The organism is Microbacterium sp., assembly GCF_031179285.1.
Lineage (GTDB): Bacteria > Actinomycetota > Actinomycetes > Actinomycetales > Microbacteriaceae > Microbacterium.
Window position 1 is genome coordinate 1 of the sequence record NZ_JAPSHY010000013.1, and the last position, 48237, is coordinate 48237.

The following is a 48237-nucleotide window of genomic DNA, read 5'->3' on the forward strand; positions in this document are numbered from 1 at the left end:
CAACTCGAACGCCGGCATCGGCCGCGCGCGCGCCGAAGCTGAGCAGGCGGAGAACCTGGCGCGCGAGCAGGCTCAGCAGGCGGTCCTGCAGCAGCAGGCCGAGAACCGGCAGGCCCAGCTCGACGCCGACGTCAAGCGCGTCGCCGACGCCCAGCGGTACGAGGCCGAGACCCGCGCGCAGGCCGAGTTGTACACCCGCGAGCGTGCGGCCGAGGCCGCTGCGATCGAGCAGGTCAAGCAGGCCGAGGCGCGCACGCGCATCGCCGAGCAGCAGGCCCAGGCCGACCGCGCTCAAGCCGCCGGTGAGGCTGCGGCCGCCGAGGCCAGGGCGACCGGTGAGGCGAACGCGCTGCGCGCACTCGCCGAAGCCGAGTCCGAGGCCAGACGCCTGCGCGCGAACGCCGAGGCAGACGCCATCCGCGCCGAGGGTGACGCGAAGGCGGCCGCCCTCGAGGCCGAGGCGAAGGCGATCGCCTCCAACCAGGAGGCGTTCCTCTCGCAGCGCGTGCTCGATGTGCTCCCGACCATCATGGGCGAGTTCGCGAAGGGCTACGCCACCATCGGCAGCGTCTCGATCGTCGGCAGCTCCGGCGAAGACGGCGCATCGGGCGTCATCGGTGCCGACAGCGCGAAGGCCCTGCGGTCGGTGTTCGACAGCGTGAGCTCGGCCACCGGAATCGACCTCGCGGCCATCATCCAGGGCCAGGCCGTCGGCCGGGGCATCGGCGAGGGCGTGGCCGCGGCTGCTCCCGCGGCGGTCAAGCGCCAGCCGAAGCCGACCACTCCCCCGCCACCCGCGGCGCCTGCGGCGCCCGTCGCAGAGTGACCTCAGGGGGCCGTTCCGCAATCGTGCGGGACGGCCCCTCGTTGTACGCGACCTTCTCCGAGGGTTCGTAGACTCAAGCCATGACGATGCCACCGAGTCACCTGCCGTACGCCGTGTTCTCGGGGGCTCTCGGTGATGCGGCGAGCGGAGCCTGGTACCCCGCGCGAGCGGAGGTGAGCAATGGCTTCATCACGCTCTGGGTCGGCTCATCGACCGGTTGGGCGCAGTACTTCAGCGTCCCAGCGGCAGAGGTCACCGTGAAGTCGGCCGCCCAGCGCATCACCCTGACGGTTCGTGGGCAGAGCTATCCGATCCTCGCCGATCCGCACGCCGTGGGCCGTGCCCTCCGCTACAACGCGTTGGGCGTCGCCGCCCACGTCCTCGACAGGCCGATCCTCGGGGCAGGCGCCGACGTCGGGCAGGGACTGAACCAGGTGGCCGCCGCCGGCTCGTTCCACATCGGGGGCGGTCCGGAGTTCCTCACCGCCGCACGGTTCTCGGGCGCTCAGGTCTCACGTCTCGGCTACGGCGCGATCGCCGCGATCGGGTGTGGCGGTGGTTTGGCCGTGGTCATCCTGACCCTCGTCATCACTGTGATCGTGCTCAACCTGTAGTACGGCATCCGCCTCTCACGCCGTGCGAGCCGTACGGCTCGCGCGAAGCTCCGCCTCGGCGAATGCCCGAAAGCGATCCGCGAGCGGGTTCTTGCGGCGCTTGAGGCCCCGCGAAGTCTCCACCAGATCCCACATTCCCATCGTGAGCAGGGAGTCGGCACGCGGTCCATCCGAATGGCGGTAGGTCCACTCGTACATGTCGAACAGCGGCCACCACGTGTATCCGACGACATCGGTGCCACCCGCCCGCAACTCCTGTATGCAGCGGACCGAGTCCTCCAGCCATGCGATGCGCACGTCCACGGTGTCGGTCACGCACGTCTCAGAGAGCATCACCGGAGCGCCGTAGCGCTCGGCGTAGGTCTGCAGCAGTTCGGCGAGCCCGTGCACGCCGTCGTCGCGGATCGGCCACGGATCGACGAACCCGCCCTGGTGCAGGATCCCCTCCTCCATCAGCTGCGTCGAGTGCCTCGGGTAGTAGTTGACTCCCATCACGTCGGGGCGGACCGCGTTCTCCCGGAACCAGGTGAGCGTCGCATCGTCGACACCCTGCTCGCCCAGATGCCGAGCGAGTTCGTGCGCGGGCCCCACTCCACCGGTCACGAGATCCTCGACCAGGAATGTCTGCGCCCGCTGGAAGGCGACGAGGTCGCGGTGACCGCCGTCGACATCCCCGGCGAAGCGGGTGGTCGCGTCGACGTGCACGAACGTCGCCCGATCGCCGAGGATCTCCGCGATGCCGGACTGCGCCTTCACGAATCCCTTCGCAAGGGCTACGGCGATCGTCGCATAGCCCCGATCACCGGTCAGGTAGGGGGGCCAGTAAGCGATCTCGCCGCAGAACCGCGCATGGATCATCGGCTCGTTCACCGGCGTGTAGTCGGTCACGCGGTCCGCGTATCGGGCTGCCACGCGGGTCGCGAACTCGGCGAAGTGCTCGGCGAAGTCCGGGTTCGCGAACTCGCGCTCGATCCAGAGCGGCGTTCCGTAGTGGAGCAGGTCGATGATCGGTCGGCATCCCAGTTCGTCGAAGCGTGCGATGACGCGGTCGAGCCAGGACCACTCCCACTGTCCTCGCTCCGGATTCACCCGATGCCAGGGGATGCCCCATCGCATGAATCGCGCGCCGGCGTCGACAGCGAGCTGCAGGTCCGAATGCCAGTTCTCGTAGTGCTCGGTCAATTCGTATTCGTCGAGCCGCCGCTCGCTCTCGCTCGACTGCGGGATGAAGGTGTCTTCGATGCCGACTCCGAAGTGGAGCGTGCCGTCCTGGAACCATTTCATGCGGGAGTGTCAACCTTTCAGGCCGGTCATGGCGACGCTCTCGATGAAGCGCCGCTGGATGAGCAGGTAGATGATGAGCAGCGGCAGGATCGCGACGAGGGACCCCGCCATGAGCACGCTGTATGGTGCGACGCCGGTGGCCGAGCCGGTGAGCAGCGCCAGCCCGGCGGTGAGCGGGCGGACGGCGGCATCGTTCGTCATGATGAGCGGCCAGAGCAGATCGTTCCAGTTGCCCACGAAGTTGAACAGCGCCATCGTGAGCAGAGCCGGTTTGGCGTTGGGCAGCACAATCGACCAGAAGATGCGGAACTCCCCCGCTCCGTCGATGCGGGCCGCCGAATCGAGGTCGCGCGGCAACGACACGAAGAACTGCCGCAGCAGGAAGATCCCTGCGACGTCGGCGGCGCGGGGGATGACGAGGCCCGCCAGTGTGTTGACCCAGCCCAGGTCAGACGCGATCTGGTAGATCGGCACGAGCAGGGCCTGGAACGGAATCATCATGGTCGCTACGAGAATCGTGAAGATCACGCTCCGGCCGCGGAAGTCGATGCGCGCCAGCGCATAAGCGGCGAGCGCGTTGAACATGAGCGAGCTGGCGGTCACCATCCCGGCGAAGAGCACCGAGTTCCACCCCTCCTGCAGCAGCGGAATCCGCTCCGCGAGCTCGACGAAGTTGTCCAGCGTGAATCGCGACGGCAACAGGGTCGGTGGTGCGCTGATCACGTCGACCTCCGGTGAGAATGCACCGATGATGACGACCAGCACCGGGAAAGCGGTGACGAGTGTGAGCGCGACGAGCCCGGCGAGCACCAGCGAGCGCGACAGCAGCCCGCGGACGGAAGTGCGGCGCGGTGGCCGGAGATGAGCGTTCCGAATCATCCGAGGTCACGCTCCTGCTTGGCTCCGATCCGCAGCTGGATGAGCCCGAGGATGAGCGTGATCACCAACAGGATGTAGGAGAGCGCGGAGGCGAACCCGAGCTTGAAGTCACGGAACCCTTCGATATAGATGCGATAGACGATGGTCTCGGTGGCATGGTCGGGGCCGCCCTGAGTCATGATGTAGATCTGATCGAACGCCTGGAACGCCCCGATCATCGCGAAGATCACGATGAACGTCATGGTCCCCTGCAAACCGGGAAGAGTCACCGCCACAAAGCGTCGCCATGCGCCGGCTCCATCGATCCGGGCGGCTTCGTACAACTGCGCGGGGACGCCCTGCAGGCCTGCGAGGAAGATCACCATGAAGTATCCGAAGTTCTTCCAGACGGCGACGGCGGCCACCGCGGGCAGAGCGAGCGACGGGTCGGCGAAGACATCGCCGAGGCGGATGCCGACCCCGGCGAGCCAGTGCGGCAAAAGCCCCAGATTCGGGTCGAGCAGGAAGTTCCACGCCAGTGACGCAACCGCCATCGAGATGACGAACGGCATGAAGATCGCGGTGCGGAAGAACGACCGGAACGGGATGTCGGTGCGATTGAGCAGGAGCGCGGCGCCGAGCCCCACCGCGATGACGGGCGGGGCGTAGAGGAGCGCGTAGAGAACCGTGTTCAGCAGTGCCCGCAGCTCGGTCGCGTCCGTCAGCGCGTCGACGTAGTTGCCGAGTCCGACCCACTCCGCCTCTCCGAATCCGCTGGCATCGGTGAAAGAGGTCCAGAGCGCGATGGCTGCGGGCACGAAGACGAATCCGCCGATCACGAGCAGGGCGGGCGCGAGGAATGCACCCGCCTTCAGGACCCGCTGACGCTCCTGGTTCCGATGTGCACGGCGTCGGCCGCCGAGAGGACGCGGAGGCCGGTACGGCCGGGCGGTCGTCGTTCGGGACATGGTCTTCTCCTGACGAGAGTGTGAATCCGGGCGGCCGGCTTCGGCCGGCCGCCCGGAGGGGCGGTCTCTACTCGAACTCGGCGAGGATCTCCGTCAGTGAGCGATCGGCGTCGGCGACCAGCGTGGCGACGTCGCCGCCGGTGCCCTGTGTGATGTGCACGGAAAGCGTGTCGAGCTCGGCGTTGACGTCGGTCGCCCCGCCCGGCAGTCCACCGAGGCGGACGAAGGTGTTCTCGGTGAACGGCAGCATGTCTGCCACGAACGGGTTCTCCGCCAGCTCTTCTGCGCTGATGTCCGTCCGATTCGGCGGGTAGTTGGCCTCCAGCGCCCAGGTGACCTGCGAGTCGTGAGAGTTGAAGTGCGCGAGGAACTCCATCGCGCCCTGCGCCTCGGCATCCCCTGCCTGCGACGTCAGCCACCAGTAGTTGGCGGCTGCGTCGGCGGCGACCTTCTCAGGACCCGAAGGCAGCTCGAAGACCCCGACTTCCATGTCCACGCTGTCGGCGATGCCGATCATCCACGGGCCGATGAGGGTCATGGCCGCCTTGCCCGCCTTGAACACGTCGACCGACTCGGCGAGGGTGATGTCCTTCGGGCCCCAGTTGCGCGCGTACGCGTCACGCCACCACTGCAGCGCTGCCACGTTCTCGGCGGTGTCCAGTACGACTTCACCGTCGTCGTAGACATGACCGCCCGCACCCTCGAGCCAGGTCGGGAGGAACGTCGGCGTCTTGTCGGCGAGCGACAGTCCGTACACCTCGGGGTTCCCGTCGCCGTTCTCATCGACGGTCAGCTGCTCGGCCAGCTCGATCCACGCCTCCCATGTGGCGGGGAACTCCGTGATCCCCGCGGCGTCGAACATCGCCTTGTTGTACCAGACGGCGAACGGGGCGTATCCCATGGGAACCCCGTATGTCTGCTCGTCGAACGTCACGGCGTCGACGACGTTGGGGTAGTACGTGTCCGCTTCGTACTCCGCGTCGTCGTAGAACTCCTGCAAGGAGACGAACACGCCCTGGTTGACGTAGCCCTGCCCCGCTTCGGGCGTCTGCACGACGAGGTCAGGACCGTTGCCGGAGGAGACCGCCGGGAGGAGCTTGTCGGTGATGACGTTCCACGGGTTCACCTCGAGCTTCACCACGTAGTCTTCCTGCGAGGCGTTGAACTCGTCGGCGATGGCTGCGACCACCTTGCCGTCCGCCTCGGTGAATCCATGCCACACCGTCACCGTCGTCTTGCCTCCGCCATCGGCATCGGAGCCGCCCGGCCCGCTGCATCCGGTCACGCCCATGGCTGCGGCGGCGACGATCCCCGCTGCGATCCACCGCACTGCGCGTTGCTTCGTGATCATCAGAATCCTCCTTGATTGTGATCGCCTGACGTCGTTGCGCCGGCTCGAGACTTGCGGCCCCATGAATTAGGTAAACGATGTAGGTAATCGATTACCTGTCTAGGTCTAGTGTGTAATCGGTGCGGCGTCAAGGACGAATCCTCAGCGAGTACCGTGGGACATCGAAGGGAGTCGAATGTGACCACCATGCTCGACGTGGCACGCCTCGCCGGAGTGTCGACGAAGACCGTCTCGAATGTCGTCAACGGCAATGGGTACGTCAGCAGCGCCACCCGGGAGCGGGTGGAGTCGGCGATCCGATCTCTCGACTACCGGGTGAACCTCGCGGGGCGCGCTCTGAGGTCAGGGCGCAGCGGAGTCATCGGTCTCGCGATCCCGTCGCTGAGCGTGGCGTACTTCGCCGAGCTGGCAGAGCGCGTGATCGTGGCGGCAGAAGAGTTCGGACTCGTCGTGCAGATCGAGCGGACCGGGAGCCTGGAGCGCGAACGGTCGTTTCTCGCCAGCTCACGGGTTCATCACCTCGACGGCCTCGTCTTCAATCCCATGGACCACTGGTCCGACGATCTCGGGTCCGTCGAGCTTCCGGTGCCCACGGTGATCCTCGGCGATCACGCCGTGGGCCCCGGGGTGGTCCACGTCAGCACGGACCAAACGGCAGCAGCTCAGCTCGCCACGAGGCATCTGCTCGACATCGGCCGTCGCCGCATCGCCGCCATCGGCGCTCGATCGGCCGACCCCCGCCACGCGGCGAGCCTGCGATTCGCTGGCTACGGTCGCGCCCTGGCTGCCGCCGGCATCGGAATCGATTCCGCACTCGTGGTGGAGGCCGACCAGTGGAGTCAGGTGAACGGCGCTCTGGCCATGCGTGAACTGCTGTCGCGCGATGTGCCGTTCGACGCCGCCATCGCCTTCAACGACAGCCTGGCCTTCGGCGCCATGCGTACGCTGGAGGAGGCAGGGCGGCACGTGCCGGCGGACGTGGCGATCATCGGCATCGACAACATCGCGGAATCCGAGTTCTCGATTCCGAGCCTGAGCACCGTCGATCTCGGCACCATGCAGATCGCCGAGACCGCGGTGCAGGCGCTCGTCCGGCAGCTGAACTCCGACGATCCGACGCCTCCCGAACGGGTCCCCATCGACTTCCGGCTCGTGCGGCGCGAGTCGACCGCCGCCTGAATCCTTTCTCGCTAGTCGAGCAGGTGTCGAAGGTACCGACCAGGCGACTCGAGGTACGAGCGCCAGTGGTTCACGAGTTCGAGATCTTGCCACCCGGCAGGTCGCAGACCCCACTCTCCGACCTCGAGGATTCTCGCCCCGGGAAGGGCTGCCAAGACCGGCGAATGCGTCGCACACAGCACCTGGCCGCCGTCGGCGGCGATGCGCTGCAGCACCGCGATCAGCGCCAGCGTCGATTGGAACGACAGCGCGGCCTCGGGTTCGTCGAGACAGTAGAACCCCGGCTCGTCGAACCGGCTCTCGAGCAGTGCCAGGAACGACTCGCCATGGCTCATCTCGTGAAAGGGCACGTCCGGCCCGCTCATGGGCGGGTTCTCTTCGAGATAGGTGTAGAACGAGTGCATCGTCTCGGCGCGCAGGAAGAATCCCCAGCGGCTCGCGCCGACCCCTCGCTGAAGACGCAGCCACTCTGACAGCGGCCACTCCGTCGGACGCGTGCTGTGCTGCGCCTGGCGGGATCCGCCCTCGGGCGAGAGTCCGTAGGCGATCGCGACGCCCTCGACGATCGTCGACTTGCCGCTGCCGTTCTCGCCGACGAGGAACGTCACGCCGGGGTCGAGGTCGATGCCCTCACGCAGCACCTGGGCGACGGCCGGGATGTTCGTCGGCCAGCGCGGTCCCGGCGGCGGCGCGTCATCGGCCGGACGCACGGCCACGACCGGCTGTTGGCGCCGGCGGCGACTGCTCGGCTCCCAGAACGAATCCACTGCGCCGCCCCTTTCATCGGTCTCCCGAGGAGGCTACCCGCCGGCGCTGACACGCGCGTGCTGCTCCTCACGGCGAGAAGATCACACCGCTTCCGCAGCGAGCCACTCCTCGAACGTGGTCGGCGCGATGAGCGCGTCCGCCGCGGGCAGCAGCACCTCTCCCGCGAACTCGAGCCCGAGCGCCGCCCCTCGCCAGGTCGCGAGGAGCGGGCCGTGCTCTCCGCGCGCGGCGCGCGTGCGGCGGGCCATGTCGACGGCATCCTCTGTCCGCGGGCCCGCGACATCCCGGTGCATCCCCTGCGGCTCGCCCGCCACGACGTCGACGAGCACATCAGCCACATCGGCCGGCGCGATGGGCTGCACCAGCAACGGCGGCACGTGAGCCACGCCGTCGATGACCTGCCATCCGGCGATCATCGCCGGGAAGTCGTGGAACTGCGTCGCCGGCACGATCGTGTACGGCATGGCTCCTGCCCGAACAGCCTTCTCCTGAGCACGCTTGCCGTAGTAGTGCGGATTGCCCTTGACGTGCCGCAGCGCCGCGATCGACAGCGCGACGTGATGGCGGACGCCTGCTTTCATCTCCGCGGCGATCAGATTCTCTGTGATCGCCGTGAACGTGCGCTCTGCGGATGCGATGTCGCTGATCGGCGGATTGGTGACGTCGATCAGGGCCTCGACGCCCGGCATCCTCTCGTCGAGCCCCTCGCCGGTGACGAGGTCGACGCCCTCGCTCCGAGTCAACAGCACCACCTCATCGCCTCGCGCCAACAGCCGTTCCACCACGAGAGCGCCGATGCGCCCCGTCCCGCCGGCCACCGCAATCCTCATATCGTCTCCTTATTATGGATATTAGATGTCCATAATAAGAGTGGCGGCTTATCCTGGGCAAGTGAAACTGCCAGAGACCGCCGAGTGGGCCCTTCATGCCACCGCCGTCATCGCGCAGTTGCCGACCGATTCGCGGGTCTTCGGCGCGCAGCTCGCCGAGCACTTCGACGTGCCGGCACCGTACCTCGCGAAGCAGCTCGCGAAGCTGGTGCGCGCGGGCATCCTGACCGGCAGCACCGGCCCCCGTGGGGGATTCCGCCTTGCCCGCGTGCCCGAGAAGATCACGCTGCTCGACCTGGTGCGAGCGATCGACGGGGATGCCGATCCCTATGTCTGCCGCGAGATCCGGCAGCAGGGACGGGGGGCTGCTCGACCCGAGGACTGCACGAGGATGTGCGCTCTCGCGGCGGCGATGCGACAGGCTCACGAGGCGTGGCGCGCGTCTCTGCAGAGCGTCACCCTCGGTGAGATCGTCGCGGGGCTCTCACCCGAGGCGATCGCCAAGAACCGGCGGCTGCTCATCGAGGAGCCCTCGTCCGGTGAACGGCGCTGAGACCACGATCCGCCGCTCAGCACTCGATCACGTTGACGGCGAGCCCGCCCTCGCTGGTCTCCTTGTACTTGGTCGACATGTCGAGTCCGGTCTGACGCATGGTCTCGACGACGGCATCCAGCGAGACGTAGTGACTGCCGTCGCCGCGCAGGGCGAGCCGGGCCGCCGTCACCGCTGTGGATGCCGCGATCGCATTGCGTTCGATGCACGGGATCTGCACGAGGCCGCCGATCGGATCACAGGTGAGGCCGAGGTGATGCTCCATGGCGATCTCGGCCGCGTTCTCGATCTGGCGGTTCGTGCCGCCCATCACCGCCGTGAGTCCGCCCGCCGCCATCGCACACGCCGACCCGACCTCGGCCTGACACCCGCCCTCGGCGCCCGAGATCGAGGCATTGGCCTTGAAGAGAGACCCCAGCGCGGTCGCGGTCAGCAGGAACCGGCGGATGCCGCGACGGCGGTTCGCCTCCGCCATCAGCTCGCTGTCGAGATCGTGCTCGCCGTCGAGCGGGCCGGCGTCGGGACCGAATCCCAGCAGTGCACTGCCGACGAGCTCCCCGTAGGGCGTCACGGCGTTGCCCGCGCCCAGCCCCGAGTCGGCGAGAAAACGCCACCAGTACATGGCGACGGCGGGAAGGATGCCGGCGGCGCCGTTCGTCGGCGCAGTCACGACCCGTCCGCCTGCGGCGTTCTCCTCGTTCACCGCGAGCGCGAACGCACCCAGCCACTCCCCCGGCAGCTCGCGGCGACCGTCGGCCTCGACATCTTCGAGTTGCGCGCGGATGGTGCCGGCACGCCGTTTCACCTTGAGGATGCCGGGAAGAACGCCCTCGGCATGGAGGCCGGCGTCCACACACCCGGCCATCGCGTCCCAGATGGCATCGAGCCCGGCGGCCACCTCTTCTTCCGAGCGCAGCGCGGTCTCATTCCGGCGCGCGATCTCCGCGATAGACAGGCCGTGCTCGTCGCAGAGCGCGAGCAGCGACGCCGCGTCGGCGTAGGAGTGCGGGAACCGGTTGGTCGACAGCGACGCCTCCTCGCCGTCTCGGCGGATGAAGCCGCCCCCGACGGAGTAGTAGGTCTCCTCCGAGATCACAGCCCCTGCGGCATCCCACGCCGTCAGGGTCATCGCGTTCGGGTGGCCGGGCAGGCGCGTTCGGGGCGCGAACACGATGTCCTCTTTACCGAAAGGCACGTCGTGGTGGTCGTCCAGACGCAGCACGGCTCCTTCCGGCAGATCGGTCCAGGCGGAGCGGACGTCGGCCGGATCGCAGGACTCCGGCACGAGCCCGCGCAGACCCGCGACGACCGCATCCGGCGTGCCGTGTCCGATGCCCGTCGCGCCGAGCGAGCCGTAGAGCGTGCAGCCCAGGCGCGTGACGCGGTTCACCGTTCCAGCGGCGCTGAGCCGCCGCGAGAAGTCCAGGGCGGCGCGCATCGGGCCGACGGTGTGCGAGCTCGACGGCCCCACTCCGATGGAGAACAGGTCGAAGGCCGAGACGTACGCAGTCACACCTTCAGGCTACGCTCCCGTGGCGTCTGGTGTCGCGGCTAGCCGCTCAGGTCGGCGCCCTCGTAATCCGCGAGCGGCGCGGCTCCGGTGACCTCGTATTCGATCAGGCTCATGCCGGACGGCGTGCGGCGCTGGTCGATGAGCCGAAGACCGAGGTCGCGCCCGTGGGTGAACAGGCGCCGCCCGCTGCCGATGAGCACCGGCGCGACGGCGAGGCGGAGCGTATCCACCAACTCGGCGTCGAGCAGCGACGCCGCGAGCCGGGCACTGCCGTAGATCTGCAGCTCGCGACCCGCAGTCGCCTTGAGTTCCGCGACCTTCTCGACGATGTCGCCGCGCAGCACGGTCGCCGGACCCCACGTCGCCTCACCGAGGGAGTTCGAGACGATGTACTTCGGCAGCGAGTTCATCCGAACGGTGAAGGGATCGGGCTCCGTGATCTGCGGCCAGTCGCGGGCGAAGGCTTCGTAGGTGCGGCCGCCGAGCAGCAGCCCGTCTGCGAGATCGAGCCAATCTGACGCCTGCTGCAGGAAGTCCTCATCGATGTGGGGCGTCAGCCAGCCGCCGCGCGCGAAACCGCCGGTCCGATCCTCTTCCGCGGAACCCGGGCCCTGCGAGACGCCATCCAGGGTGAGGAACTGGGTGATGGCGATCTTCACGATGCCGCCCCGCTCTCGCGCTCGGCGAGCGCCGCGAGCGCGTCTGTGACGGTGCCCCAGCCGTCGAAGAATCCGAGAGTCTCGTGACGGTCGCGGTCTGCGGGGTCGCCGTGACGCACGACGACGCGATACCGGGTGCCGTCGGGATGCTCCTCGAGACTGATCTCTGCCGTCATCGATACGGGCGCGGGGGATGCCGGGCGCCAGTCGCTGTCGATGGCATTGCTGAAGACGAGACGGGCCTCGGGTTCCACGACCAGGAAGATCGCGTCGGTGTGCGGGACGAACGGGCCGCCGTCGTCGCTCATGCTGGTGACGAATCCCCCTCCGGGTCGGACGTCGAGTCGGTCGACGCGTGCGACGGTTGGCGCCGGCACCCACCACTGCCGCAACCGGGCAGGATCGGTCCATGCGCGCCAGACGGTCTGCCGCGGGGCGCGGATCAACCGCTCCAGCGTGAGGTCGAGTCGAGGATCGATGGCGGTCATGCATTCTCCTTATGGTCGGTGACGAACTGCTCGAGACGGTCGGTGCGGCTTTCCCAGAGGCGGCGCTGATCGGCGAGCCAGTCGTCAACGAGGTCGAGACGCTCACGATTCAGGACGCAGGTGCGCACCCGCCCGGTCTTGTGCGTGCGGATCAGCCCGCTCGACTCCAGCGTCCTGACATGCTTCATGAACGACGGGAGCGTGATGGAGAAGGGCTCGGAAAGCTCGCCCACGCTCGCGGGCCCCTCACCGAGGCGGCGGATGACCGCTCGCCGAGTCGGATCCGAGAGCGCGATGAACACCTCGTCGAGCACACTATGGTTAGCCATGTGGAAAAGTATTGCATCCGGAAATACTTTGCGCAAGGGCTAACTATGTCTCTGCTCACCGGGCTTTGACGCCGTCAACCCCCTATCGGCGGACGCGATGCCCAGGGAGTCTGAGACCGACGCCGCCGCACCGACGGCCGCGACGACAAGGAGTGACCATGACCGACAGTTCATCCACACCCGAGGCCCAGACCCCGACCCCGACGTCCGCATCCGCAGCCGACGCGGGAGAAGTGAGCGCTCAGACACCCGAGCAGGTGCACGCGACCGGTGACTCCGAAACGTCGGCGCAGGGCGAGAGCACGGGTGAGGCCGAGACTCCGGAGCAAGCCGAGTCGCCGGAGGACGCCGATCCCGAGGAAGTCCCGAGCGACGAGGAGCTGGAGGAGCCGAGCATCGCCAAGGATCCGGGCGAGCAACCGAAGGCACCATCGACGGACGAGCCGAAGCCCGACCATGAGGCGGTCGGCATCGGCGTGATCGGTGGTCCGCAGGTCGACCCCGAAGCGGTCTCCGACGACTGAACTGCCGGAGGATCGGCGGGTTCGAACCCGCCGATCCGAGCTACTCGACGAGCTTGCCCTCGGTGTCCACGTCGCGCATGAGTTCTGCGATCTCGTCCGGAACGGCCGGGATCTCTTCCCGCGTGACCCCTGTCGACGGCGACCACACGAGATTCACACGAAGCGACGGATCGAGTTCGGGATAGTCGCTGCGGTTGTGGCATCCGCGGGTCTCTCGACGCTCGAGCGCCGCCTCCAGAGTCGCCCGCGCCGCGAGGGCCGAGGCTTTGAGATCGAAGGCGTGCGCCAGGTCCTGGAACCCGGCGATGTCGGGGTGGATGCCGATGTCAGCCATCCGCTCCTCGATGCGGTCGAGTTCACGGAGCCCGGCGCGTAGCCCCTCCTCCGACCTGACCACGCCGGCGTGCTCGGTCATCGCGTTACGGATCGCCCGCTGCAGCGCCCTGACGTTCTCACGACCGTCGGCCGCCAGCAGATCGTCGATCTCGGCCCTGGCTTCCGACACCGCAGCCGCCGAGCGTCGCTGGGAATCGAGCCCTGCGGCATGCTCGACCGCGGACTGCCCGACGATGCGGCCGTAGACCAGCAGCTCGATGAGCGAGTTGCCGCCGAGGCGATTCGCTCCGTGCAGACCGCTCGAGGCCTCGCCGATCGCATAGAGCCCCTCGACATCGGTCTGATGGTCTTCCGGCCTGACCCAGACGCCTCCCATCGAGTAGTGCGCGGTGGGGGCGATCTCGATCGGGTCGGTGGTGATGTCGAGCATCTGCAGCTCCATCATCGTCTGGTAGACGCGCGGCAGGCGATTCATGATCGTCTCGCGCGGCAGGTGCGAGACGTCGAGCCAGACGCCGCCGCTCTCAGTGCCGCGGCCCTCCTGGATCTCGGTGTAGGCGGCGAGTGCGACCCGGTCGCGGGTCGACAGCTCCATGCGCTCGGGGTCGTACTTCGACATGAACCGCTCGCCGAGGGCGTTGCGGAGGATGCCACCTTCACCGCGCGCGGCCTCGGAGATGAGCGTTCCCGCCGCGTTCTCGGGTTCGATGATCCCCGACGGGTGGAACTGCACGAGCTCGGGGTCGCGGAGCCGCGCGCCCGCATCGACGGCGAGACGGAAGGAGTCACCCGTGTTCTCGTCGCGACGGGACGAGGTGCGTCGCCAGATGCGGTTGTGCCCGCCCGCGGCGAGGATCACCGCATCGGCGTGGATGAGGTATCGCGTTCCGTCGCTCTGGTCGAAGCCGTAGGCGCCGAACACGACGTTGTCGCGGACGAGGAGGCGCGTGATGTATACGTGGTCGAGGATCGGCACCTCGAGCTGCTCGGCCCGCCGCACGAGCGACCGCTGGATCTCGAGGCCCGTGTAGTCGCCGGCGAACGCGGTGCGCCGGTAGGTGTGGGCGCCGAAGAAACGCTGCGAGATGCGGCCGTCGTCTTCGCGCGCGAAGTCCATGCCGTAGCGCTCGAGATCGCGGATGCCGCGCTCGGCGCCGCGGGCCACGATCTCGACCGTGTGCGGGTTGGCGAGCAGATAGCTCTCCTTGATCGTGTCGGCTGCGTGCTGCTGCCAGCTGTCTTCGGCGTCCATGGTGCCGAGGGCCGCATTGATGCCGCCGGCTGCGAGCGAGGTGTGCGCGTCCTGACGTGGGCGCTTGCCGACAGCGAGGACGTCGACGCCTCGCTCGGCGACCTCGATCGCCGCGCGCAAGCCCGACCCTCCTGTGCCGATGACCAAGACGGTGGTGGAGATCTGCCGTTCACGTGTACTCACGACATTAACGCTAAGAACCCTGCCGCGATTACTCCAATGCATAGTTCGAGTCATGTGAATAGGCGTAGGCTATGGACATGAATCTCGAGCAGTTGCGCGGCTTCGTGAGCGTGGCCGAACTCGGACATTTCACACGTGCGGCCGAGAAGCTGCACCTCGCGCAGCCCTCATTGAGCAGGCAGATCTCCACGCTCGAGCAGGAACTGGGTGCCGAACTCTTCCACCGAGCGCGCGGGCACATCTCACTCACCGCCGCCGGCGAGACGTTACTGCCTCGCGCACAGCGAATGCTCGCCGAGGCAGAGGCGATCAAGGAAGAGATGGGTGAGCTCGCCGGGCTTCGCCGTGGGAGGGTCCGGCTCGGTGCCACGCCGACCCTCTGCATCAGCCTCGTCGCCGAGGCCATCAGCGCCTTTCATCAGGCCCATCCCGGGGTGGAGCTCCACCTCACCGAGAGCGGATCCCGCCTGCTCGTCGAACAGCTGGCCGTCGGCGCACTCGACATGGCGCTCATCACCACGGCCGAGGGCGCGCCCGCGGCCGGCGTCAGCCTGACCCGTATGCCGTTGCTGTCGGAAGAGCTGGTCGTGGTGTCATCCGCCGTCCGCCCGCCGGTCGCGATGGCGTCGACCGTCGATCTGGAGCAGCTCGCAGCGCTCCCGCTCATCGCCTTCGATGAGAGCTACGAACTGCGCGCGACCATGGATGCCGCCTTCCGGGCGGCCGGCCTCTCACCGACGCCAGTGCTCGAGGGTGCCGAGATGGATGCCGTGCTGAGATTCGTCGAGCGGGGACTCGGCGTGGCCGTGGTGCCCGCCATGGTGCTGCTCGATCGCCCCACGCTGCGCTCGACCCGACTGTCGCATCCACAGATGACCCGGACGGTGAGCCTCGCGCACCGTTCGGATGTGACCCCCGCGGTCGCCTCGGCGGCGATGCGTCGCGTCATCGTTTCGACGGCGGCCGACGTGGCGGATCGAGACCCGGCGATCACGAGCCTCGTCGGGGCGACCGGCTGACGGCGACGGCGATGCGCCTGAGCCGGTGACAGCGGTGCTGGATGCCCCCTCCCGCGTAACACGATCGATGTGAATGTGAGACTGGGGTGATGGCGGCCACCGGATCAGCGAGCACTCGCCTTATCGTGCTGCGCGGTGACTCCGGGTCCGGTAAGACGACGACCGCCGAGGCCCTGCGCTCCCACCTCGGCCCCAAGACTGCGCTCATTCATCAGGACTACTTCAGGCGCGAGCTTCTCGCCGGAGGCGACAAACTGTCCCGGGCCGCTGACGCAGCCGCGCTCGTCGACGCTGCGGCGCGTCAGTCACTGGATCTCGGATACGACGTCATCCTCGATGGAATCTTCAATCTGCGCGATTACGCGGCGCGGCTGGAGCAACTGTGGCGGGACCACAGAGGTGTCACGCGCATCTACCAGTTCGACATCGGCTTCGAAGAGACCGTCCGACGGCACGAGACCAGAGAGTTGCGTCACGAGTTCTCGGCGGAACGGATGCGGAGGTGGTACGACGGCTGGCAGCCACTCGAGTTCGTGGAGGAGGGACGAATCGGGGCCGGGGAATTACTCACCGACATCGTCGCCCGGATCATCGCTGAGACCGTCGCTCACTCACCGCCTCGCACTGTTGTAGATCTGTGATCTCGGGGCTGTTTTCTGGCCCGGGATCTGGGGTTTGAATGTCGGTGGTTGCTGTTGTAATGAGGGTATGACGGCGCTGATGGACGCAACGATCGAGCAGGTGGACGCACTGGGTGCGCTCACCGAATCGGTGGTCGAGATCGAGCGGACCATCAGCAGTCTGCAGGCCGCGCGGGACGGGATGCTCGCGGTCGGGGCGCGGTTGGCGCTGCAGGTCGCCCAGCAGGCCGGGCACCCGGACTTCGGGGATCTGGCGTTACGGACGGTCGCTGCGGAGTTCGGGGCGGCGTTGCGGGTCAGCGACCGCACCGTGCAACGCCGGATGGCTGCCGCATCGTTCCTGGTGGAACGATTCCCGTCGGTGTGGCAGGCGCAGGGCGCCGGGCGGATCACCGCCAACCACGCCCGGGTGATCGTCGACGCGGGAGAACACCTCCAAAACCCCGCCGATCGAGACGCGTACTCGACCCAGCTGATCGACTATGCCGAGTCGGAGTCGCCGAACCGGGTCGCACGGCTTGCCCGTCGGGTCGCGGAACGCTTCCAACCCCGCCCCCTCGAAGACCGGCACCGGGATGCCAGGGAACAGCGGCACGTGTGGGTGAACGATCTGACCGACGGGATGGCGGAGCTGGGCCTGCTCGGCCCGGCGACGCTCGTGCACGGTGCGTATGACCGCCTCACCCAGATGGCACAAAGTGTGCAACGAGCGGATGCTGAGCTCGCCGGAGTCGGGTCTGCTGGTCTCGGGCACGGTGACGCTACCGTCAACTCAGGCACGGAGCGCCCCGACCAGGCCAGCACCGTCGACCAGGACTCCCGCGACCCCCGCACCATCGACCAGGCCCGCTGTGATCTCGCGCTCGACCTGCTCCTCACCGGGACACCCGCCGGGCACGACACCCCGGGCGGGCTGCTTGCCGCGATCACCGGGAACGTCTCCATCACAGTTCCCGTCCTCACCCTCATCGGCCAGGACACCACCCCGGCCGAGCTTGACGGCACCACACCCATCGACCCCGCCACCGCGAAGACTCTCGCGGGGGCGGCATCCGGATGGGACCGGATCCTCACCCACCCGATCACCGGTGCCATCCTCACCGTCGACCGATACCGCCCCACCGCCGACCTCAAACGGCACCTCCAGGCGCGGGATCAACGTTGTCGGTTCCCGACCTGCGGAATGCCCGCCCGCGACAGCGACCTCGACCACACCCGAGACGCCGCCCACGGCGGACCCACCACCCACACGAACCTCGGCGCTCTCTGCCGACGACACCACACCCTCAAACACCACACCCCCTGGCACGTCCAACACCTCCACGGAGGCATCTACACCTGGACCAGCCCCACCGGCCGCACCTACACCGACCACCCACCACCCCAGCACACCGTCACCTTCACCGACGACACCGACAGCGGCCCGCATCCACCACCATGGTGATGCGCTCGGACGGCGCTGATCGAGAAGACCCAGAGGAGCCGTCGACCCCGCAGGTCGCGCGCGCGGGTCGGCTCGATCGCCTGTCGCCGGCACGCTGATCGACGCCGTTGACGCAGAAACGGCCTCATCCGAAGATGAAGCCGTTTCAACTGGTGCGCCCCGAGGGACTCGAACCCCCAACCTTCTGATCCGTAGTCAGATGCTCTATCCATTGAGCTAGGGGCGCTCCTGACCCGCTCAGCGGGCCGACGTCAAGCCTACAACAGTCCCTCGGCGAAAGCGAAACCAGGCGTCAGACGCCCTGCTCCGCCCCCTTCTCCTTCTTCTTCCGCTTTCCGCGGGCGCGTTGCTGCGACGCCAGAGCCTGCAGATCGACGAGGCGGAGCGCCTGCATCCGCGCCTCGCGCATCGTGTCGTATTCAGGATCCTGGTCGCGTCGCATTCCCTCGACCCGGAGGCGACGGTCGAGGTTGTGACGCACATCGGCCCACGCGGCCTCGCGCGCCTCCTCGACGATGACCCGCAACTCGTCAGGGTTCTCCATCATCGACCGCAAGCGCACCGCGACCCCGCTCGACTGCTTCGCGCGCCGGCGCAGGTTGCGGACGTCGCGGTCGCGATAGTCGTGGGTGCCCGCCGGGTCGGAGTGACGCCCCCGAGCCCGCTTTCGCAACGCCGTCACGTTCTCGGCAGCCTGCTCCGACTCCTCGGCCATGGCACGAAGCGCCTCCCGCGCATCGGCGATGTACTTGTCGATGTCGAAGACGCCCCCCTCGGCGATCGTGCCGACGAGGATGTGGTTCTTCACGGCGAGGCGCGCAGCGGCGGTCGCGATCGCGACGCCTTCGGCGATGGCATCCGCTGTTCGTCCCACCGCTACCTCCTCACCTCGAGCGTACCGGTATCACTTGCGCCCGGTGTCGGCCAGAATGTATCGACGCGGGCAACCCGGCCCGCGACGCAGTCCGCGCGAGAACCCCGCCATCGCGCGTCAGAGGAGGATGGATGAGTCGGCTCACCCTCACCGGCAGCACCACCGTCATCACCGGGGCAGCGAACGGCATGGGCGCCGACGTCGCCCGTCTGCTCGCTGCCGAGGGCGCACACCTGGCGCTGCTCGACAGCAACGCCGAGGCGCTGGCTCGAGTCGCCGCATCGGTGGCATCGACGACCGTGACCACGCACGTCATCGATCTCCGCGACGACGAAGCCGTGTTCGCCGTCGCCGACGAGATCACGGCAGCGCATCCCCGCGTGAACGCGTTGATCACCTGCGCCGGCTCTTCGATGCTGGGCTCACTCGAGCAGCTCACCATGGAGGAGATGCGCTGGCTCGTCGATGTGAACCTCTGGGGCACCGTCTCGATCACCAAGGCCCTGCTGCCGGCACTCCTCGCAGCACCCGAGGCGCACATCACCCATCTCGCCAGCGTGTACGCCCTGGCCGCTCCCGCAGGGCGCATTCCCTATGCGCTCAGCAAGTTCGCCGTCCGCGGCTTCTCGGAGGCGCTGCGTCACGAACTCGAGAACACGTCGGTCACCGTCGGCGCGGTCTACCCGGCCGGGGTGCGCACCGGCATCATCCTGCACGGCCGCTACGCCGCAGCGATCGACCCCGCCGTCGCCGCCCGAGCGGCCTCAGCACAGGCTGAGATGTACCACACCGAACCGGCAGATGCGGCCGCACGCATCGTCGAGGCCACGCGACGGCGACGCCCGCGGACGATGATCGGCCGAGAAGCGCGCATCATCGATCTCCTCGTGCGGATCGCGCCAACCGCATACTGGGGCGCGATGCGCCGGCCGCTTCGCGCAACCGTCGACACCACGACGCCGGTGGCCTGACGTCCGTCAGCGCACCGCACCCACCCAGATCGCGGACGCCCACGCCTGCTGGTCGCTGTCGCACCCGACGGACCCGGGAAATCCGCGCACGACCGCCATGCAGTTCGCGAGGAACTCGGGGTCCCCCCCGAACAGCGACTGATACGTGGTCGAGGAGGTGAGGGTGCCCCAGACCTGGAACTGATGGATGTGAGCGAGCTCATGCGCCATCGCCCAGTGCAGCCGCTCCTCGCTCCAGGTCGCGACATCGGCACGGTACTTGATGTAGCCGTTGCTGTTCGCGCACGCCGGCGCACTGCCCCCTGCGCACGACGACGACTCGTACAGCCCGACCCCAGCGCCGCCCACGCGGTCGAGCGCCGCGCGCACCCGCGCGTGCCCCTCACCGCCGGCGCTCGCACCGGACGGCATGCCGGTCGCCCACTGCGCCCTCTCCCAGGTCGAGAGATCCTCACCGAGCTTCGCCGCGAGCGCGTGGATGGTCGCGGTGGCAGCGGTCACGACCTCGGGGCGGCTCCGCTCCTCGAGCACGGTCTGCTGCGCGGACACTGCAGCCGCCCTGTGCGCGGCCGTGTCGACCTTGCCGTCGGCGGCGGCCAGGGCGGTGCCGAACGCAGTCAGTTCGGCGAGGAATGCCGGGCGCACCTCGAGCACAGCGGCGCGTTCCGCCCTGTCAGCCTGCGCGGTTTCGATGGCGCCCGTGAGATACGTCGTGCGCGCCTCAGCCTCACGTGCGCTGGAGTCGAGGGCGATCGCCTGCTCGACGGCCTCCGCGCGTGCTTCCTCCAGACTGTGCGCCTTGGCGATCAGACCCCCCGCGAGCATCACGGCGGTGAAGGCGGCGATGGCAGTGGCACGCCGGATCACTCCAGGAACCCCGATCGATCGGCGATCTGAGCGTCCTGCTCGGCGATCTGCAGCCGGAGGGCCGTGAGGGTCTCGGCGAGCCGGTAGTTGGTCTCGCGAGCCGTCGACAGCCGCTGCGCGGCGAGCTCGGCCTGTATCCGCGTCTGCTCCACAGCGGCCTCGCGCTGCTGGTCGGCGATGACGACGAGGGTGGTCCCGGCCACCAGGAGCAGCCCCCCGACAACGAACGCCGTGCCCCGCATCTCGCTCCCCAGGAAGACCGACCTCACCGGAGGTATCCGGTGAGGCCCAATATAGCGACCGGCCGGGGTCAGATCGCGTAGGCGCGGTCCGACAGGCGACGCTCCGCGGCTTCGCGGCCGTTCGCGAGATGCTCGGGGATCAACCGGCGCAGCGCGTCCGTATCTCTCGCGATGATCGCGTCGAGGATCACCCGGTGTTCTTCGGACATTCCCACGAGGTCGTCGTGCTGGCCGAAGAGCCATCGCAGGCGCGTCACGAAGACACCCACCAGCTCGCACAGCATCTCGTTCCCGGCGAGATCCGCGGCGATCTCGTGGAACTCCCCCGCAGCCAGCCGAGCTGCCTCCGCGTCGCCGCTCAACGCAGCAGCGCACTCCCGCTCGTACGCCTGCCGCAGACGAGAGAGGCCGTCGCTGTCATGCCGCTCGGCCGCGAGAACGAAGATGAGCGTCTCGATCGACTCTCGCACCTCGGAGAACTCTTGGATGTCGCGTTGGGTGAACTCCCGCACGACCGCCCAGGTGCGAGGCCGCGCCACGACCACACCTTCGGATACGAGAGCGCGGATGGCCTCGCGCACCGGCAATCGCGAGACGTTCAGCTCGGCGGCGATGTCTCGCTCGACCAGACGCGATCCCGGCATGCGGCGGCCGAGGATGATGTCCTCGCGCAAGATACGCGTCACCCTCGCCGACTCCAACTCGCCGGCCGCCCCCGCCCCGGTCATCTGGGCATTCTCTCATCCGACGGCAGCGGAGACAAGCTTTGGTATCCCAATGCCCCCGTCAACCCGACTCCGTCCGGCTCGGGCCTGCGCCGGAACGCCGGAATCAGAGCGCGAAGACGAGAGTCTCCTCCACGCGGCGATAGCCGAGTCGCTCGTAGAGAGCGACGGCTGCATCGTTCGCTCCGAAGACGTGCAAACCCATCGAGACGGCCCCGAGCCGCTGCGCCTCGCGCTCCGCCGCGAGCATGATCGCCCGGCCATATCCCTTTCGCCGGCGCGCCTCGGCGACCTCGATGTCGAGAACGAAGGCGTGCGGCCTCCCGGCCCGTTGCCGCATCCCGAGCCACAGGATCCCCACCTCCTCGCCACCCGACGACGCCGTGAACAGTGACTGCCCGGGAGTGTCCGAGCCCAGCGGAAGCTCCTTCTCGAACTGGCGACGCGACTCGGCGGCAGCGTCTTCTGCCGTCATCCCGCGCATGGTCACGAGATCGTCGGCGAAGGCGTCGACCGACTCCACCCTGAACCGCGCGAATCTCTCCGGCGTCATCGGAGTCACGATCACCGCCGATCCGTCGGCTCTGCGAGGGAGCGGGTCCAGGATCATCTGGATGGATGAGGTGGTGAATCCACGATCTTCGACGAATCGCCGACCGACGGCATCCGATCGGAACACCCCGATGGTGATCGTCGTGTCCGCGCGCTCGCGCGCGAGCTGCACGAGAGCCTCGAACACATCCTCGAGCCGGCGGTCATCGGTGTCGACCGCGAGGGCGAGGTCGACGATGAACATCTTCGCTCGGGTGAAGCCGAGCCACACGGTGCCGAGCTCGCGACCGACGTCGTCGGTGATGAGCAGAATCTCGGCGCTGGGTGTCGAAAGTCCCTCGGGCAGCAGCTCGTCGAGGCGACGGTCGGCATGCGCGACCGCGTCGTGACCGGGGCGCATGCCGGACTCGCGACCCAGGCCGATCTGACGGTCCCTGGTGCTGTCACGCCAGCGGGCGAAGCGCTCGGCGGGCAGCGGAGTCAGACGAAGCGGCATACGACCATCATCCTCCGCACGCGAGCCACGCGGTCACGCGAACCGTTGCAGCGCATCCTCGGCCGCCACCCAGGCGAGCATCGCGCACTTCACCCTGGCGACGTATCGCGACACTCCGCCGAGGGCCGCGGCGTCGCCGAGCAGCGCCTCATCGGGGGCGATCGTGCCGCGCGAACGCATGGCTTCGCGGAACGCGTCGATTCGGACCTCGAGCTCGGCGACGCTCAGGCCCTCGGCGAGTTGTGCGAACAGCGAGGCGGATGCCTGCGAGATCGCGCAGCCGTGTCCTTCCCATGCCACCGCTTCGATGCTGCCGTCGGCGGAACGGTGCAGTTGCAGGGTCACCTCGTCGCCGCACGTGGGATTCACCTGATGCGACTGCGCCGGGACGTCGCCGCGGAGGCCGAACCCATGCGGGGTGCGCGAATGGTCGAGGATGAGCTCCTGATAGAGGTTCTGCAGGTCACTCGTCATGCGCGCACTCCGAAGAATTCGATCGCCGCGGCGACGCCGTCGATCACGGCATCCACCTCGGCCTCGGTCGTATACAGGTAGGTGCTGGCCCGGGTGGACGACGTGACTCCGAGGCGACGGTGCAGTGGCTGAGCGCAATGGTGGCCGACCCGCACTGCGATCCCGCGGTCGTCGAGGAACTGCCCCACATCGTGCGAATGGATGCCGGACACATCGAAACTCGCCAACCCGACGCGCGGCAGGTCGATCGCGGCCCCGAGCACGCGGACGCCGTCGATCGCCGACAGGCCGTCGACGAGTCGATGCCCGAACTGTGCCTCGTGGCGTGCGATCCGGGCCATCCCGACTCCGGCGAGATACTCGACCGCTGCGGCGAGCGCGATCGCCTGAGACACCCGCTGCGTACCGGCCTCGAATCGCTGCGGGGGCGGGAGGTACTCGGCAGCGGTGGTCGTGACCGTCGTGATCATCGAGCCGCCGGTCAGGAATGGAGGCATCGCCTCGAGCAGCTCGCGTCGGCCGTACAGTGCGCCGATCCCCGTCGGCCCGAGCATCTTGTGACCGGAGAGGACGGCGAAATCGACGTCGAGGGCGCGGACGTCGATCGGCAGGTGGGGCGCCGACTGGCAGGCGTCGAGCAGCACGAGAGCGCCGACCTCGCGGGCCAGCGATACGACCTGCTCGACGGGGTTGATGACGCCGAGCACGTTGGAGACATGGGTGACGGCAACGAGCTTCGTGCGTTCGCCGATCAGGGTCGCCGCAACGTCCATTCGGAGCGCGCCGTCGTCATCGAGGGGGATGACGTGAAGCGTGGCCCCGGTCCGGGCGGCGAGCTCCTGCCAGGGGATGAGGTTGGCGTGATGCTCCATCTCGGTGGTGACGATCTCGTCACCCTCGCGCAACCGAAGCCGCTCCGCTGCGCTGCCTCCACGCCCGACCGACGCGTTGGAGAGCGCGTAGGCCACCAGGTTGATCGCCTCGGTGGCATTTGAGGTCCAGACGATCTCGTCCTCTGCGCCACCGACGAAGCGCGCGAGCGTGCCGCGGGCGTCCTCGAACAGCTCGGTCGCCTCAGCCGCCAGTGTGTGAGCGCCACGGTGGACGGCCGAGTTCATCGTGGTGGCGAAGTTGCGCTCCGCGTCCAGTACCGCCAGCGGGCGCTGCGCCGTGGCTCCGGAGTCGAGGTAGGCGAGCGGATGGCCGTTGACCACCGTCTGCAGGATCGGGAAGTCCGCGCGGATGCGGCGCACCTCGGCCTCGCTCAGCGGTGCGGCGAGATCGGTGACGGCGGAGGTGCTCATCCTTCAAGCTTCTCACCTGGCGCTGCCGACCGGGTCCCGGCCGGCGCGGTTTCGGCCGGCGGCGCTGTCAGGAGACCGGTTGACGCAGGATCGTCCGCAGCTTCGCCGGCTCGACCCTGCGCATGTCGCTGAGGTAGATCTCGTGGTGACGGCCGCGCATGGTCAGGCCGTTCTCGGGGATGTACCGGTGGTGCATCTCCTCCAGCAGGGGGGCCTCGTCGTCGAAGGAGCCGACGTGCAACGTCTGCACGCACCTGCCCTCCTCGAGGGTGTCGAGCCGCACGGATCCCACGGCGGGCGAGACATCCTTCTTCTTCGAGACGGCCGCCACCGCCGCCTCGAACATCCCGGGGGTGACGTGATCGGGCACCATGATCATGAGCGTCCAGAGCCACGCGGACTTGTCGCGCCGTGACGTGAACGATTCCATGTCGTCGGCGTGCCAGAGGCCTTCCAGCGGCATGACCACGGTGTCGACTCCGAGATCCCTCCTGCTGGCGAACTTCAGCGTGTATGCGAGGGGATACAGCGCCGTCACCGCATCCGTGTACGCGGGAGCCGAGTTCGGGTCGCCCGCGCCGTCGATCATCAGGTACTGCATGGGCGGCACGTCGACCACCCGGAACACGCCCTTCTTCGCCTGATACGCGTCCAGCTTCTTCTTGAGGTCTATCGCAGCCATCGCCTCACTCCTCCACCTGCCGGTCTGTTCAATCGCCGGGTCCGCCGCAGCGGGGCTCAGAGCTCGACGGGCGGAGCAGGTTCCGCCTCGGCGATCTCAGGATGGCGGGCGAGATTGACGATCGCGGCGATCAGCCCGCCCCAGACCGTGACCATGGCGATGATCATCATGATGATGGCTGCGGTGGTCATGCTCCCGCTCCCCTCTGCGCCGAAGACGGCTGTATTGTGACGGCGCCCGTCTCCGGATCGGGCGCGTAGTGCTCGTCGACGAGGAAATCGTCGTACTCGGGATCGTCCTTCGCGTGCGAGCGTCCGCTCCATGGCAGCAGCGACAGCAGCACCGCGAACACCACGAGCGCTATGACCATGCCCCATCCGAAGACGCCCAGGAACCACCCGGGGTACCCGCTGTAAGGCTCAGCGGTCTTCGCGATCAGCTCGGTGACGAAAAGGTAGCCGAGAACGATCGGTGCCAGCGCCCCGACGAGCACCTTCCACAGGATGCCCACCCGGAAGCTGGAGCGTCGGTTGAGGTGTTCCTGCAGAGCCGGCAGCTTGTGCAACAGCCAGGACACGAGGATGACCGCCACGAGCGCGACAGCCATGATGCCGAAGGAGTTCACGAACGCGTCGGCCGTGTCGAGCACGGAGAGCGCGGTCGTCGTGGAGAAGAGCGCCATCGAGATCACCGCGAGCGGGATCGACACCGTCAGCGTCGTGCGAAGGCGCCCCCAGCCCAGCTTGTCCTGCAGGGCGGCGACGATGACCTCGAGGATCGAGATGAGCGAGGTGACTCCCGCGAACACCAGCGCGCCGAAGAAGAGCACTCCGATGATCGAGCCGCCGGTCGCCTGCGAGACGATCGTCGGGAACGCGACGAACGCGAGTCCGATGCCCGAGGTCGCCACCCCCGCGACGTCGGTCGCCTGCGCCTGCGCCATGAATCCGAGAGCGGCGAACACGCCGATGCCGGCGAGGATCTCGAATCCCGAGTTCGCGAACGCGACGACGAGTCCGGAGCCGGTGAGGTCGGTCTTGCGCTTCAGATACGACGAGTACGTCACCATGATGCCGAAGGCGACCGACAGCGAGAAGAAGATGTGACCGTATGCCGAGGCCCACACGGCCGGGTCGGCCAGCGCCTCCCAGTTCGGCGTGAAGAAGGCGTTGAGGCCGTCCATCGCCCCGGGCAGGAACAGCGCCTGGACGACGAGGATCGCGAACATGACCGTGAGCAGGGGCATGAGGATGAGGTTCGCTCGACCGATGCCGCGCTTGACGCCCAGCGCCATGATGACGATGACGACGAGCCAGACGGCGATGAGCGGCAAGCCGACCTGAGGCACGAAATCGAGGGAGACTCCGACGTCGGCGACATCCGCCGACTGCAGGAAGTCGCTGAAGAAGAAGTCGTTCTCGTTGCCCGCGCCCCATGTCAACTGCGCCGAGAACCACGTGTACATCGCGGCCCACGCGATGATCACGGCGTAGTAGACCGCGATGATCACGCAGATGAGGACCTGCCACCATCCCAGCGGCTCCGCCGCGCGGTGCATGCGCCGGAAGGCGAGCGGCGCCGACCCCCGGAAGCGATGTCCGATGGCGTAGTCGAAGAACAGCAGCGGGATGCCCGCCGTCAGCAGCGCGCACAGGTAGGGGATGAGGAAGGCCCCACCGCCGCCCTCGTAGGCGACGTAGGGGAAGCGCCAGATGTTGCCGAGACCGACAGCCGAGCCGATGGCCGAGAGGATGAAGACGTTCCGCGAGCCGAAGGCTTCACGTCTGGGAGTCCGAGTCGTTGCTGTCGCCATGTCCGCGACCCTACCGGAGTCGGCGGTCGCGGGTCTCCCTCGGCTCGCCGATCAGCGCTCGGGCGAGCCCCAGCGGCGGACCGTCCGAGCGACGCCGAGAGCGGTCAGGATCATCGCGGCGACGATCGTCGCGACCAGCACGATCAGGGTCACGTTGCCGTCGATGTACGGCTCGACCCATCGCGTCAGATCGACCTCGCCGAAATTCAGCGGTCGCCCGGTCACGAACACGTCGACGATCGGGCCGATCACCCAGCCGAACACGCCGGAGAGCGCCGTCACAGCCGCTGCCGTGTAGAAGTCGTTGCCCGGCAGGTACCGGATCAAGAGGGCGACGAGCCAGGCGAAAGCGAGGACGATCCCGATGATCGGCAGGGCGAGGTCGACGAACGAGCCCTCGGCGCCGATGCGGACCAGGACGACGGAGACGTACAGCGGCAGTGCCACGCTGATCACGGCGAGTGTCAGCACGGTGCGATGGCTGCGCAGCGGCTCGGGCAGACCGATGTCGCGCAGGGCGAACGGCAGGAAGACGACGAGAGCCGCGAACAGCACGGAGGAGACGGCGACCGTGAGGAACTCTCCCCCGTACAGCAGGCGGATCACCCCGAGGAGCGAGATGAGAGACACGACGAAGCCGCCGAGCGTGATCCAGCCGCGCCACTTCGCGACGACCAACGGCAGCGTGGTGAGCGAGAACGCCGTGGCGACGGCCGCGAGTACGACCCAGAACCAGGTGAGTGTGTGCTGCACCGTGAGGTTGACGATGAAGGCGGCCAGCAGTCCGATCGCATAGACCGCGCCGGTGCCGCGCAGAACAGCACTGCGCCAGCGCCGGTAGCTCTGCGCCTGATATTCGGTGATGGGGGATTCGTCGTCGTCGCTGGCGGTGAGCAGTTCGCCCTCGCTGACACCCAGCGCCTCGGCGAGACCGATGACGACCGAGATGTCGGGATACGAGAGTCCGCGCTCCCACTTCGAGACGGCTGATTCGGTGACGAAGAGTCGTTCGGCGAGTTCTCGCTGGGTGAAGCCCGCGAGACGCCGCTTGGCTGCGACGAACTGGCCGAAGGCGATCTTCGACTGAGAACTGCTGGCAGGTGACATGTACTCACCTAATCACCGGACGACGACGGATGCCGAGGGATACCGCTGATCCCGCACTCGACCATCTGGCCAGTGGCGCAATCACGCGGTGGGAGCTGTCGATGTCACATCTTCGGGCGCGGCGGTGTCTTCCTGATGAGAGCGACATGAGGAGCACTGATGCAGGACCATGACCCCCAGACCCGCTGAGCCGATGAGCCGACGACTGTCCGTCACCGATCGGTTGGCTGCCCGGATCCACGAATCCACCGTCTTCGGCTGGCGCGTGGCGGATGTCGAGCGTGCCCTGCGCCGGCGGCCGGCGCCCACCCACTGGACGAACCTGTTCGGCGTCGTGACGATCGCCTGCATCGTGGTGGTGACCCTGACAGGGGTGCTGCTGATGTTCTTCTACACGCCCTCGAGCGCCGCCACGACCTACACGGGGGACTACGCGCCTCTTCGTGGCGCGACGGTGTCACAGGCGTTCGACTCCACGATGCGCGTCACCTTCGACGTGCCGGGGGGTCTGCTGATCCGTCAGGCCCATCACTGGTCCGGGCTGCTGCTGCCGGCGTCGATCATCGTGCAGCTTCTGGCATCGTTCTTCACCGGGGCGTTCCGCCGCCCCCGTCGAGGTCTCTGGGTGCTGCTGTTCCTCCTCTTCATCGTCAGCCTCGCCGGCGGCTGGAGCGGCTACGCCCTGCCTGACGACATGCTCTCGGGAACCGGGCTTCGCATCACGGAAGGGATCGCTCTCGGTGTCCCGTTCATCGGCACCTGGCTGTCGTCTCTGCTGTTCGGCGGGCCCTTCCCCGGCAGGATCATCGAGCACCTCTATCCGCTCCACGTCGCCATCGTCCCTGCGCTGCTGATCGCGCTGGTGGTGCTGCGTGCGCTCGGCGCTCTCCGACAGCGGCCCGCGCAGTTCCCCGGCCCGGGTCGGACCGAGGACAATGTCGTCGGCGTGCCCCTGATTCCGGTGGCAGCCGCCCGCGCGAGCGGTCTCTTCGCGATCGTGTGCGGACTGCTCCTGCTCATCTCGACCCTGGTGACGGTGAATCCCATCTGGCTCTACGGACCCGCCTCGCCGGGGGACGCCTCCGCCGGCAGTCAGCCCGACTGGTACACCGGCTTCCTCGACGGAGCCCTTCGCCTCGTCCCTCCCGGATGGGAGTTCGAGTGGCTCGATCGCACCTGGACTCTGGCTGTCGTCGCGCCCCTCGTCGTGGTGACGCTCTACCTCGCCGTCATCGCCGCCTACCCCTTCCTCGAGGAGTGGATCACCGGCGACAGGCGCGATCACCATCTCCTCGACCGTCCGCGCAACGCCCCGACACGCACGGGAATCGGAGTCGCCGGCATGGCCTTCTACGGTGTGCTGTGGGGCGCGGCCAGCGCGGATCTCATCGCGACGCACTTCTCCCTGGCGCTCGAGCATGTGATCGTGGCGTTCCAGGTGCTTCTGTTCGTGGCTCCCCCACTCGGGTACTCCATCACCAGGCGCCTGTGCCTGGGGTTGCAGCGCAAGGACAGGGAGATCCGGCGGCATGGATACGAGACCGGCCGGATCATTCGGCTGCCCGGAGGCGAGTACGTGGAGGAGCATCGGCCGCTCGACCCGCTCGAGCGAGCGCGTCGCCCCCTGCCCGAGGACTCGAGAGCGGCCAGCGAGCCTGTGCGCGAGGTCAGCAGCTACGCGAGCACGCGGTAGCGCAGGTGGACCTCGCCGGCGAAGGCCGACGTGTCCAGACGCTCGAGCGTGAGCGGAGTGCTGAGCCCTGCCAGGAGCGGGATTCCCTTTCCGAGCACGACCGGCGCGACATGCAGCACGATCTCGTCGACGAGCCCCTGTTCGAGGCACTGCCGAGCGATCGTGCCCCCGAGAACGCTCACCCACTTCTCGCCCGCGGCCTGTCTGGCTGCGGCGACGGCTTCGGCCACATCGTCGACGACGAAAGAGTAAGTGACCCCGTGCTTCTCGATCGGCTCGCGGGGGCTGCGCGTCATGAGGAAGACCGGCACGCCGGCGATGCCTCCGTACGGCGTCTCCCCCTCTTCGATGGTCTGCGATCGATTGGCACCGCCCACCACCGCGCCGAGCTCCTCGATGAGCCCGGCCACGAGAGCTTCGTCAGCGGGAACCACGGGGAACCCGCTCATCCAGTCCATCCCCCCGCTCTCGTCGGCCATGAATCCGTCCAGAGACACGGTCGCGTGAATCATCACCTTCGCCATTGCCTTCTCCTCGGCAGTCGTCCCGCTCGCTAAAGTGAGTCGGTCGTCTCACCTCAACGAGAGCGTAGCCGCGGGCGAGCCATGAGTCAACTGACTCACCTCATCGGCATACTGGGAGCATGCCGTCACGGCGCTTCGATCACTCCGCCGCTGTGCACGGGGCGGACTTCGATTCCGCCACCGGTGAGCAGAGAGGGGTCTCTGCTGGCGAGATCGAGGGCCTCCTCGACGCTGGCGGCCTCGAGCACGTAGAAGCCGGCGACGACATGGCCGGTCGGATGGTAAGGCCCCTCGCGGGGGCCCTCAGCGCGAACCGTGCGAGCGTGCTCCCGCGGCAGCAGCGCGTACGCGAGCCTCATCCGTCCCCGGGAAACCAGCGACTCGAAATGCTCGTCGCACTCTCTGAGCTCTTCCTTCGTGGCAGTGGGGGCGTGTCGTGAATCGTCGGCGTAGATCAACACGGCGAACTGAGGCATCTGTGTTCCTCGTCTACGGGAGATCGGATGTCAGGACTCATCCCAAGGCAGCGCGACGACCGGCAGGATGTAGATGCGTCCGAGGATGGCCGTCGGGTGCTTGGCCATGTAGGCAGCCGCTTCCTCGATCGAATCGGCGTTGATGATGTCGTATCCCGCGAACCACTCTTTGAACTCAGGGAAGGGTCCATCGGTGACGAGGACCCGGCCATCGCGCACGGCGACCGATCTGGCGGCTTCGGGGCCGGCGACCGGCGCGCCGTCATGGAGCCGCCCGTCTTGCTGTCCTTCTGCGGCCCACTGTCCGAGGATGCGCTGATCGTCCTCCTGCGCAAGCGGGGCTCCAGTGGTATCGGTCATGTGGATCACGAGGTACTGGTTGCTCATCGGCGTTGCTCCTTGCTTTCTCCCGCCCTCAGGCGGTGTGGTGGGTGGGTGAGTTGTGCGCGTCGTGTTCTCAGGTGGGCGACTTCGGCGGTGTTCGCCGCCAGGGGGATCGCACGGTCGTAGGCGTCGAGGGCTTCGCTCACGCGCCCGGCAGCGCGCAGGAGTTCTGCACGGGCGACGTGGAACGCGTGATGTCCGGCGAGGGCGCTCTCCAGTCGGTCGACGAGCAGGAGCCCCGCCTCCGGTGTGTCGCGTTCCGCGATGGCGATCGCCTTGTTCAATGCGACGATCGGGCCAGGGTCGATGATCTCCAACCGCGAGTACAGGTCTGCGATCTCCGACCAATCGGTGCATTCCGCACGCCTCGCTCGGACGTGCACCGCGTTGATCGCGGCGATGAGGAGATACCGACCGGCGGACCTGCCTTCCGCGGTATGCGTGTCGAACGCTGCCTGGCAGATCGAAAGCCCCTCGGTGATGAGCGACTGGTCCCACGTGTCGCGGTTCTGCTCATCGAGGCGTACGAGACGACCTTCCACGGACAGCCGAGCGGGCGTGCGCGCTTCCGTGAGGAGCATGAGCGCAAGCAGTCCGGCGACCTCCGTGTCATCGGGCAGGAGCTCACGAGCGAGCCGGGTGAGGCGAATGGCTTCGGATGTCAGCTCGCGGCGGATCGGGTCCGTGCTGTCTCCCGAGGCGAAATACCCTTCGTTGAAGATGAGATACAGCACCGCGAGGACGCCGTCGATCCGAGCCGGAAGATCGGCGGCCGCCGGGACGCGGAAAGGAATGTGGGCGGCTCTGATCTTCGCTTTGGCCCGGCTGATCCGCTGCCCCATCGTGGTTTCCTGCACGAGGAATGCCTGCGCGATCTCGGCGACCGTCAGACCACCCACCGCGCGGAGCGTCAGAGCGACTTGCGCGTCCTGGGACAGAGCCGGGTGGCAGCAGGTGAACAGCAGGCGCAGCCGATCATCGCCGACCGCGCCGACCGGCTCGGGGTCCGACGCGGCATTCACCAGCTGCGCATCCAGATGCTTCTGGTGCCGGTGCGCCTCCCTGCGGAGCCGGTCGATGGCCTTGCGGCGGGCTGTGGTCGTCAGCCATGCACCCGGTCTCGGCGGAACCCCCTCGACAGGCCAACGGGTCGCTGCCTCCGCGAACGCCTCCGCCGCCATGTCTTCTGCGATGTCGAGGTCGCCCAGCTTTCGAGCCAGGCCCGCCACGATCCGCGCCCACTCCTCTCGATGAGTGCGGGTGATCACCTCGGCCACGTCCGGCATCACCTTCTGCCAGGCCCAACGGACATCACATGCATCGACATCACTCCGCTTCCCTGCTCTCACTCACTTGCACGGCCGCTTGCACGGACGACTCCGAACGCCGCTCCATCTCTGCGTTATACAAGAACAGTTGCATGAGTGGGTCGTTGATCATCGTCATCGCGCTCTCTCGTCAACTCCAGCAGGTGCTTTTCTTCCTTCACTTGATCTACGAAGCAGGTCGTCCGATTTCGACAGGGCGAGCAGCGAGTCGACAGACTCGCCTCACCGGCATACTGGGAGCATGCCACGCGAACTCTCTGCGTATCACCGCCGGATGGCGGCGACCAATCGAGCGACGATCCTCGAGGCCGCCACCGAGCTCTTCCTCGAACTCGGCTTCGATCGAACGTCGCTGGCGCAGGTCGCCGCCCGCGCGGGGGTGTCGAAGGCGACCCTGTTCAAGCAGTTCCCCACCAAGGCGGAGCTGTTCACAGCCATGGTGCTGCGTGCGGGCGAGGCGCACGGCAGCGAGAGTCTGCAGGCGCCTGCCGGCGACTTCCGATCCGGCCTGGTGGTACTCGGCACGGCATACGTCGAGCTGCTCTCCCGTCCGCGGATGGCGGAGTTGATCCGCGCCGTCATCACGGAGTCCTCACGATTCCCCGAGCTGCGGGAGCAGACGTTCGACTTCGGCACGCTGCCGGTGCTGCGGGCCCTCCGGCAGTTCCTCGAGGCGGCGAACGAACGGGGCGACGCGCAGGTGGACGATCTCGACGTCGCTTCCGCGCAGTTCCTCGGGATGATCGCCACTGTCGTGTTCTGGCCGCGTCTCGTCCATGGGAACTGGTCGCTGACCGACGACGAGACGTCTCGAACCGTCGACGAGGCCGCCCGGACGATCACCGCCCGATACGGTACGAGCATTCGGAGACCTGCTCGAGGTGCCGATCGCGTGAACGAGCGAGCCCGCTGATGGCGGCATACACGGCGGCGTTCGAATGGGCGCAGAGGCACGTCGCAGCCGGCCGGCTGCCGACGGCGGTGCTCGGAGTGGCCAGGGCAGACGGCATCGTCGCCCTCGACGCCTTCGGTGACGTGACAGCGGATGCCGTCTACCCGCTGTTCTCCATCACGAAAGTCCTCACCGGAATCACGGCAGCGCGCGCCGTCGAACGGGGCCTGCTGACGACGCAGACGCCTCTCACGGATGCACTGCCTGAATTCGGGGCATCTCGGCCGGACGTGGTGCGGCTGGGTCATCTGGTCAGCCACACGTCGGGCATCTCGGAACCGCCCCTGGACACCGAGATACCGCTGCGCACCGAACTTCTGACCCGCGGGCGGGATTTCGCCGCTGGGACCGCCTCACGCTACTCGACCATCGCCTTCGAGGGGATCGCGGCGCTCATCGAGCACGCCACGGGAGCGTCCTGGGACGAGGGTGTCCGACGCTGGGCCTCCTCCATCGGAGCGGGCGGCCTGACGCTCGATCCCGACGAACCCGTCGATGTCGTCGATGCCCGCAGGGCCGGCGTCGACATGGCACGGTTCCGTGCCACCCGTGCACCGGGTGCCGGCCTTCACGGACGGGCGGAGGATCTGCTGCGTATCGGGGCCGAACTGCTGCGGATCCACGGATCCACGGCGCGCGATCAGGCACGAACGCACGAGAGCATCCTCACCCCGGCGGGCCTTGCGATGATGCGCACCTCCCTGACCGGCGACATCCCGCGGTTCGATCCCTACCCCGCCACCGACGGTCAGGATTGGGGCTTCACGCTCAACCTTCGAACCCGGGCCCCCGGTCTCATCGACCGGGATGTCTACGGCCACTCCGGCTGGTCCGGCACGGAATTCTGGGTGCACCCGGGCGCCGGTGTCTGCTGGGTGCTGCTGACGAACAGTGTCTCGCGCCATGGGGTCGACGCCGATGCCCTCGACAACACGGTGGTGTCGGCGATCTGACCGGGTGCCGCTCGGGTTCGGCTCTCACGTCCCTCGGACGCGCGCCTTCACGGGCAGCCTGCTCCAGAGGACCAGTCCGCCCACTCCGAGAGCGCATGCGGCGAGGAACCAGACGGTGGGGTGCGCTGTCGAGACGCCGAAGGATGCGACGAAGGGTGCCGCCAGCGACCCCGCGATCATGGTCGCAGCCCCCAGCACCGAGGCTGCGGTACCAGCTCGTTCACCGTGATCCTGCAGCGCCGATGCCTGCAGGCACGGCGACAGCACACCGAAGGATGCCGTGAAGCAGAACAGCGGTGCGATGAAGGCCCCGAGCGCGCCTGCGGGGGCTGCGAAGACGGCGACGGCGAGCGCGATGACCGAGCCCACCGCCCCGAGCGCGCCGACGCCGATGACCTTCTGAAGGCCCCAGCGACCGCTCAGCCGAGCACTGATCTGCGCACCGACGATCATCACGGCGCCGTGGCCGCCGAAGACCAGGGCGTATTCGGTCGGATCCAGCCCGTAGGCGTCCTGGAACAGGAACGCCGATGACGCCATGTAGCCCATCATCCCCGCCCACAGCAGGGTGTTGGCGGCAAGCGGGAAACGGTACCCGGCATCCGCGAACATCGCCCAGTAATCGGAGGCGAGTGCGCGGACCGTACCCGCGCTGCGAGACTCGGCCGCATGCGTCTCGTGCGGTGCGACCGCGATGGCGACGGCGGCGGCCAGCACCGCGCCGAACGCGACGAGGATCCAGAAGAGACCGCGCCAATCGGTGAGCTGCAACAGCACGGCGCCCAGCGCCGGTGAGGCGACGACGAACGTGCCGTTGATCAGCTGCAGCCGCGCGAGCAGCCGGACCATCCGGGCGCCGGCGGCGCAGTCCCGGACGATCGCCAGTGTGATGACCGCGCTCGCCGAGGCGCCGATCCCCTGCACCACTCGCGCGGCGATCAGCACGTCGATGGTGGGAGCCGTGGCGCACACGACCGAAGCCACGACGTACAACCCCAGCACCGCGACAAGCGGCCGCATCCGCCCGACTCTATCCGAGAGGGGCCCTGCCGTCAGCTGCCCCACCGCCATCCCGAAGAACGCACCGGTGAGGGTGAACGACACCTGGGCCGGGGGTGCGTCGAGGCTCTCCGCGATCCCGGGAAACGCCGGCAGGTACAGGTCCATCGTGAGGGGCCAGATCGCCTGCACGAAGCCCAGGACGATGAGGAACAGCGCGGAGGGCGCGGACACCCCGGCTCTACCAGGCATATGCCTCCGGTGCGGGGCCCCCGGGCCCCGGCCAGATCCTGTCGAGTTCGGCGAGGTCATCGCCGTCGAGTTCGATCTCGAGCGATGCCAGAGCGCTGGTCAGGTGCGACATCCGTCGGGGCCCGACGATCGGCGCAGTGACGACGGGCTGGTGCAGCAGCCACGCGAGCCCGAGGGCCGCGGGATCGACGCCGCGTTCGTCCGCGAAGCGCTCGTATCGCTCGATCTGTTCCCGCCGCTCACCGAGGCGGGACGCGTCACTGCGGGAGGTGTCGCTCTTGCGCAGCACGCCGGCGAGCTCGCCGCCGGCGAGCGGCGACCAGGGCAGCAGCCCCATGCCGTATGCGGATGCCGCGGGCACCACCTCGAGTTCCACGGTGCGCTTGACGAGGCTGTACACGGACTGCTCCGTCACGAGCGGAGCTGCATGTCGTGCGGCGGCGGTCTCCTGGTACTGGGCGATGTTCCACCCGGCGAAGTTCGACGATCCGGCGTAGATGACCTTCCCCTGATCGACGAGGCGGGCGAACGCGTCGAGGACCTCATCGACGTGCACGGCCCTGTCGATGTGGTGCATCTGATAGAGGTCGATGCGGTCGGTCTGCAGCCGGCGGAGCGAAGCGTCGATGGCCTGCCGGATGTTCAACGATGACAGGCCGCGGTCGTTCTCACCCGGCCCCATCGGCTCGTACACCTTGGTGGCGAGGACGATCTCGTCGCGGTGACCCCGTGAGGAGAGCCATCTGCCGACCAGCTCCTCGGTCTGTCCGCGCTCGTCACCCCAGGGCGGCCCGCCGTAGACGTCGGCGGTGTCGAAGAAGTTCACCCCCGACGCGAACGCGGCATCGAGGATCGCGAATGACTCCTCTTCGCCGATCACGGGGCCCATGTTCATGGTTCCCAGCGCGATGCGGCTCACTCGCGCGCCCGCCCGGCCCAGGCGTGTGTACTTCATCGTGTCTCCCCCTCAGTGCGGATGATCGCCCATTCGAACGGCTGCAGGCGCACCTGAGTGACCGGCTGCCCTGTCGAGATGTCCGTGCCCGAGATCGGAACTTCGACATCGGTGACGCCGTGATTCACGATGGTCACGTGGTCACCGCGCCGGCTCACGTCGACGAAGGAAACGGGCTCGCCTTCGAGCAGCGGGGCGATGGCGCGGTGTTCGGAGAGCGATTCCAGGATGGCGCGGGCCGCCGGCGCATCAGGGATCGTCGCGAGATAGTCGGCATGGCCGTCACCGAACGCGTGACGGGTCAGTGCCGGTGCGCCCGCCTCCCGCCCGTCGACGAACCGGCCGATCACCTCGGCACCGCGCAGCCGGATCACCTCGGCGGCGGTGTGGCCACCCAAGTCTCCGAACGGAGTGCGCACGGTCACGGCATCCAGCCCCGGACCGTGGCCGCCCCCGGCGGGCACGAGAGCACCGAACTCGAGCGTCTCGACGCCCAGCACCTCCCGGAGTGCCACAGTGAAGCCGCCGTCGCGGAATGCGCAGTCCGCGTCGACGACGTCGGAGAACGCGGTGACCACCAGGTGACCGCCGGCCTCCACATACCGCTGAAGGGCGGCGGCGGTGCGATCGTCGACGAGGAAGAGGCTCGGGGCGATGACAAGGTCATACCGGGAGAGGTCCTCGTCGCCGCGGACGAGGTCGACCGGCAGGTGAAGCTGCTGCGCGGCGCCGTGCCACGTTCGCACATGCCTCTCGTAGTCGACGATCGTGGGCAGGTCCGGACTGCTCGACGCCCACCAGCTGTCCCACCGGAAGACGAGCGCGATGCGCGCGCCGCTGGGTCCGGCCGGCAGCTCCGGCAGCGACCGCAGCGTCTCGCCGAGGTGCACGACTTCGCGCCAGATCCGGGTGTCCGTGCCGGCGTGCGGCAGCATCGCCGAATGGAACTTCTCGGCACCGCGCCGCGATTGACGCCATTGGAAGAACAGGATGCCGTCGGCGCCGCGACCCACCGACTGCATCGAGAGCGCCTCTGCCTGCCCAGGAGCCTTGGGGGCGTTGGTGAGGCGGGAGTTGGCGGCCTCGGTGGCCTGTTCCATCACGAGCCACGGCTGCCCCGGCCTGAGCGAACGCATGAGGTCCCTCGTGAACGCCGAGTCCAGATAGGCGGCAGGGTCGTTCGGGTCGGGATACGTGTCGTCCGAGATGATGTCCACCTCCTGAGCCCAGCGCCAGTAGTCAGCGGCGGGGAAGGCGCCCATGAAGTTCGTCGTGATGGGCTGAGTCGCTCCGGCATCCCGGAGGATGTCGCGCTCCATCACGAACAACTCCAGCAGCGCGTCCGAGGTGAATCGGCGGAAATCGAGTTCGGCGGCGGGATTGTGGATGTAGGGCGCGCGGCGTGGAAGGGGAACGTCGTCGAACGATCCGAAGCTCTGCGACCAGAACACCGTGCCCCATGCCGAATTGAGAGTATCGATATCGCGGTACTTCGCCTCGAGCCACCGCCGGAACGCCCGCTCGGCGTTCTCGGAGTAGTCGTAGTGCAGGTGGCAGCCGTACTCGTTGTTGACGTGCCACATCTGCACGGCGGGGTGCTGTGCGTACCTCGCCGCCATCACTGTGACGAGGTCGGCGGCGAGCCGGCGGTAATCGGGAGAGGTCGGCGCGTAGTGCTGACGACTGCCCGGGGAGTACACGACGCCCTCGTGGTCGCGCGGCAGCATCTGCGGGTAAGCGGTCGTGGCCCAGGGCGGTGGGGAAGCGGTCGCCGTCGCCAGGTCCACCGCGATGCCGGCGTCGTGCAGCAGATCGAGGACTTCGTCCAGCCACCGCCAGTCGAACTCGCCTTCGCGCGGCTGGATGCGCGCCCAGGCGAAGACGCCGACCGTGACCATGGTGACGCCGGCTTCCTGCATCCGCTCGATGTCCTCCCGCCAGATCGCGGGATCCCACTGCTCGGGGTAGTAGTCGCCGCCGTAGTGCATCGTCGTCCTTCGTTCGAATCTGAGCGCTCCTCGGCCGCGCGGGTCGAGGAGCGACGGGGTGTCAGTGGTTCCGGGTGGATTGCCTGTGTACCAGGGCGGGCTGGAAGCGCACGGACTCCAGCTCGTCGGCGGGGCTCGACAGCGCCGACAGCAGAAGCCCCGCCGCTCGGCGCCCCATCTCGACGCTCGGTTGGCTCACGGATGTCAACGGGACGATGGCGGACCCTGCGAAGTCGATGTCGTCGTAGCCGACGATCGCGATGTCGTCCGGCACCGACACCCCGTGGTGGATGAGACTCTGCATGATGCCGAGGGCGACCTCATCGTTGCCGCCGAAGATCCCGTCCGGCCGGTCCGCGGCGTCCATCGCCGCGATGCGATCGCCGATCTCGCGGCCCAGGCGCACGCTCAGGGTCGTCGTCTCGATGAGACTGAAGCGCGCGCCGGCTCGTTTCACGGCGCGCTCCGCGCCTTCGAATCGCTCGCGCATCTGCGCGACCCGGAACGGGCCGCCGACGAAGGCCACATGCCGGGCTCCGCCGGCGAGAAGGTGGTCCGCCGCCATCGCGCCGCCTCGGACGTCGTCCAGCGATACCGACAGGTGCACGCCGGAAGGGTCGGCGCGGTCGACGAGCACGATGGGCACGCCACGCTTGTCGAACCGGTCCAGGCCCGACAGGTCGTCAGACACCGGCGCCAGCAGGATGCCGTCGAGCCGCTGCCGGTCGAAGAGATCGAGGTACCGGGACTCCCGCTCGTGCGAGTCGTAGCTGTTGCCCACGATCACCGCGAAGCCCGATTGCTCGGCCACCTCTTCGGCTCCGAGGACGGCACCCGAGAAGAACGGGTTCGTGATGTTGATGACGGCCATGCCGATCGCGTCGCTGCGCCCCGCTCGCAGCTGCCGGGCCGCGACATTCGGGACGTAGCCCAGGTCTTCTATCGCCTGGTGGACACGCCGTGCGGCGGACGCCGACACCAGCTCCGGGCGATTGAGGACGTTCGAGACGGTGGCGACGGACAGTCCTGCCCGCCGCGCGACATCGCGGATGCCGACATCACCCACGTCGGCCCCCGACCCGTCCGAGGCTCGCCAGCAGCTCGATCCGGGCGTCGATCTTCTGCTCAGCCGGACCGTGCACGATGCTGACCTGCCATGGTGCCGATGCGGAAAGGCGGACGCCGTCGTCCGTGATTCGGAGGCCATTGCCCGGGACGAGTGCCACTCCGCTCGTGCGGACGGAATCGCCGCGTTCCTCCCAGCTGCCGGCTCCGGCCGCACGGACGAGGATGCCCTCCTCGTCGAGGCGGAGCGAGGCCGCGAGCCTGCCGTGACTGAAGATGCCGAGTTCGTCTGGGTTCACGGACGCAAGCATGAGGTATCCGGCGACGAGCCGCCACATCGGAGCCGCGGAGACATGGACGTCCGAGAAGGCGCCGAGCTCTTCTGTCGCGTCCGAGCTGCTCAGCCGGATGACTTCATAGTCGATGGCATCGATCGTGATTCCGTTCCAGGTGCTTCTCACGCGTTGTCCCCCGGCACGGCGAGGAGCGCCGCTGCGGTCGCGGCGAGCCAGGCGCTGTGAGCCTCGCTCTCGAACGATTCGACCCCGTGACCGAGGGCGTCGTAGACGACGGCACCGCCGGCCGGACCTCCCGCCGCCCACCAGACCAGCGGATGGACGGTTCCGTCCTCGGTGTGACGCGCCAGGACGTGCACGTCCTCGCGGATCTCGAGCGCCGAATACCGCTCGTCGTAGACGAAGAAGTCTTCCTCGAACGGCACCGATCCCGCCGGTGCCGCCGCCGCAGGCGTCGCCTGGATGAGGGCGTTCCCGATCTGCGGGTGCATCGTCACTCCGGGAATCCAGCGACCGCCGAGGATGCGGTGCCAGCGATCATCATCGCGGAAGGCGAGGGAACTCGAGTGCATGGCGATGATCGGTCGTCCGGCGCGGTGGTGCGCCTCGATCGCATCGACCTGCGCCGTCGACGGGTGCGGCGGGACCGCCAGGTCACCGCTGACGTTGAGGATCAGCAGGTCGGCGTCCGCCCAGGCGCCGACGTCGTCGGTTTTCGCGATCCGCACCTCGCCGGCGCCGTTGACGACGTCTGCGATCGCCGCCGAGGTCGCATCGAGCGCATGCCATGGATCGGCGTGCTCGTCGGCGCCGCTCACGATGACGATCCGACCCGCGCTGCCCGCCTCAGTCATCGATCCATGTCTCCGGAGCCGGGCGAAGACTGTCGAGCTCGTCCCACAGATCGTCGGGGATCGTCACGGCGAGCTGGGCGATGGTGTCCTCGAGCTGCGACGGCGACACCATCCCGCAGATCGTGGAATGGATGCGGGGATCGCGTGTCGACGTCTGCAGTGCCGCGGCGATCAGCGGCACGCCATGCCGTTCGCACGCGCGCCCCATCGCGTCGACCGCCTGGAGCACGTCGTCCGGTGCGGGCCGGTAGTGGTAGTTGTCGGTGGTGCGCGGCCACGCGCTGAGGATGCCGCCGCCGTAGACGGCGGCGTTGATCACGCCGAGGCCGGCGTCGGCGGCGACCGAGATCAGCTCATCGGCCGTGCGGTCGACGAGCGTGAACCGGTTGTGCGTGATGAGAGCCTCGAAGAGGCCGGTCTCGACGAATCGCTTCAGCAGTTTCGCCGGACCACCAGAGATGCCGATGTGATCGGCATACCCTTCATCACGCAGCGCCGCGAGAGTCTCGACGGGACCGCCGGGCGCCATCGCCTGCTCGAAGGTGATGTGCTCCGGATCGTGCAGGTATAGCAGGGGCACTCGAGACAACCCGAGACGCGTGAGGCTCTCCTCGAGCGACCGGCGCATCCGGTCGCCGTCGAACGAACCCGTGACCGGGTCCCGGTCCAGCTTGGTCTGGACGACGAAACCCTCGGGCACCCCGGTCTGAGCCAGTGCCACTCCGATGCGCCGCTCGCTCTCGCCGTCACCGTAGTTGTTGGAGGTGTCGAGGAAGTTGATCGGTGACGCAAGCGCCGCGCGCACCGTCGAGACCGCATCCTCTTCCGAGACCGTGAGGCCATGGATCGGTGAAGCGACACCCCAGGCGGCGGTGCCGATGCAGACGGGCGAGACGAGGAGGCCGGTGCGACCGAGCTCCACCCGGTCAGCGGTGATGTCGATGGAGCTCATTCGAACGAGTCACCTCCACGCAGGCGGTCCACCAGCACCGCTGCGATGAGGATCGCGGCGACGATGAGGTCCAGATAGTCGGGATCGAAGAAGTTGATGTTCAGGATATTCGTGATGCCGGCGACGACCAGGAGGCCGAACAGGCCGCCCAGCGGATTGCCCACGCCACCGCGGGTGATCGAGTAGCCGCCGATCATGAGGGCCGCGTAGATCTGGAACTCCAGACCCGTTCCCAGGACATTCGACGCGGACCCCAGCTGGCCGACGTACAGGATGCCGCCGATGGCCGCTCCCACCCCACTGGCCACGAGGGCCGCGATCCGGACGCGGGAGACCGATATCCCGGCACGGGCGGCAGCACGAGGGTCGCCGCCGACCGCCTGCACCTTACGGCCGCCGCGGGTCTTGGAGACGAAGCCGGCGGCGATGAACGTCAGGCCGATGCCGATCAGCAGCAGGGTGGGGAACCCGAGCACGGCACCCTGGGTGAGGTCGTAGAGAGGCTCGACGAGCGTCGTCGGCGGGGCGTTCACCACGATCACCTGGCACAGGCCCCGCAGGAGCGTCAGCATGCCGAGGGTCACCGCGAGAGGCTCCGCCCCGAAGTGCACGATGACCAGGGCGTTGACGAGACCGACGACTGCTCCGACGATGATCGTGATCCCCGCGACGAGCCAGGGATCGAGTCCTGCCGAGACGAGCTGATTGAAGATGACGGCTCCGAAGCCGACCATCGAGCCGATCGACAGGTCGACCACGCCGGCCAGCAGCGCGAACGACGCCATCACCGCGACGATGAGAGGGATCGCGACGCTGACGCCGACGATCTGTATGTTCGACGGCGACAGGAACCCTGGGCCGGTCCACACGAGCCCGATGATGATGGTCGCCGCGAGGGTGACTCCGATGCTGCCGATCGGCCCCTTCAGCGACTCCAGGAGTCGCGCGCGAGCGGATAGCGGCGTGTCGGAGAACAGCTGCGCAGTGGTGGCGGTCATCGTGCGCTCCTCTTCAGGCGGAATCCGTCGATGCCGACGGCGAACATGAGCAGTGCCCCCTGGAAGACCATCGCCCACGCAGGGGCGAGGCCGAAGAAGGCGATGGAGGTCGGGATCGTGGCGAGGAAGCCGACGCTCAGGAGCAGGACGAGCAGGTTGCCCTTGCCGCCCGAGAGGCTGACGCCCGCGAGGATCACCGCGGCGATGACGATCAGCTGGAACCCGGCGCCGGCGTTCGGGGTGAAGCTCGGGTTGACGGCCGTGAACATCACCCCGGCGAGACCGGCGACGGCGCCGGCGCCGATGAAGGTGCCGAGGCGCGCCTTGCGCAATGAGATCCCGCGAGCTTTGGCGGCCTGCGCGTTGCCGCCGACGGCGACCAGCCGGCGGCCCCACCGGGTGTACGCGAGTGCCAGGCCGGCGAGAAGCACCACGACGATCATCGGCCAGAAGATGTTCGGGAGCCCGAGAAACCGTCCAAGACCGAACTGGCGCAGCTCGCTGCCCGCAGGGATCTGCGCTGACTGGAACAACAGCAGCATGAGCGCGAGACCCCCGAACCCGGTCGCCAGCGTCACGATGATCGGATTCAGCTTGCCGAACACCACGATCAGGCCGTTGAGCGCTCCCCATGCGGCCCCGGTGACGATGCCGACGGCGACCGCTGCGAACGTCGGGCCGCCGGCGCCCAGGACCATGACCGTGGTCCAGGCGCTGAGGACGAGGCTCACCGGCAGGCTCAGGTCGAGCAGGCCGCCGCTGATGACGACGAGCGACTGCGCGACAGCGAGGATGCCGGAGATCGACGCCGTGAAGGTCACGGCGAGCAGGGTCTGCGTAGACAGGAAGTCGGGGCGGACCAGGGTGGTCACGGCGATGAGAAGCACCCATACGCCCGCGATCGTCAGGGCGTCTCGAACCGCGGTGCCCGCCCGGGCGTCAGAGCGGCCTGCCGGCTTGCTCTGACGCCCGGCGGGGGTCGCCGGTTCGGTCGAGGAGAGGAGGGAGGTGTTCATGGTCTCTCGTATGCGTCTCAATCGACCGATGGATTCAGGACTGGCAGAACAGGTCGTAGAGGGTGGTGCCCTCCGGAGCGTCGGCGAGCGCGGCGACGCGATCGTCGATGCTGGGGATCTCGGACGCCTGCTCCTGGCTGACCGCACACGGCGTCACACTGACGGCCGCGTCGTCACCCGTGTCCTTCATCTCGGGCGCTTCGCCCGCTGCGATCTGGTCGGCGATCTCGAACGCGAAGGCCGGGTAGCCCTCGAGGAAGTACATCACGCTGCCGGCGAGGTTCGGATCGACGTTGTCCCCGGTGATGAGCCCGCCGTCCTGACCCCAGCCCATGATCGAGCCGTCTCGACCCAGCTGGGTCGCGGCCTGCAGGGCACCGACGACGGCCTGGTCGTTGAGGCCGACGACGAGGATGTTCTCGGCGTCCGGGTGGGCGGCGAAGACGCCGGGTGCGTTCGCGAGTGATGTGGTGAGGTTGCCGTCCGCCTCGAACGAGACGTATGCGTCCTCAGGGATGTCCGGGCAGACTTCCTTGACGGCATCGCGGGCATTACCGGTGCGCCAGGTGTTGATCTGTCCGGCCGAGGTGCCCTCTGCCGAGATCACGAGGTCGACGTCGCAGTCCCACTGCTCCTTCGCGAGTTCACCCAGACGGGTGCCGCCCTCGGTTCCGGCGGCAGCGTTGTCGACGCCGACGAAGTACCAGCCCTCCTGCGCGATGTCGAATGTGATCACGGGGATCTCGGCGTCGGCATACTTCTTCGCGATGACGGGGTTCACAGAGGGCTGGCCGTTGAACATCATCACGACGTCGACACCCTGCTGGATGAAGAGGTCGGCGTTCTTGGTGGCGGTGGCCTCGCTGTTGTCGTTGCTCAGTTCGACGAAATCCCAGCCGCGCTGCTCGGCGAGTGCAGCGGCGACATCGCCCTGCAGCTCCTGCCAGTCGGCATCGGGCTGACCCCCGACGGCGAAGCCGACGGTGAAGGTGTCGTCGCCGCCTCCGGCATCCGCGCCGGAGCCGGTGTCGCCGACGGTGCTGCAGCCGGTGAGCACAAGAGCCGCCGCAGCGACGGAGACGACGCCTGCGCGCAGGCGGTGAACGGTGGAGTGCTTCATTGCGGGTGCTCCTTGGTTGTTTCGGACGTACTTGATGGATTCTGGAGGAAGGGCCTAATGGACGACGGGAGCCGTGTCTTCGGGCGTCTCGACCTCGGCGGGGATCGCCCCGGTGATGAGGCCGACGATCGTCTCGGGAGTGACGTCGGCCACGTTCCGCGTGGCGATGGAGCGGCCGAGGCGCATGACGGTGAAGCGGTCCGCGACCGTGACGAGCTGCTGCATGTTGTGGCTGACGAGGATGACGCTGACGCCGTGATCGCGCAGTCGCTTGATCAGATCGAGCACCTGCTGCGATTCGCGCACGCCGAGGGCGGCGGTCGGCTCGTCGAGGATGACGATGCGGCGTCCCCAGAGCAGCGCACGGGCGATCGCGAGACATTGACGCTGGCCGCCTGACATCCCCTTGACCGAGACGTTGACCGACTGGATGCCGACCTGGAGCTCCTGCAGCACCTTGCGCGCCTCACTGCGCATCGCGCGGTCGTTCACGACATCGAGGAAACGCAGGACGGCGTTCTTCGAGAGGACTTCGCGGCCGAGGTAGACGTTCTGCACGGCCGACATCGTGTCGACCAGGGCGAGGTCCTGGTACACGGTCTCGATGCCGGCGCTCAGCGCATCCGACGGCTTGCGGAACGAGACCGGCTGGCCGTCGACCTCGATGGTGCCGGTGTCGGGCACGACCGCGCCGGACAGCACCTTCAGCAGCGTCGACTTGCCTGCCCCGTTGTCGCCGACAAGGCCCATGACCTCGCCCCGCCGGAGGCTGAGCGACGCATCGGCAAGCGCCACCACTGCTCCGTATCGGCGCGTGATGTTCCGCGCCTGCAGCGCGAGATCCGCATCTGCGCTCGCTTCGACTCGCTCCATACCAACCCCATCGTTCGCACTTTGAAACGTTTTAGATGAAACGTTTAAAGCAGTAAAGCACGGGGTTCCGGAACTTCGCAAGAACAACTTCCCGGGCGGTCGATCGGGCGCATGCGGCGACGGGGATCACCGGTGCTTCGAAGCGGCCTTCGTCAGGCGGTCGACCGCATTTCGTGGGCCGCGGACCGCGATCCCCACCAGGTCGAGATCGGCCGAAGCCACCGCTGCTACCGCCGCGCGATTCGCCTCGTCGTCGGACGTCGAGAACAGATCCCGCGTGTAGATCGCGAGCGCCATCCCGCGTTCGAGCGCCTTCGTCCGCGCCGCAACGAGTGCGACGGCACCGGCGGTGAAGACCAGCACCGGTTGACGGAGCATCGGCAGGTACTCGTTTCCGTCCCCATCCCGATACGGTTCGCCGACCAGGCCCGCCCCGTTGGTGGCGATCCCGCTCATCAGGAAGGAGGTCACGTTGAGCTCCTGCCACGGCAGCAGATCAGGGCTGAGCATCACGGCGACTCTCGTGTCGAAGCGAACGCGAGCGGCGGGTGCGCCGGGGACATGGTGGTCTGCGGTACGGGAGTTCATACTCCGACTCTCGGCGTTGTCGCCGGCGGACGGCTTGTACGTTTGTTGCATGGTCGAGTCGCTGCGAGCATGGCATCCACGCGTGCCGCTGCTCCGCGAGGTGCTGTACGCGACCTTCGAGCAGCATGCGTATCCGGCGCACACCCACGACACATGGACTCTCCTCGTCGTGGACGATGGATCGGTCGTGTATCACCTCGACCGCACCGCGCACCGCACGGCGCCGACCAGGCTCACGTTGCTGCCCCCGCATGTCCCCCACGACGGGCGATCTGCGATCCCGGGGACACCGTTTCGCAAGCGGGTGCTCTACCTCGACGCCCACTGGCTGCCCTCGCCCTTCGCGGGAGCCGCCGTCGCCTCACCGACCCTGGAGAGCCCTGCCGCCAGGGCAGCTGTCGAGCGCGTCCACTCCGCGATCGCCTCTCCTGCCGACGCGATGGAGGCGGAGCACGGCATCCTCGAGCTGCGTGAGCTCGTGAGGGCGCACCTCGATCGACCTGCGAGCTCCTCGACCCGAGACGCGCCGCTCGCCCGGAGGCTGCGTCAGCTGCTCGACGAGCGGCTGACGGAGACCTTTACACTGGCCGAGGCGGGTGCGCTCCTCGGCGCGCATCCGAGTCATCTGATGCGGGTCTTCTCTGCGACCTACGGGATCGCACCCCATCGGTACGTCACCGGTCGCCGCATCGATCGGGCCCGGCGGATGCTTCTCGACGGGCACGCGCCCGCGGAGGTCGCGGTCGAATCGGGCTTCTTCGACCAGCCGCACCTCACCCGTCACTTCCGCAGGGTGCTCGGCACCACCCCAGCCGCCTTCGCTGCCGCGTCAGCGCGCTGACCAGCTTGCGACAGGACCTCGGCCGACGTCGCGGACCCTCGGAAGGTCAAATCTCGCCCGCAAAGTCAACGTTGTTCTTGCCGGGAGCACCACCCATAGTTGACGCCGGACGAAGGAGAACGATGCGGCAACAGCAGGGCACGGGCAGGGCGACGCAGATCGCTGTCGAGCAGAGATCGGTCGATGAGATGTACGCGCGCCTCGACGATGATGTCCACGGAGCGCTCGAGGCGCAGGCGAGGGCGATGGCTTCTCCCGTCGAAGGACCGGCAGACATCTCCGCGAGAGATCTGGACGTGGCGCGGTGGGCTGAGACCGTTCGCCGGCTCCGGGCGGCGGAGCGGGCGCTGTGCTTCGGGCGCATCGACGCCGGTGACGGCACGACGCTGCATGTCGGCCGCATCGGGTTACGCACGGATGCCGGCGAGCAGCTGCTCGTCGACTGGCGTGCCGAGGCTGCGCGGCCGTTCTACTCCGCCACGATGATCTCGCCGCTGGGCGTCCACCGTCGCCGCCACCTGCGCCTGGAGGGCCGCAGCGTCGTCGACGTCAGTGACGAGATCCTCGACGGGGCGGCGCCGACGGATCAGGACGTCGTCGGCGACGACGCGCTCGTCTCTGCGCTGAGTAGCGCACGGACGGGACGGATGCGGGAGGCCGCCGCCACCTTGCAGCAGGAGCAGGACCAGATCGTCCGATCCCCGAATCGAGGGATCATCGTGGTGGACGGAGGTCCGGGCACGGGCAAGACGATCGTCGCCCTGCATCGCGCGGCGTACGTGCTGTATGCGTTCCCGGAGATCGCCCATCGCGGTGTGCTGGTGTTCGGTCCCAACAGGCGATTTCTCACGTACATCTCCGAGGTGCTGCCCTCGCTCGGGGAGAACGATGTGCAGCTGGCGACGTTGCCTGACCTCGTCGGCGTGGATGCGACGAGGACCGAGCCGGAGCGAGTCGCGCGAATCAAGGGGCGTTCGAACTTCGCGACCGGGCTCGCTCGCTGGGTGCAGGCCCATCAGCCCCGCGGCGTTCCCCTTCGGCTCCGCACGGCGCACGGAACGGTCGCGCTCGGTGCCGCGACGATCGATGCCGCCCGAGACGCCGCCCTGCAGGGCGGCGTCGGGCACAATCGGGCGCGAGAACTGTTCATCGAGCACGTGGTCGACGAACTGGTGATCGAACTCGAGCGGCAGACCGAGAAAGAACTCTCCGACTTCGAGGCCGAGGTCAAGGACGTCCTCGGCATCGACATCGATCGCATGTTCGCGGCGGATCACGGCGACTCTCACTCCCCCGCAGCGGCGACTGGTCTCGACATCGATTGGGATCGGATTCGCGAGGAGCTCATCGATGATCCCGGAGTCGATCGGGTCATCACCACGGTGTGGCCTCGGCTCTGCGTCG

The 48237-nt window shown here is 67.9% G+C and carries 51 protein-coding genes, 1 tRNA gene and 1 pseudogene; 14 read left to right on the forward strand and 39 right to left on the reverse strand.

What is annotated here, in order from left to right:
- Both RIN18_RS09800 and RIN18_RS09805 read left to right on the forward strand, forming a co-directional pair.
- The coding region (locus tag RIN18_RS09800) for a flotillin domain-containing protein (RefSeq protein WP_309103786.1) at positions 1 to 826 on the forward strand (826 nt) is incomplete at its 5' end.
- A gap of 80 nt (positions 827 to 906) precedes the next feature.
- Positions 907 to 1440 carry a hypothetical protein gene (locus RIN18_RS09805; protein ID WP_309103787.1) on the forward strand — a complete coding sequence of 178 codons (534 nt, stop codon included), beginning with the start codon at positions 907 to 909 and terminating at the stop codon, positions 1438 to 1440.
- Between the two features lie 15 nt (positions 1441 to 1455).
- Here RIN18_RS09805 and RIN18_RS09810 read toward each other — a convergent pair whose 3' ends face one another.
- The 4 genes from RIN18_RS09810 to RIN18_RS09825 all read right to left on the reverse strand — a co-directional run bounded on the left by RIN18_RS09810 (position 1456) and on the right by RIN18_RS09825 (position 5901).
- Positions 1456 to 2724, reverse strand: coding sequence for a family 1 glycosylhydrolase (locus RIN18_RS09810; RefSeq protein ID WP_309103788.1), 1269 nt, complete (start codon positions 2722 to 2724; stop codon positions 1456 to 1458).
- A gap of 9 nt (positions 2725 to 2733) precedes the next feature.
- Positions 2734 to 3603: a carbohydrate ABC transporter permease gene (locus RIN18_RS09815; RefSeq protein WP_309103789.1), complete on the reverse strand. Its 870-nt coding sequence runs from the start codon at positions 3601 to 3603 to the stop codon at positions 2734 to 2736.
- A complete protein-coding gene (locus RIN18_RS09820; RefSeq protein WP_309103790.1) occupies positions 3600 to 4550 on the reverse strand; it encodes a sugar ABC transporter permease in 951 nt (316 codons plus the stop codon). Before RIN18_RS09820 ends, RIN18_RS09815 begins: the two co-directional genes overlap by 4 nt.
- Positions 4551 to 4617: 67 nt before the next feature.
- Positions 4618 to 5901: an ABC transporter substrate-binding protein gene (locus tag RIN18_RS09825; protein WP_309103791.1), complete on the reverse strand. Its 1284-nt coding sequence runs from the start codon at positions 5899 to 5901 to the stop codon at positions 4618 to 4620.
- 186 nt (positions 5902 to 6087) lie between these two features.
- On the opposite strand from RIN18_RS09825, the gene RIN18_RS09830 reads away from it, so the two are divergent.
- Entirely contained in the window at positions 6088 to 7080 is a 993-nt protein-coding gene (locus tag RIN18_RS09830; RefSeq protein WP_309103872.1) for a LacI family DNA-binding transcriptional regulator, read from the forward strand.
- Positions 7081 to 7091: 11 nt separating this feature from the next.
- Here RIN18_RS09830 and RIN18_RS09835 read toward each other — a convergent pair whose 3' ends face one another.
- Both RIN18_RS09835 and RIN18_RS09840 read right to left on the reverse strand, forming a co-directional pair.
- On the reverse strand, positions 7092 to 7847 hold the full coding sequence (locus RIN18_RS09835) for an AAA family ATPase (protein ID WP_309103792.1): 756 nt from the start codon (positions 7845 to 7847) through the stop codon (positions 7092 to 7094).
- 81 nt (positions 7848 to 7928) lie between these two features.
- The gene (locus RIN18_RS09840; protein WP_309103793.1) at positions 7929 to 8678 is read right to left on the reverse strand and encodes an NAD(P)H-binding protein; all 750 of its coding nucleotides are present in this window, start codon (positions 8676 to 8678) and stop codon (positions 7929 to 7931) included.
- Positions 8679 to 8739: 61 nt separating this feature from the next.
- Between RIN18_RS09840 and RIN18_RS09845 the strand changes: the two genes are divergently transcribed.
- Positions 8740 to 9231: an Rrf2 family transcriptional regulator gene (locus RIN18_RS09845; protein ID WP_309103794.1), complete on the forward strand. Its 492-nt coding sequence runs from the start codon at positions 8740 to 8742 to the stop codon at positions 9229 to 9231.
- Positions 9232 to 9247: 16 nt separating this feature from the next.
- Here RIN18_RS09845 and RIN18_RS09850 read toward each other — a convergent pair whose 3' ends face one another.
- Genes RIN18_RS09850 through RIN18_RS09865 form a run of 4 tightly spaced genes read right to left on the reverse strand, consistent with a single transcriptional unit; the run spans position 9248 to position 12220 of the window.
- The gene (locus tag RIN18_RS09850) at positions 9248 to 10744 is read right to left on the reverse strand and encodes an L-serine ammonia-lyase, iron-sulfur-dependent, subunit alpha (RefSeq protein WP_309103795.1); all 1497 of its coding nucleotides are present in this window, start codon (positions 10742 to 10744) and stop codon (positions 9248 to 9250) included.
- 38 nt (positions 10745 to 10782) lie between these two features.
- A complete protein-coding gene (locus tag RIN18_RS09855; protein WP_309103796.1) occupies positions 10783 to 11403 on the reverse strand; it encodes a dihydrofolate reductase family protein in 621 nt (206 codons plus the stop codon).
- Positions 11400 to 11891, reverse strand: a complete 492-nt coding sequence (locus RIN18_RS09860; RefSeq protein WP_309103797.1) for an SRPBCC domain-containing protein — start codon at positions 11889 to 11891, stop codon at positions 11400 to 11402. The genes RIN18_RS09855 and RIN18_RS09860 overlap by 4 nt, the downstream gene beginning before the upstream one ends.
- Positions 11888 to 12220 carry a metalloregulator ArsR/SmtB family transcription factor gene (locus RIN18_RS09865; RefSeq protein WP_309103798.1) on the reverse strand — a complete coding sequence of 111 codons (333 nt, stop codon included), beginning with the start codon at positions 12218 to 12220 and terminating at the stop codon, positions 11888 to 11890. The genes RIN18_RS09860 and RIN18_RS09865 overlap by 4 nt, the downstream gene beginning before the upstream one ends.
- 158 nt (positions 12221 to 12378) lie before the next feature.
- Between RIN18_RS09865 and RIN18_RS09870 the strand changes: the two genes are divergently transcribed.
- On the forward strand, positions 12379 to 12744 hold the full coding sequence (locus RIN18_RS09870; RefSeq protein ID WP_309103799.1) for a hypothetical protein: 366 nt from the start codon (positions 12379 to 12381) through the stop codon (positions 12742 to 12744).
- 40 nt (positions 12745 to 12784) lie between these two features.
- Here RIN18_RS09870 and RIN18_RS09875 read toward each other — a convergent pair whose 3' ends face one another.
- Positions 12785 to 14515, reverse strand: coding sequence for an FAD-dependent oxidoreductase (locus tag RIN18_RS09875; protein WP_309103800.1), 1731 nt, complete (start codon positions 14513 to 14515; stop codon positions 12785 to 12787).
- Positions 14516 to 14592: 77 nt separating this feature from the next.
- Between RIN18_RS09875 and RIN18_RS09880 the strand changes: the two genes are divergently transcribed.
- The 3 genes from RIN18_RS09880 (at position 14593) to RIN18_RS09890 (ending at position 17619) form a co-directional block, all read left to right on the forward strand.
- Positions 14593 to 15534, forward strand: coding sequence for a LysR family transcriptional regulator (locus RIN18_RS09880; protein ID WP_309103801.1), 942 nt, complete (start codon positions 14593 to 14595; stop codon positions 15532 to 15534).
- Positions 15535 to 15623: 89 nt separating this feature from the next.
- Positions 15624 to 16175 (forward strand): AAA family ATPase, encoded by a 552-nt coding sequence (locus tag RIN18_RS09885; RefSeq protein ID WP_309103802.1) that lies wholly within the window; start codon positions 15624 to 15626, stop codon positions 16173 to 16175.
- 79 nt (positions 16176 to 16254) lie between these two features.
- On the forward strand, positions 16255 to 17619 hold the full coding sequence (locus RIN18_RS09890; protein WP_309103803.1) for a DUF222 domain-containing protein: 1365 nt from the start codon (positions 16255 to 16257) through the stop codon (positions 17617 to 17619).
- Positions 17620 to 17769: 150 nt separating this feature from the next.
- Here RIN18_RS09890 and RIN18_RS09895 read toward each other — a convergent pair.
- Both RIN18_RS09895 and RIN18_RS09900 read right to left on the reverse strand, forming a co-directional pair.
- Positions 17770 to 17845: transfer RNA gene (locus tag RIN18_RS09895), tRNA-Arg, on the reverse strand.
- 66 nt (positions 17846 to 17911) lie between these two features.
- Positions 17912 to 18493, reverse strand: coding sequence for an asparagine synthase (locus tag RIN18_RS09900; protein ID WP_309103804.1), 582 nt, complete (start codon positions 18491 to 18493; stop codon positions 17912 to 17914).
- A 131-nt stretch (positions 18494 to 18624) separates the two neighbouring features.
- Here RIN18_RS09900 and RIN18_RS09905 point away from each other — a divergent pair, with 131 nt between their 5' ends.
- Positions 18625 to 19464, forward strand: a complete 840-nt coding sequence (locus tag RIN18_RS09905; protein WP_309103805.1) for an SDR family NAD(P)-dependent oxidoreductase — start codon at positions 18625 to 18627, stop codon at positions 19462 to 19464.
- Positions 19465 to 19470: 6 nt separating this feature from the next.
- Here RIN18_RS09905 and RIN18_RS09910 read toward each other — a convergent pair whose 3' ends face one another.
- From RIN18_RS09910 to RIN18_RS09955, 10 genes are all read right to left on the reverse strand, one after another.
- Positions 19471 to 20331, reverse strand: coding sequence for a hypothetical protein (locus RIN18_RS09910; RefSeq protein ID WP_309103806.1), 861 nt, complete (start codon positions 20329 to 20331; stop codon positions 19471 to 19473).
- Positions 20328 to 20600 carry a hypothetical protein gene (locus tag RIN18_RS09915; RefSeq protein ID WP_309103807.1) on the reverse strand — a complete coding sequence of 91 codons (273 nt, stop codon included), beginning with the start codon at positions 20598 to 20600 and terminating at the stop codon, positions 20328 to 20330. The genes RIN18_RS09910 and RIN18_RS09915 overlap by 4 nt, the downstream gene beginning before the upstream one ends.
- A gap of 41 nt (positions 20601 to 20641) precedes the next feature.
- Positions 20642 to 21301, reverse strand: a complete 660-nt coding sequence (locus tag RIN18_RS09920; protein ID WP_309103808.1) for a GntR family transcriptional regulator — start codon at positions 21299 to 21301, stop codon at positions 20642 to 20644.
- A 103-nt stretch (positions 21302 to 21404) separates the two neighbouring features.
- Entirely contained in the window at positions 21405 to 22346 is a 942-nt protein-coding gene (locus tag RIN18_RS09925) for a GNAT family N-acetyltransferase (RefSeq protein ID WP_309103809.1), read from the reverse strand.
- Between the two features lie 33 nt (positions 22347 to 22379).
- Complete coding sequence (gene sufU, locus RIN18_RS09930; RefSeq protein ID WP_309103810.1) at positions 22380 to 22820, reverse strand: Fe-S cluster assembly sulfur transfer protein SufU; 441 nt, start codon at positions 22818 to 22820, stop codon at positions 22380 to 22382.
- Positions 22817 to 24124 carry a SufS family cysteine desulfurase gene (locus RIN18_RS09935; RefSeq protein WP_309103811.1) on the reverse strand — a complete coding sequence of 436 codons (1308 nt, stop codon included), beginning with the start codon at positions 24122 to 24124 and terminating at the stop codon, positions 22817 to 22819. The genes sufU and RIN18_RS09935 overlap by 4 nt, the downstream gene beginning before the upstream one ends.
- Before the next feature lie 67 nt (positions 24125 to 24191).
- Positions 24192 to 24806, reverse strand: coding sequence for a GyrI-like domain-containing protein (locus tag RIN18_RS09940; RefSeq protein WP_309103812.1), 615 nt, complete (start codon positions 24804 to 24806; stop codon positions 24192 to 24194).
- Positions 24807 to 24862: 56 nt separating this feature from the next.
- Positions 24863 to 24997, reverse strand: a complete 135-nt coding sequence (locus tag RIN18_RS09945; RefSeq protein ID WP_309103813.1) for a methionine/alanine import family NSS transporter small subunit — start codon at positions 24995 to 24997, stop codon at positions 24863 to 24865.
- Positions 24994 to 26619, reverse strand: coding sequence for a sodium-dependent transporter (locus RIN18_RS09950; RefSeq protein WP_309103814.1), 1626 nt, complete (start codon positions 26617 to 26619; stop codon positions 24994 to 24996). Before RIN18_RS09950 ends, RIN18_RS09945 begins: the two co-directional genes overlap by 4 nt.
- A gap of 51 nt (positions 26620 to 26670) precedes the next feature.
- Positions 26671 to 27726 carry a helix-turn-helix transcriptional regulator gene (locus RIN18_RS09955; protein ID WP_309103815.1) on the reverse strand — a complete coding sequence of 352 codons (1056 nt, stop codon included), beginning with the start codon at positions 27724 to 27726 and terminating at the stop codon, positions 26671 to 26673.
- Between the two features lie 169 nt (positions 27727 to 27895).
- On the opposite strand from RIN18_RS09955, the gene RIN18_RS09960 reads away from it, so the two are divergent.
- Positions 27896 to 29419, forward strand: a complete 1524-nt coding sequence (locus RIN18_RS09960; RefSeq protein WP_309103816.1) for a cytochrome bc complex cytochrome b subunit — start codon at positions 27896 to 27898, stop codon at positions 29417 to 29419.
- On the opposite strand, the gene RIN18_RS09965 is transcribed toward RIN18_RS09960, so the two are convergent.
- From RIN18_RS09965 to RIN18_RS09980, 4 genes are all read right to left on the reverse strand, one after another.
- Positions 29401 to 29943, reverse strand: coding sequence for a dihydrofolate reductase family protein (locus RIN18_RS09965; protein WP_309103817.1), 543 nt, complete (start codon positions 29941 to 29943; stop codon positions 29401 to 29403). The two genes, RIN18_RS09960 and RIN18_RS09965, sit on opposite strands and share 19 nt — an antisense overlap.
- Before the next feature lie 125 nt (positions 29944 to 30068).
- Positions 30069 to 30419, reverse strand: a complete 351-nt coding sequence (locus RIN18_RS09970) for a YciI family protein (RefSeq protein ID WP_309103818.1) — start codon at positions 30417 to 30419, stop codon at positions 30069 to 30071.
- Between the two features lie 30 nt (positions 30420 to 30449).
- Positions 30450 to 30806, reverse strand: coding sequence for a YciI family protein (locus RIN18_RS09975; RefSeq protein ID WP_309103819.1), 357 nt, complete (start codon positions 30804 to 30806; stop codon positions 30450 to 30452).
- Entirely contained in the window at positions 30803 to 32089 is a 1287-nt protein-coding gene (locus tag RIN18_RS09980; RefSeq protein ID WP_309103820.1) for a sigma-70 family RNA polymerase sigma factor, read from the reverse strand. Before RIN18_RS09980 ends, RIN18_RS09975 begins: the two co-directional genes overlap by 4 nt.
- A gap of 283 nt (positions 32090 to 32372) precedes the next feature.
- Between RIN18_RS09980 and RIN18_RS09985 the strand changes: the two genes are divergently transcribed.
- Positions 32373 to 33044: a TetR/AcrR family transcriptional regulator gene (locus tag RIN18_RS09985; protein WP_309103821.1), complete on the forward strand. Its 672-nt coding sequence runs from the start codon at positions 32373 to 32375 to the stop codon at positions 33042 to 33044.
- On the forward strand, positions 33044 to 34036 hold the full coding sequence (locus tag RIN18_RS09990) for a serine hydrolase domain-containing protein (RefSeq protein WP_309103822.1): 993 nt from the start codon (positions 33044 to 33046) through the stop codon (positions 34034 to 34036). The genes RIN18_RS09985 and RIN18_RS09990 overlap by 1 nt, the downstream gene beginning before the upstream one ends.
- Before the next feature lie 24 nt (positions 34037 to 34060).
- Here RIN18_RS09990 and RIN18_RS09995 read toward each other — a convergent pair whose 3' ends face one another.
- From RIN18_RS09995 to RIN18_RS10050, 12 genes are all read right to left on the reverse strand, one after another.
- A complete protein-coding gene (locus tag RIN18_RS09995; protein ID WP_309103823.1) occupies positions 34061 to 35269 on the reverse strand; it encodes a multidrug effflux MFS transporter in 1209 nt (402 codons plus the stop codon).
- A gap of 7 nt (positions 35270 to 35276) precedes the next feature.
- Positions 35277 to 36242, reverse strand: coding sequence for an aldo/keto reductase (locus RIN18_RS10000; RefSeq protein ID WP_309103824.1), 966 nt, complete (start codon positions 36240 to 36242; stop codon positions 35277 to 35279).
- Positions 36239 to 38230 carry a beta-galactosidase gene (locus tag RIN18_RS10005; RefSeq protein ID WP_309103825.1) on the reverse strand — a complete coding sequence of 664 codons (1992 nt, stop codon included), beginning with the start codon at positions 38228 to 38230 and terminating at the stop codon, positions 36239 to 36241. Before RIN18_RS10005 ends, RIN18_RS10000 begins: the two co-directional genes overlap by 4 nt.
- Before the next feature lie 61 nt (positions 38231 to 38291).
- Complete coding sequence (locus tag RIN18_RS10010; RefSeq protein ID WP_309103826.1) at positions 38292 to 39296, reverse strand: LacI family DNA-binding transcriptional regulator; 1005 nt, start codon at positions 39294 to 39296, stop codon at positions 38292 to 38294.
- Positions 39289 to 39756 carry a hypothetical protein gene (locus tag RIN18_RS10015; RefSeq protein ID WP_309103827.1) on the reverse strand — a complete coding sequence of 156 codons (468 nt, stop codon included), beginning with the start codon at positions 39754 to 39756 and terminating at the stop codon, positions 39289 to 39291. The genes RIN18_RS10010 and RIN18_RS10015 overlap by 8 nt, the downstream gene beginning before the upstream one ends.
- Entirely contained in the window at positions 39753 to 40445 is a 693-nt protein-coding gene (locus tag RIN18_RS10020) for a ThuA domain-containing protein (protein WP_309103828.1), read from the reverse strand. The genes RIN18_RS10015 and RIN18_RS10020 overlap by 4 nt, the downstream gene beginning before the upstream one ends.
- Positions 40438 to 41397, reverse strand: a complete 960-nt coding sequence (locus RIN18_RS10025; protein WP_309103829.1) for an aldo/keto reductase — start codon at positions 41395 to 41397, stop codon at positions 40438 to 40440. The genes RIN18_RS10020 and RIN18_RS10025 overlap by 8 nt, the downstream gene beginning before the upstream one ends.
- Complete coding sequence (locus RIN18_RS10030; RefSeq protein ID WP_309103830.1) at positions 41394 to 42395, reverse strand: ABC transporter permease; 1002 nt, start codon at positions 42393 to 42395, stop codon at positions 41394 to 41396. The genes RIN18_RS10025 and RIN18_RS10030 overlap by 4 nt, the downstream gene beginning before the upstream one ends.
- Complete coding sequence (locus RIN18_RS10035; protein ID WP_309103831.1) at positions 42392 to 43411, reverse strand: ABC transporter permease; 1020 nt, start codon at positions 43409 to 43411, stop codon at positions 42392 to 42394. The genes RIN18_RS10030 and RIN18_RS10035 overlap by 4 nt, the downstream gene beginning before the upstream one ends.
- Before the next feature lie 34 nt (positions 43412 to 43445).
- Positions 43446 to 44531: a substrate-binding domain-containing protein gene (locus RIN18_RS10040; RefSeq protein ID WP_309103832.1), complete on the reverse strand. Its 1086-nt coding sequence runs from the start codon at positions 44529 to 44531 to the stop codon at positions 43446 to 43448.
- Positions 44532 to 44585: 54 nt separating this feature from the next.
- Positions 44586 to 45404: an ATP-binding cassette domain-containing protein gene (locus RIN18_RS10045; protein ID WP_309103833.1), complete on the reverse strand. Its 819-nt coding sequence runs from the start codon at positions 45402 to 45404 to the stop codon at positions 44586 to 44588.
- Positions 45405 to 45530: 126 nt separating this feature from the next.
- On the reverse strand, positions 45531 to 45992 hold the full coding sequence (locus RIN18_RS10050) for a DUF2000 domain-containing protein (RefSeq protein ID WP_309103834.1): 462 nt from the start codon (positions 45990 to 45992) through the stop codon (positions 45531 to 45533).
- A gap of 49 nt (positions 45993 to 46041) precedes the next feature.
- Between RIN18_RS10050 and RIN18_RS10055 the strand changes: the two genes are divergently transcribed.
- Both RIN18_RS10055 and RIN18_RS10060 read left to right on the forward strand, forming a co-directional pair.
- Positions 46042 to 46833 (forward strand): AraC family transcriptional regulator, encoded by a 792-nt coding sequence (locus RIN18_RS10055; protein WP_309103835.1) that lies wholly within the window; start codon positions 46042 to 46044, stop codon positions 46831 to 46833.
- A gap of 122 nt (positions 46834 to 46955) precedes the next feature.
- A pseudogene (locus RIN18_RS10060) lies at positions 46956 to 48237 on the forward strand (helicase); the annotation flags it as partial.

Bases quoted from the DNA above. Each gene is read 5' to 3' on its own strand.
- RIN18_RS09805 (WP_309103787.1), top strand. From the start codon at position 907: ATGACGATGCCACCGAGTCACCTGCCGTACGCCGTGTTCTCGGGGGCT.
- RIN18_RS09810 (WP_309103788.1), bottom strand. From the start codon at position 2,724: ATGAAATGGTTCCAGGACGGCACGCTCCACTTCGGAGTCGGCATCGAA.
- RIN18_RS09815 (WP_309103789.1), bottom strand. From the start codon at position 3,603: ATGATTCGGAACGCTCATCTCCGGCCACCGCGCCGCACTTCCGTCCGC.
- RIN18_RS09820 (WP_309103790.1), bottom strand. From the start codon at position 4,550: ATGTCCCGAACGACGACCGCCCGGCCGTACCGGCCTCCGCGTCCTCTC.
- RIN18_RS09825 (WP_309103791.1), bottom strand. From the start codon at position 5,901: ATGATCACGAAGCAACGCGCAGTGCGGTGGATCGCAGCGGGGATCGTC.
- RIN18_RS09830 (WP_309103872.1), top strand. From the start codon at position 6,088: ATGCTCGACGTGGCACGCCTCGCCGGAGTGTCGACGAAGACCGTCTCG.
- RIN18_RS09840 (WP_309103793.1), bottom strand. From the start codon at position 8,678: ATGAGGATTGCGGTGGCCGGCGGGACGGGGCGCATCGGCGCTCTCGTG.
- RIN18_RS09860 (WP_309103797.1), bottom strand. From the start codon at position 11,891: ATGACCGCCATCGATCCTCGACTCGACCTCACGCTGGAGCGGTTGATC.
- RIN18_RS09865 (WP_309103798.1), bottom strand. From the start codon at position 12,220: ATGGCTAACCATAGTGTGCTCGACGAGGTGTTCATCGCGCTCTCGGAT.
- RIN18_RS09870 (WP_309103799.1), top strand. From the start codon at position 12,379: ATGACCGACAGTTCATCCACACCCGAGGCCCAGACCCCGACCCCGACG.
- RIN18_RS09880 (WP_309103801.1), top strand. From the start codon at position 14,593: ATGAATCTCGAGCAGTTGCGCGGCTTCGTGAGCGTGGCCGAACTCGGA.
- RIN18_RS09885 (WP_309103802.1), top strand. From the start codon at position 15,624: ATGGCGGCCACCGGATCAGCGAGCACTCGCCTTATCGTGCTGCGCGGT.
- RIN18_RS09890 (WP_309103803.1), top strand. From the start codon at position 16,255: ATGGACGCAACGATCGAGCAGGTGGACGCACTGGGTGCGCTCACCGAA.
- RIN18_RS09905 (WP_309103805.1), top strand. From the start codon at position 18,625: ATGAGTCGGCTCACCCTCACCGGCAGCACCACCGTCATCACCGGGGCA.
- RIN18_RS09920 (WP_309103808.1), bottom strand. From the start codon at position 21,301: ATGACCGGGGCGGGGGCGGCCGGCGAGTTGGAGTCGGCGAGGGTGACG.
- RIN18_RS09925 (WP_309103809.1), bottom strand. From the start codon at position 22,346: ATGCCGCTTCGTCTGACTCCGCTGCCCGCCGAGCGCTTCGCCCGCTGG.
- sufU (WP_309103810.1), bottom strand. From the start codon at position 22,820: ATGACGAGTGACCTGCAGAACCTCTATCAGGAGCTCATCCTCGACCAT.
- RIN18_RS09935 (WP_309103811.1), bottom strand. From the start codon at position 24,124: ATGAGCACCTCCGCCGTCACCGATCTCGCCGCACCGCTGAGCGAGGCC.
- RIN18_RS09940 (WP_309103812.1), bottom strand. From the start codon at position 24,806: ATGGCTGCGATAGACCTCAAGAAGAAGCTGGACGCGTATCAGGCGAAG.
- RIN18_RS09945 (WP_309103813.1), bottom strand. From the start codon at position 24,997: ATGACCACCGCAGCCATCATCATGATGATCATCGCCATGGTCACGGTC.
- RIN18_RS09950 (WP_309103814.1), bottom strand. From the start codon at position 26,619: ATGGCGACAGCAACGACTCGGACTCCCAGACGTGAAGCCTTCGGCTCG.
- RIN18_RS09955 (WP_309103815.1), bottom strand. From the start codon at position 27,726: ATGTCACCTGCCAGCAGTTCTCAGTCGAAGATCGCCTTCGGCCAGTTC.
- RIN18_RS09960 (WP_309103816.1), top strand. From the start codon at position 27,896: ATGACCCCCAGACCCGCTGAGCCGATGAGCCGACGACTGTCCGTCACC.
- RIN18_RS09965 (WP_309103817.1), bottom strand. From the start codon at position 29,943: ATGGCGAAGGTGATGATTCACGCGACCGTGTCTCTGGACGGATTCATG.
- RIN18_RS09970 (WP_309103818.1), bottom strand. From the start codon at position 30,419: ATGCCTCAGTTCGCCGTGTTGATCTACGCCGACGATTCACGACACGCC.
- RIN18_RS09975 (WP_309103819.1), bottom strand. From the start codon at position 30,806: ATGAGCAACCAGTACCTCGTGATCCACATGACCGATACCACTGGAGCC.
- RIN18_RS09980 (WP_309103820.1), bottom strand. From the start codon at position 32,089: ATGCCGGACGTGGCCGAGGTGATCACCCGCACTCATCGAGAGGAGTGG.
- RIN18_RS09985 (WP_309103821.1), top strand. From the start codon at position 32,373: ATGCCACGCGAACTCTCTGCGTATCACCGCCGGATGGCGGCGACCAAT.
- RIN18_RS09990 (WP_309103822.1), top strand. From the start codon at position 33,044: ATGGCGGCATACACGGCGGCGTTCGAATGGGCGCAGAGGCACGTCGCA.
- RIN18_RS10000 (WP_309103824.1), bottom strand. From the start codon at position 36,242: ATGAAGTACACACGCCTGGGCCGGGCGGGCGCGCGAGTGAGCCGCATC.
- RIN18_RS10005 (WP_309103825.1), bottom strand. From the start codon at position 38,230: ATGCACTACGGCGGCGACTACTACCCCGAGCAGTGGGATCCCGCGATC.
- RIN18_RS10020 (WP_309103828.1), bottom strand. From the start codon at position 40,445: ATGACTGAGGCGGGCAGCGCGGGTCGGATCGTCATCGTGAGCGGCGCC.
- RIN18_RS10025 (WP_309103829.1), bottom strand. From the start codon at position 41,397: ATGAGCTCCATCGACATCACCGCTGACCGGGTGGAGCTCGGTCGCACC.
- RIN18_RS10030 (WP_309103830.1), bottom strand. From the start codon at position 42,395: ATGACCGCCACCACTGCGCAGCTGTTCTCCGACACGCCGCTATCCGCT.
- RIN18_RS10035 (WP_309103831.1), bottom strand. From the start codon at position 43,411: ATGAACACCTCCCTCCTCTCCTCGACCGAACCGGCGACCCCCGCCGGG.
- RIN18_RS10040 (WP_309103832.1), bottom strand. From the start codon at position 44,531: ATGAAGCACTCCACCGTTCACCGCCTGCGCGCAGGCGTCGTCTCCGTC.
- RIN18_RS10045 (WP_309103833.1), bottom strand. From the start codon at position 45,404: ATGGAGCGAGTCGAAGCGAGCGCAGATGCGGATCTCGCGCTGCAGGCG.
- RIN18_RS10050 (WP_309103834.1), bottom strand. From the start codon at position 45,992: ATGAACTCCCGTACCGCAGACCACCATGTCCCCGGCGCACCCGCCGCT.
- RIN18_RS10055 (WP_309103835.1), top strand. From the start codon at position 46,042: ATGGTCGAGTCGCTGCGAGCATGGCATCCACGCGTGCCGCTGCTCCGC.